At 56.6% G+C, this 56,716-nt stretch carries 55 protein-coding genes and 3 pseudogenes (2 of these 58 cut by a window edge); 37 read left to right on the top strand and 21 right to left on the bottom strand.

The features are described from left to right. Window positions 1–201, top strand: partial view of an ABC transporter ATP-binding protein gene (locus tag FHL07_RS07585; RefSeq protein ID WP_138738307.1) — the 3' end only. Its footprint begins 1,407 nt before the window's first position; 201 of the gene's 1,608 nt are visible here — the last part of the coding sequence; its start codon lies off the left edge, out of view; the stop codon is at window positions 199–201. A 138-nt stretch (window positions 202–339) separates the two neighbouring features. Here FHL07_RS07585 and FHL07_RS07580 read toward each other — a convergent pair whose 3' ends face one another. Beyond that, window positions 340–1,218, bottom strand: a complete 879-nt coding sequence (locus FHL07_RS07580) for a LysR family transcriptional regulator (protein ID WP_138738306.1) — start codon at window positions 1,216–1,218, stop codon at window positions 340–342. Window positions 1,219–1,360: 142 nt separating this feature from the next. Between FHL07_RS07580 and FHL07_RS07575 the strand changes: the two genes are divergently transcribed. The 5 genes from FHL07_RS07575 (at window position 1,361) to FHL07_RS07555 (ending at window position 5,447) form a co-directional block, all read left to right on the top strand. Then, window positions 1,361–2,122 (top strand): iron-containing redox enzyme family protein, encoded by a 762-nt coding sequence (locus FHL07_RS07575; RefSeq protein WP_238705515.1) that lies wholly within the window; start codon window positions 1,361–1,363, stop codon window positions 2,120–2,122. Continuing rightward, a complete protein-coding gene (locus tag FHL07_RS07570) occupies window positions 2,119–2,988 on the top strand; it encodes a DMT family transporter (RefSeq protein ID WP_138738305.1) in 870 nt (289 codons plus the stop codon). The genes FHL07_RS07575 and FHL07_RS07570 overlap by 4 nt, the downstream gene beginning before the upstream one ends. A 117-nt stretch (window positions 2,989–3,105) precedes the next feature. Beyond that, entirely contained in the window at window positions 3,106–3,912 is an 807-nt protein-coding gene (locus tag FHL07_RS07565) for an ABC transporter substrate-binding protein (protein ID WP_095002848.1), read from the top strand. 134 nt (window positions 3,913–4,046) lie between these two features. Beyond that, complete coding sequence (locus FHL07_RS07560; RefSeq protein ID WP_095020718.1) at window positions 4,047–4,775, top strand: amino acid ABC transporter permease; 729 nt, start codon at window positions 4,047–4,049, stop codon at window positions 4,773–4,775. Between the two features lie 3 nt (window positions 4,776–4,778). After that, on the top strand, window positions 4,779–5,447 hold the full coding sequence (locus FHL07_RS07555) for an amino acid ABC transporter permease (RefSeq protein ID WP_095002850.1): 669 nt from the start codon (window positions 4,779–4,781) through the stop codon (window positions 5,445–5,447). A 104-nt stretch (window positions 5,448–5,551) separates the two neighbouring features. Here the strand turns inward: FHL07_RS07555 and FHL07_RS07550 are convergent, their stop codons facing one another. The 4 genes from FHL07_RS07550 to FHL07_RS07535 form a co-directional block, all read right to left on the bottom strand. After that, a complete protein-coding gene (locus FHL07_RS07550; RefSeq protein ID WP_095002851.1) occupies window positions 5,552–5,887 on the bottom strand; it encodes a DUF3325 domain-containing protein in 336 nt (111 codons plus the stop codon). Window position 5,888: 1 nt separating this feature from the next. Then, the gene (locus tag FHL07_RS07545) at window positions 5,889–7,427 is read right to left on the bottom strand and encodes a PepSY-associated TM helix domain-containing protein (RefSeq protein ID WP_138738304.1); all 1,539 of its coding nucleotides are present in this window, start codon (window positions 7,425–7,427) and stop codon (window positions 5,889–5,891) included. Next, entirely contained in the window at window positions 7,424–7,714 is a 291-nt protein-coding gene (locus FHL07_RS07540; RefSeq protein ID WP_095002853.1) for an iron transporter, read from the bottom strand. The genes FHL07_RS07545 and FHL07_RS07540 overlap by 4 nt, the downstream gene beginning before the upstream one ends. A 103-nt stretch (window positions 7,715–7,817) precedes the next feature. Continuing rightward, entirely contained in the window at window positions 7,818–10,076 is a 2,259-nt protein-coding gene (locus FHL07_RS07535) for a FepA family TonB-dependent siderophore receptor (protein WP_095020720.1), read from the bottom strand. Between the two features lie 306 nt (window positions 10,077–10,382). Between FHL07_RS07535 and FHL07_RS07530 the strand changes: the two are divergent. The 7 genes and pseudogenes from FHL07_RS07530 to FHL07_RS07510 all read left to right on the top strand — a co-directional run. Continuing rightward, window positions 10,383–10,577 (top strand): annotated as a pseudogene (locus FHL07_RS07530) (FKBP-type peptidyl-prolyl cis-trans isomerase); the annotation flags it as partial. A gap of 46 nt (window positions 10,578–10,623) precedes the next feature. Continuing rightward, complete coding sequence (locus FHL07_RS07525) at window positions 10,624–12,231, top strand: recombinase family protein (RefSeq protein ID WP_138738303.1); 1,608 nt, start codon at window positions 10,624–10,626, stop codon at window positions 12,229–12,231. Window positions 12,232–12,562: 331 nt separating this feature from the next. Then, a complete protein-coding gene (locus FHL07_RS07520; protein ID WP_138738302.1) occupies window positions 12,563–12,814 on the top strand; it encodes a hypothetical protein in 252 nt (83 codons plus the stop codon). Next, complete coding sequence (locus FHL07_RS23620) at window positions 12,811–12,957, top strand: hypothetical protein (protein ID WP_178084376.1); 147 nt, start codon at window positions 12,811–12,813, stop codon at window positions 12,955–12,957. The genes FHL07_RS07520 and FHL07_RS23620 overlap by 4 nt, the downstream gene beginning before the upstream one ends. A gap of 160 nt (window positions 12,958–13,117) precedes the next feature. Then, window positions 13,118–13,291, top strand: coding sequence for a hypothetical protein (locus FHL07_RS23615; RefSeq protein WP_178084375.1), 174 nt, complete (start codon window positions 13,118–13,120; stop codon window positions 13,289–13,291). After that, window positions 13,291–13,770, top strand: a complete 480-nt coding sequence (locus FHL07_RS07515) for a hypothetical protein (protein WP_138738301.1) — start codon at window positions 13,291–13,293, stop codon at window positions 13,768–13,770. The genes FHL07_RS23615 and FHL07_RS07515 overlap by 1 nt, the downstream gene beginning before the upstream one ends. Before the next feature lie 305 nt (window positions 13,771–14,075). Beyond that, window positions 14,076–14,570: a hypothetical protein gene (locus tag FHL07_RS07510; protein WP_138738300.1), complete on the top strand. Its 495-nt coding sequence runs from the start codon at window positions 14,076–14,078 to the stop codon at window positions 14,568–14,570. 360 nt (window positions 14,571–14,930) lie between these two features. Here the strand turns inward: FHL07_RS07510 and FHL07_RS07505 are convergent, their stop codons facing one another. Then, a complete protein-coding gene (locus FHL07_RS07505) occupies window positions 14,931–15,614 on the bottom strand; it encodes a hypothetical protein (RefSeq protein WP_138738299.1) in 684 nt (227 codons plus the stop codon). Between the two features lie 245 nt (window positions 15,615–15,859). Between FHL07_RS07505 and FHL07_RS07500 the strand changes: the two genes are divergently transcribed. The 4 genes and pseudogenes from FHL07_RS07500 to FHL07_RS07485 all read left to right on the top strand — a co-directional run bounded on the left by FHL07_RS07500 (window position 15,860) and on the right by FHL07_RS07485 (window position 18,841). Continuing rightward, complete coding sequence (locus tag FHL07_RS07500) at window positions 15,860–16,429, top strand: recombinase family protein (RefSeq protein WP_138738298.1); 570 nt, start codon at window positions 15,860–15,862, stop codon at window positions 16,427–16,429. Between the two features lie 314 nt (window positions 16,430–16,743). Beyond that, window positions 16,744–16,902, top strand: a pseudogene (locus FHL07_RS07495) (FKBP-type peptidyl-prolyl cis-trans isomerase); the annotation flags it as partial. A 35-nt stretch (window positions 16,903–16,937) separates the two neighbouring features. Continuing rightward, entirely contained in the window at window positions 16,938–18,047 is a 1,110-nt protein-coding gene (locus FHL07_RS07490; RefSeq protein WP_095018628.1) for a DUF1615 domain-containing protein, read from the top strand. Window positions 18,048–18,301: 254 nt separating this feature from the next. Beyond that, window positions 18,302–18,841: a DUF1523 family protein gene (locus FHL07_RS07485; protein WP_138738297.1), complete on the top strand. Its 540-nt coding sequence runs from the start codon at window positions 18,302–18,304 to the stop codon at window positions 18,839–18,841. A gap of 90 nt (window positions 18,842–18,931) precedes the next feature. Here FHL07_RS07485 and FHL07_RS07480 read toward each other — a convergent pair whose 3' ends face one another. Next, window positions 18,932–20,233 carry an MFS transporter gene (locus FHL07_RS07480; protein ID WP_095026697.1) on the bottom strand — a complete coding sequence of 434 codons (1,302 nt, stop codon included), beginning with the start codon at window positions 20,231–20,233 and terminating at the stop codon, window positions 18,932–18,934. A 273-nt stretch (window positions 20,234–20,506) separates the two neighbouring features. Then, on the bottom strand, window positions 20,507–21,370 hold the full coding sequence (locus FHL07_RS07475) for a sensor domain-containing diguanylate cyclase (protein ID WP_095018626.1): 864 nt from the start codon (window positions 21,368–21,370) through the stop codon (window positions 20,507–20,509). 183 nt (window positions 21,371–21,553) lie between these two features. Between FHL07_RS07475 and FHL07_RS07470 the strand changes: the two genes are divergently transcribed. Next, window positions 21,554–21,925 carry a GFA family protein gene (locus FHL07_RS07470; protein WP_095002860.1) on the top strand — a complete coding sequence of 124 codons (372 nt, stop codon included), beginning with the start codon at window positions 21,554–21,556 and terminating at the stop codon, window positions 21,923–21,925. Window positions 21,926–21,982: 57 nt separating this feature from the next. On the opposite strand, the gene FHL07_RS07465 is transcribed toward FHL07_RS07470, so the two are convergent. Beyond that, window positions 21,983–22,363 (bottom strand): RidA family protein, encoded by a 381-nt coding sequence (locus tag FHL07_RS07465; protein ID WP_095002861.1) that lies wholly within the window; start codon window positions 22,361–22,363, stop codon window positions 21,983–21,985. Window positions 22,364–22,523: 160 nt separating this feature from the next. Between FHL07_RS07465 and FHL07_RS07460 the strand changes: the two genes are divergently transcribed. Then, window positions 22,524–23,426, top strand: coding sequence for a LysR family transcriptional regulator (locus tag FHL07_RS07460; protein WP_095002862.1), 903 nt, complete (start codon window positions 22,524–22,526; stop codon window positions 23,424–23,426). Here FHL07_RS07460 and FHL07_RS07455 read toward each other — a convergent pair. Further along, window positions 23,374–23,958, bottom strand: a complete 585-nt coding sequence (locus FHL07_RS07455) for a TetR/AcrR family transcriptional regulator (RefSeq protein WP_095018624.1) — start codon at window positions 23,956–23,958, stop codon at window positions 23,374–23,376. The genes FHL07_RS07460 and FHL07_RS07455 overlap by 53 nt on opposite strands. Window positions 23,959–24,063: 105 nt before the next feature. On the opposite strand from FHL07_RS07455, the gene FHL07_RS07450 reads away from it, so the two are divergent. Next, window positions 24,064–24,564: an HPP family protein gene (locus FHL07_RS07450; RefSeq protein WP_095002864.1), complete on the top strand. Its 501-nt coding sequence runs from the start codon at window positions 24,064–24,066 to the stop codon at window positions 24,562–24,564. Window positions 24,565–24,766: 202 nt separating this feature from the next. Beyond that, the gene (locus FHL07_RS07445; RefSeq protein ID WP_138738296.1) at window positions 24,767–26,917 is read left to right on the top strand and encodes a TonB-dependent siderophore receptor; all 2,151 of its coding nucleotides are present in this window, start codon (window positions 24,767–24,769) and stop codon (window positions 26,915–26,917) included. A 42-nt stretch (window positions 26,918–26,959) separates the two neighbouring features. Here the strand turns inward: FHL07_RS07445 and FHL07_RS07440 are convergent, their stop codons facing one another. From FHL07_RS07440 to FHL07_RS07425, 4 genes are all read right to left on the bottom strand, one after another. After that, window positions 26,960–27,463: a RidA family protein gene (locus FHL07_RS07440; protein ID WP_095026701.1), complete on the bottom strand. Its 504-nt coding sequence runs from the start codon at window positions 27,461–27,463 to the stop codon at window positions 26,960–26,962. Window positions 27,464–27,514: 51 nt separating this feature from the next. After that, window positions 27,515–27,910 (bottom strand): c-type cytochrome, encoded by a 396-nt coding sequence (locus FHL07_RS07435; RefSeq protein WP_238705514.1) that lies wholly within the window; start codon window positions 27,908–27,910, stop codon window positions 27,515–27,517. A gap of 14 nt (window positions 27,911–27,924) precedes the next feature. Next, a complete protein-coding gene (locus tag FHL07_RS07430) occupies window positions 27,925–29,454 on the bottom strand; it encodes a flavin monoamine oxidase family protein (protein WP_138738354.1) in 1,530 nt (509 codons plus the stop codon). A gap of 376 nt (window positions 29,455–29,830) precedes the next feature. Next, window positions 29,831–30,340: a DUF2938 domain-containing protein gene (locus FHL07_RS07425; protein WP_095023726.1), complete on the bottom strand. Its 510-nt coding sequence runs from the start codon at window positions 30,338–30,340 to the stop codon at window positions 29,831–29,833. A gap of 78 nt (window positions 30,341–30,418) precedes the next feature. On the opposite strand from FHL07_RS07425, the gene FHL07_RS07420 reads away from it, so the two are divergent. Further along, window positions 30,419–30,874 carry a helix-turn-helix domain-containing protein gene (locus FHL07_RS07420; protein WP_095002869.1) on the top strand — a complete coding sequence of 152 codons (456 nt, stop codon included), beginning with the start codon at window positions 30,419–30,421 and terminating at the stop codon, window positions 30,872–30,874. 224 nt (window positions 30,875–31,098) lie between these two features. Here the strand turns inward: FHL07_RS07420 and FHL07_RS07410 are convergent. Further along, window positions 31,099–31,239: pseudogene (locus FHL07_RS07410) on the bottom strand (GNAT family N-acetyltransferase); the annotation flags it as partial. 98 nt (window positions 31,240–31,337) lie between these two features. Here FHL07_RS07410 and FHL07_RS07405 point away from each other — a divergent pair. After that, on the top strand, window positions 31,338–31,844 hold the full coding sequence (locus FHL07_RS07405; protein WP_138738352.1) for a GNAT family N-acetyltransferase: 507 nt from the start codon (window positions 31,338–31,340) through the stop codon (window positions 31,842–31,844). Between the two features lie 196 nt (window positions 31,845–32,040). On the opposite strand, the gene FHL07_RS07400 is transcribed toward FHL07_RS07405, so the two are convergent. Next, on the bottom strand, window positions 32,041–32,646 hold the full coding sequence (locus FHL07_RS07400) for a hypothetical protein (protein ID WP_095020731.1): 606 nt from the start codon (window positions 32,644–32,646) through the stop codon (window positions 32,041–32,043). A gap of 728 nt (window positions 32,647–33,374) precedes the next feature. On the opposite strand from FHL07_RS07400, the gene FHL07_RS07395 reads away from it, so the two are divergent. From FHL07_RS07395 to FHL07_RS07365, 7 genes are all read left to right on the top strand, one after another. Then, window positions 33,375–34,091 (top strand): response regulator transcription factor, encoded by a 717-nt coding sequence (locus FHL07_RS07395; RefSeq protein WP_138738295.1) that lies wholly within the window; start codon window positions 33,375–33,377, stop codon window positions 34,089–34,091. After that, the gene (locus FHL07_RS07390) at window positions 34,088–35,431 is read left to right on the top strand and encodes a histidine kinase sensor domain-containing protein (protein ID WP_138738294.1); all 1,344 of its coding nucleotides are present in this window, start codon (window positions 34,088–34,090) and stop codon (window positions 35,429–35,431) included. The genes FHL07_RS07395 and FHL07_RS07390 overlap by 4 nt, the downstream gene beginning before the upstream one ends. A 130-nt stretch (window positions 35,432–35,561) precedes the next feature. Beyond that, complete coding sequence (locus FHL07_RS07385) at window positions 35,562–37,796, top strand: TonB-dependent siderophore receptor (protein ID WP_095002874.1); 2,235 nt, start codon at window positions 35,562–35,564, stop codon at window positions 37,794–37,796. Window positions 37,797–37,919: 123 nt separating this feature from the next. Beyond that, window positions 37,920–38,207, top strand: a complete 288-nt coding sequence (locus FHL07_RS07380) for a DUF3649 domain-containing protein (RefSeq protein WP_095002875.1) — start codon at window positions 37,920–37,922, stop codon at window positions 38,205–38,207. Further along, entirely contained in the window at window positions 38,204–39,811 is a 1,608-nt protein-coding gene (locus tag FHL07_RS07375) for a PepSY-associated TM helix domain-containing protein (protein WP_138738293.1), read from the top strand. The genes FHL07_RS07380 and FHL07_RS07375 overlap by 4 nt, the downstream gene beginning before the upstream one ends. A gap of 1 nt (window position 39,812) precedes the next feature. After that, window positions 39,813–40,136, top strand: a complete 324-nt coding sequence (locus FHL07_RS07370) for a DUF3325 family protein (RefSeq protein ID WP_138738292.1) — start codon at window positions 39,813–39,815, stop codon at window positions 40,134–40,136. A gap of 88 nt (window positions 40,137–40,224) precedes the next feature. Beyond that, window positions 40,225–40,809, top strand: a complete 585-nt coding sequence (locus FHL07_RS07365) for a hypothetical protein (protein ID WP_138738291.1) — start codon at window positions 40,225–40,227, stop codon at window positions 40,807–40,809. A gap of 30 nt (window positions 40,810–40,839) precedes the next feature. On the opposite strand, the gene FHL07_RS07360 is transcribed toward FHL07_RS07365, so the two are convergent. Continuing rightward, window positions 40,840–41,697 (bottom strand): MFS transporter, encoded by an 858-nt coding sequence (locus FHL07_RS07360; protein WP_178084374.1) that lies wholly within the window; start codon window positions 41,695–41,697, stop codon window positions 40,840–40,842. A gap of 416 nt (window positions 41,698–42,113) precedes the next feature. Between FHL07_RS07360 and FHL07_RS07355 the strand changes: the two genes are divergently transcribed. From FHL07_RS07355 to FHL07_RS07345, 3 genes are all read left to right on the top strand, one after another. Further along, window positions 42,114–42,626, top strand: a complete 513-nt coding sequence (locus FHL07_RS07355) for a sigma-70 family RNA polymerase sigma factor (protein ID WP_138738290.1) — start codon at window positions 42,114–42,116, stop codon at window positions 42,624–42,626. After that, a complete protein-coding gene (locus FHL07_RS07350) occupies window positions 42,626–43,594 on the top strand; it encodes a FecR domain-containing protein (RefSeq protein ID WP_138738289.1) in 969 nt (322 codons plus the stop codon). The genes FHL07_RS07355 and FHL07_RS07350 overlap by 1 nt, the downstream gene beginning before the upstream one ends. A gap of 278 nt (window positions 43,595–43,872) precedes the next feature. Next, window positions 43,873–46,137, top strand: a complete 2,265-nt coding sequence (locus tag FHL07_RS07345) for a TonB-dependent siderophore receptor (RefSeq protein WP_138738288.1) — start codon at window positions 43,873–43,875, stop codon at window positions 46,135–46,137. 449 nt (window positions 46,138–46,586) lie between these two features. On the opposite strand, the gene FHL07_RS07340 is transcribed toward FHL07_RS07345, so the two are convergent. Both FHL07_RS07340 and FHL07_RS07335 read right to left on the bottom strand, forming a co-directional pair. Continuing rightward, the gene (locus FHL07_RS07340) at window positions 46,587–47,858 is read right to left on the bottom strand and encodes an McrC family protein (protein WP_138738287.1); all 1,272 of its coding nucleotides are present in this window, start codon (window positions 47,856–47,858) and stop codon (window positions 46,587–46,589) included. Further along, on the bottom strand, window positions 47,855–49,969 hold the full coding sequence (locus FHL07_RS07335) for an AAA family ATPase (protein ID WP_446730757.1): 2,115 nt from the start codon (window positions 49,967–49,969) through the stop codon (window positions 47,855–47,857). The genes FHL07_RS07340 and FHL07_RS07335 overlap by 4 nt, the downstream gene beginning before the upstream one ends. A 640-nt stretch (window positions 49,970–50,609) precedes the next feature. Here FHL07_RS07335 and FHL07_RS07330 point away from each other — a divergent pair. Further along, entirely contained in the window at window positions 50,610–51,647 is a 1,038-nt protein-coding gene (locus tag FHL07_RS07330) for a hypothetical protein (protein ID WP_238705512.1), read from the top strand. 141 nt (window positions 51,648–51,788) lie between these two features. Here FHL07_RS07330 and FHL07_RS07325 read toward each other — a convergent pair whose 3' ends face one another. Beyond that, window positions 51,789–53,000, bottom strand: coding sequence for an aldose 1-epimerase family protein (locus tag FHL07_RS07325; protein ID WP_138738285.1), 1,212 nt, complete (start codon window positions 52,998–53,000; stop codon window positions 51,789–51,791). 463 nt (window positions 53,001–53,463) lie between these two features. On the opposite strand from FHL07_RS07325, the gene FHL07_RS07320 reads away from it, so the two are divergent. After that, entirely contained in the window at window positions 53,464–53,790 is a 327-nt protein-coding gene (locus FHL07_RS07320) for a hypothetical protein (protein WP_133145014.1), read from the top strand. A gap of 380 nt (window positions 53,791–54,170) precedes the next feature. On the opposite strand, the gene FHL07_RS07315 is transcribed toward FHL07_RS07320, so the two are convergent. Continuing rightward, entirely contained in the window at window positions 54,171–55,079 is a 909-nt protein-coding gene (locus FHL07_RS07315) for a LysR family transcriptional regulator (protein WP_138738284.1), read from the bottom strand. Between the two features lie 154 nt (window positions 55,080–55,233). On the opposite strand from FHL07_RS07315, the gene FHL07_RS07310 reads away from it, so the two are divergent. Both FHL07_RS07310 and FHL07_RS07305 read left to right on the top strand, forming a co-directional pair. Then, window positions 55,234–56,004 carry an SDR family NAD(P)-dependent oxidoreductase gene (locus FHL07_RS07310; RefSeq protein WP_138738283.1) on the top strand — a complete coding sequence of 257 codons (771 nt, stop codon included), beginning with the start codon at window positions 55,234–55,236 and terminating at the stop codon, window positions 56,002–56,004. A gap of 119 nt (window positions 56,005–56,123) precedes the next feature. Further along, a protein-coding gene (locus FHL07_RS07305) for an MFS transporter (RefSeq protein WP_138738282.1) crosses the window boundary here: on the top strand, window positions 56,124–56,716 show its 5' portion. The gene runs 652 nt beyond the window's last position; the window shows 593 of its 1,245 coding nt (coding positions 1–593); its start codon is at window positions 56,124–56,126; its stop codon lies beyond the right edge, outside the window.

Here is a 56,716-nt window from a genome sequence, read left to right as displayed (position 1 = left end):
CTGACCTACCTGTTTATCAGCCACGACCTTGCGGTGGTGCATGCCCTGGCCCACGACATGATCGTGATCAAGGACGGCAAGGTGGTGGAACAAGGGGATGCGCAGTCCATCTTCGACAACCCGCAACACCCCTATACCCGGGAACTGCTGCAGGCCAGCAGCTTGAAGATGCGGAAAACTGCGCTTGCCGATGCGGTGTAGCCGCTGACGAGGAACGCAGGCTGCGATCGGCTGCGCAGCGGCCGTAAAACCTGGGCAGCGGACTCAACTGGCACTCCGCGGTATCAGATTTTGCGACTGCTGCGCAGCCGATCGCAGCCTCGCTCCGCTCGTCAGCGGCTACAAGGTGTCGGCAGGGTCTACAAGCTCGGCCAACAACTCGGCAAACGCCTCCCGGGCACTGTGATGGCCGGTTTCACTGTGCCAGTAAAACTGGTTAGGGACCGGCTCCAGTTCGGCAAATCGGTAGCGTGCCAACTGAACGCAAACGCCAAAATGCTCAAGTAGCCCTTCAGGCACCAACGCCAGACCCGCACCCGCCCTGACGCAACCAATAATACTGCCCCAACTGGCGTAATCGATCCAGTTGACTTCAAGCCCCTGCACCGCCAACCCTCGCGCCAATACGGCGCGGTACGGGCAACCGGGTGGCCAGGCGAACACCGTGTGTTGATGCATATCCCCAAGACCCGTAAGCGGTGCGAGTGCCGGGCTGGCAATCACTATCAGGGGCTCGTGATAAAGCGGGGTTTTTGTAAGTTTTGGCTGATCGATGCCCCCTGCAATCACGGCGCCGTCGAGCCGGTGGTGCTGCACATCATCAATCAGTTGCCGCCATTGCCCAGTGACCAGTTCCAGGGTCACATGCGGATAGCGCTGATGGAACTCGGCCAGCATCGGCGGCAACCGCCCTGTGGCACAGGACTCAATCGCGCCGATACGCAGCTTGCCCGCAGGCACGGCATGGGGCTGCACGGCACGCCGGGCCTGGTCGACCAGCGCCAGGATCTGCTCGCAATAGCCGACAAACACCTGGCCCGCCGGGCTGATGCACAACCCCCGGCCCGCACGGGTAAACAACGCGGTGCCCAGCTCACTCTCCAGCTGTTTGATCCGGGTGGTGATATTCGACGGCACGCAATGCAGTTGCTGAGCCGCCAGCGCGATGCTGCCGCACTCTGCCACCGACTTGACCATACGCAACTGGCTAAGCTCCATGGTTCACTCCTGATGATTACAGAAATCTTTATATATCACTTGTCATGAATTAATAAACTGACAAAATTTGAGGTCTGTAAATAGCTTTGTTGAATCAAGACAGTGCCCCCCAAAAAATAAAAACCATAATGGAGTGGACAGCGTGGACACTAAAGAGGCAGTTATTGAAGCATTGGCACATTCCGTCTTTGACCATGGCGCGCTGAACAACGCATTCTATCAACGCTGGTTAGGCTCTCCAATGAAGCTCCGGGAGGTAGAAATATTTGCGCAAAATTATTGGGCCAGGACATGTCGTACAGCCTTGATGGTCGCGCTTTCTTTTTTACATGCAAAGCACATTTCAGCAAGAGCAGAAATCGTCAAAAACCTATACTCTGAGTTAGGCAACGGCGATGCAAAAAAAGCACACAGTGTGCTTTTAGAAAAGTACTTACTTGACCTGTTAAGTCGTCTAGCCGGAAGAAAATACACCTTGGACGAGTTAGAGGCGGGAGAGGTCTTACCCTCAACACATCTCTTTATTGCAGAGCAGGAAGCACTGTATGCACCCGCTGAGCAAGGACGACCGTCAAGTCATGCTCTAGGAGCACTGCTTGCCCAAGAGTGGCTTGCGTATTCAATGCTGACACGTTTATACGAGGGCGCACGAAATTATCAAAACTTGTATTCCAACAATGATGAATTCCACGAGTGGTGTGAATATTTTTACATCCATATTGGAGAAGCTGAAAAAGAGCATAAAGTTCAGTCACTAATAGCAGCAGCGCTTGAGTGCAGCAACGAAGCTGATTTGGCCGAACTAACCATTGGCTTCAAACGCTTTCTCGACATCACAGAAAACTACTGGAACGGAATAGCACGAGCTATTGAAGACGCTAAGACGTTGGAAATAAACATTTGAAGTGTTCGCACACAAGGAAGCAAATAATCGCAGCCCTGGCCGCTGTCGTACTGTGCTGGGCCTATTCACCGATCGGGATAAACATCGGCCTGCAGGATTATTCTCCGGGGCATCTGGCGTTGCTGCGGTTTTTGATTGCCTCGGTCTTTATGGCGGCTGTTGCGCTGGTGTTGCGCATTGGCCTGCCCCGGCTCAGGGATGTGCCCTGGCTGATCGTGCTGGGCTTTTTCGCCATTGTGCTGCATCACGTGGCGCTCAATTTCGGCCAGCGCTGGATCAGCCCCGGCGCGTCCAGCGTGTTGGCACAATCCGCACCACTGTTCAGCACCCTGATCGCACGGGTGTTTTTGAAAGAAACTGTCAGCGGCTGGCGCTGGTTATGGGTGGCTGTGGGGTTTCTGGGCGCGCTGGTGGTGGTGATCAGCGATAAAGGCCTCGCAGGGTTCAGGCCCCAGGGCTTGCTGGTTTTGCTCGCGGCGTTTTCCTGGAGCGTCTATTTCGCCTTGCAAAAACATTACTCCAACCGCTACAGCCCTTTGACTCTGGTGTGCTACACGATCTGGAGCGGGACCTTGCTGCTGGGTGTATACGTGCCGGGGCTCGTGGATGCAGTCTTGAATGCGCCGGCCCGGGTGAACGGGGCGGTGTTACTGCTGGGGATTTTCCCCAGCGCCCTGGCCTATCTGTTCTGGGCCTTTGTGTTGGCCCGCGCCGAGGTCAGTCGCGTAGTAGGAGTTATGTATTTGATCCCGCCGGTGGCAATGGTGATGGCGGCCGTCGTGTTGGGCAGCACCGTGTCGATGGGGGTGATGGCCGGCGCAGCCATCATATTAGCCAGTGTGATGGCGATGAGTCGCGTGCGGTAAAGACATGCTCTTTATTATTCCTAAAATGAATATATAAATCATTTTATATTCTTTTTTAAAAGCTAATTTTCCTGCAAGACTCTCGTCATAACTCTTCCAACTCATGATGAGAACGAAATGAAAAAATTCACTGCCCTCACCGCCCTGACCCTGGCTGTCCTGTCTGGCCTGGCCCATGCCGATCGTCTGGATGACATCAAAAAATCCGGTGTGCTGCGCGTGGCGTCCTTCGACAGCAACCCGCCATTTGGTTTTGTCGATGCCAACAGCAAGCAGATCGAAGGCCTCGACGTCGACTACGCCAAGGCCATCGCCGACAAGCTGGGCGTGAAGTTGCAGTTGCAGCCAACCAACCCGGCCAACCGCGTACCGCTACTGGTGGCCAACAAGGTGGACCTGGTACTGGCCAACTTCACCATCACCCCCGAGCGCGCCGAGCAGGTGAATTTCAGCATTCCGTACTTTGCTTCGGGCCAGCAATTTATCGTCAAGAAAGGCACCCTCACATCCCCCGAGGAGCTGAACAAATGGCGCGTAGGGGTGGACAAGGGCACGGTCAATGAAGGCGTGCTGCGCGAGAAATTCCCCGGTGCCAAAGTGGTGGCCTACGATGACACCCCGTTCGCCTTCACTGCCCTGCGCAACGGCAACGTCCAGGCCATCACCCAGGACGGCCCGAAGCTGATCGGCCTGCTGGCCAATGTGCCGGACAAGGACAAGTACGAAGTGCCGCCGTTCACCATTTCCAATGACCTGATCGGTGTCGGTATTCCTAAAGGCGAAGCGCGCCTGACCGAGGTGGTTAACCAGACCCTCACCGACCTCGAAGCCCAGGGCAAGGCCCAGGGCATTTATGACGCCTGGTTCGGCCCGACCACCAAGACCCCGCTGACCCGCCTGTACAAGATTGGCGACAAGAGCTAAGCCACTGCCTCTGTGGGAGCGAGCCTGCTCGCGAAGACTTTTCGCGAGCAGGCTCGCTCCCACAGTTCCTGTCTCCTTCAGCCCGTCACGGTCAACCGGACGGGTTTGCTCGTTTCTGGATGGACGCTGTTTCTATGTTCGGTGAACTGCTTGCCCCGCAATACCTGCACTGGTTGCTCGATGGTTTTGTCCTCACCCTGATCCTTTCCCTGCTGACCTGCCTGGTGGCTACCGGGCTGGGGTTTTTGCTGTGCCTGGCACGCATCTCGCCTTTGCGTGTGTGGTCGTGGCCGGCACGGGCCTACCTGGCCCTGTTTCGCAACACGCCACTGCTGGTGCAGCTGTTTTTCTGGTACTTCGGGGTCACGGCCATGCTGCCCGAAGGGCTGGTGATGTGGCTCAACCAGCCGCGCAGCCTGTCACTGGGGCTGTTTGAAGTGGATTGGCCGTCGTTTGAGTTTCTCGCCGGGTTCTGGGGGCTGATGCTCTACACCGCCGCTTTCATTTGCGAGGAGTTTCGCGCCGGTGTCAGTTCGGTGCGGGTGGAACAACGGGCGGCAGGTCTGGCGCTGGGCTTGAGGCCGGCACAGGTGTGGCGCTATATCGTGTTCCCGCAGGCGCTGCGCACGGCGTTGGGACCGTTGCTGGGCCAGTACATGAACGCCCTGAAAAACTCGTCTCTGACCATGGCCATTGGCTTGGCCGAGCTGTCCTACGCCTCGCGTCAGGTCGAGACCGAAACCTTCAAGACCTTTCAGGCCTTCGGTTTTGCCACTCTGCTGTATGTGGCCAGCATTGCCTTGCTCGAAGTACTTGGCCAATTGATTGCACGCAGCAAGTGGTATCGCCAGGGAGGGGTGTAAGTCATGGATTTTTCGGTTATCAGCGACAACTTTTCGTATTTCATGCTCGGCGCCTGGCCCAACGGACCTTTGGGCGGTGCAGCACTGACGCTGCTGCTCAGCCTGTTGTCGGGGATCATCTCGGCACTGCTGGGGCTGGTGCTGGGCATTGCCCTGGTGATGATTCGCGGCAAGGTGCGCTGGCTGTTGTTGGGTGTGCTGGGCTTTTTGCGGGCAATTCCGGTGGTGATGCTGATTTTCTGGAGTTACTTCCTGCTGCCCATCCTGTTCAAGGTCGATGTACCCGCGCTGGCCACCGTGGTGTGCGCGCTGTCGTTGATCGGCGGTGCGTACCTGGCCCACTCGGTGTATGCCGGGATCAGCAGCCTGCCGGCCGGGCAATGGGCGGCGGGCAAGGCTCTCGGCCTGGGTAGCTGGCAAGTGTTGCGTCTGATCATTCTGCCGCAGGCCCTGCCGATGATGCTGCCCTCCTTCCTCAACCAATGGATTTCACTGATCAAGGACACCTCGCTGGCGTACGTGATCGGGGTCGGCGAGCTGTCGTTTGTTGCCACCCAGATCAGCAACCGGGTGATGGTGCACCCGACGGAAATCTTCCTGTTTGTGGCGCTGGTGTACTTTGTGTTGTGCAGTGGCCTGGACTGGATGGCCAATCGGTGGGTCAAGCGCTAACCACCTTCTCACCTGTGGGAGCGGGCTTGCTCGCGATGGCATCACTGCGGTTTGCCTGGCAGACCGCGTTGTCCAAATCGCGGGCAGGCCCGCTCCCACAACGATCAGTGCAAGGTTGCGATCACCGCCCAAACCGGCACAAAGCCCATTGGCAGCCACACGGCCAGTCGCGGCCGATACGGCAACAGCATCAGCAGGCTAAAACCGCTTAACGAGATCATGCCAAACCAGCCCACCGGTCCCATCGCCCAGCCCCAGGCCAACCCGCAAAACCAGAAACTCAGCCCCAGGCTTAGCCAACCGGCAACCCGTAGCACACGGCGCAAGCGGGCCGCAGGCGGCTTTCCCCACACCTGTTTGTAATGACGCTCCAACCCCTGGCACAAGGTAAGCATGCCGATGTAAGCGAACGCCAGTGCAGCAAAATAATCAGCCAGCATCTCAATTTACCTCGGCCATGACGGCGGTTTTTTTACGTGGCACCCGCTCAACCGCCGGTTGCGAAACTTTCCAGCAGGCCCACAGCAACAAAGCGCCCAGGGCCATAGCAGTCAGCTCGACGCCCATGCTGCTGTGCAGTGCCCAAGGCCGGTTGACGGTGAAGACACTCAACAACGGCAAGGCCAGGCACAACCCTCCCGCCAACCCGAGTTGCTCGCGCCAGGCCTGCATGCGCGGGCGCAGCAAGGCATGGGCAAAGCTCAACGCCCACATGCCGAAGAACACATTCAATTCAGCATCCGCCCGTTCGGTCATCCCCGACGGCAACAGCCGGTTGCCCCACAACAGGCTGATGCAGGCCAGGCTCAAGCCCGCCATAACGGTGACGTTAATCGCTTCGACCAGACGGTAGAGCACCTGGGCGACGCGACTTTCACTGGCGTATTTGCGCCGCCGCTTGACCGTGAACAGCACCAGCCCGCTGGCGATCATGGCGCTGCTGATCAGCCCGCAAATAAAGTACAGCCAGCGCATCGGGTAACCGCCGAACTGGGCAAAGTGCAGCCCGGAAATCACCCGATGGGTCAGCACCGTTGGGCGCATTTCAGTGGGGCCGGACAACTGCTCGCCGGTGACGCCGTCAAAGCGCATGCCCTGGCCCTTGGTCAGGGCAATGCGATTGCCCAGGATCGGACGAATCTGGATTTCGGCATTGCTCATGCCGGGGTTGCTGATGCTGATCCCGCCCAACGGCCCCATGACAGCCCGGGCCTGGCTCAGCAACGGCCCCAGGGCCACCAGCGGTGCAGGCTCTGCGGTTGCCGGGCGCTGCACGGCAACGCTGGCCGGCGCCTTGTCCTGTGCCTTGAAAAAGGCCTCGCGGTCACCATCGAACAATGCATCCATGCCCGCCGGCATATAGATCACCAGAAAAATCGCCAGCCCGGTGTAGGTGATCATCAAGTGAAAAGGCAGCAACAGCACGGCACTGGCGTTGTGCGCGTCAAGCCACGAGCGCTGGCCTTTGGCGGGACGAAAGGTGAAGAATTCCTTGAAGAACTTCTTGTGGATCACGATGCCGCTGACCAAAGCCGCGAGCATGCCCATGGCCAGCGCACCCACCAGGTAAATGCCGATCATGCGCGGCATGTGCAGGGTGAAGTGGAACAGAAAGAAAAACCGCCCTCCTACCGTTTCGCGAACCGGCATCACCTCGCCGGTATCCGGGTCCAGGGTCACCGACACGCCATCACGGCGCCCGCCGGTGGAGGCCTGCAATTGCGGCGAGCGCTCATAGGGCAGGCTGATACCCCACTGTTTTGCGTCAGCCTTGTGCGTCTGCAAGTAGCTCAGTGCGCGTTGCGCGGCCTGCTCATCGGTCAGGTGGTGGGCCGGCAGCTCGGGGGTCATCCAGTTGTCGATCTCCTGATCGAACACGGCCAGGCTGCCGGTCAAAAAGATCACGAACAACAACCAGCCGACGATCAGGCCACCCCAGGTGTGCAGCCAGGCCATGGATTGGGTCAGGGTCTGTTTCATCCCAGTCGCTCCAGCAGTTGCGGCCAAAAACCGATGGCGGCCAGAGGCACGGCGAGCACCGCGCCCATCCAGGCCGACCACTGGTGGCGGGCAGCAAATGCCCACAAAATGGCGAAGGTGTAGATCACAAACGACAGCAGGCTGGCGACGATCATCGCGTCTACATTGTCCAGCGGCAGCAGCCGCGCCAATGCCGCAGTAAAGGCATAGGTAAAGACATAACCACCGACCAGTGCTGCCAGTGTGCGAGACACGATCGGCGCCCAGGCCGACGTTGCAAGTTTCATGTGTTCAATCCTCTATCGAGCTCCGGTTTTTTCCTGCGCCAGATGCGACAACGGCGCGACACCCGTTTTCACGGATGTCGCGCCTGCATGGGCCGCGGTGTTGTCAGAACGAACTGGTCACAGACGCAAAGTACGCACGGCCTGCCTCGTTGTAGGTTTGCGCGCCCGCCTCGTCCGAGTTGCCCTTGCGGTACAGTTGCTTGTCGAACAGGTTGTTGATGCCCACCCGCACACTGAAGTTTTTGTTGAACTCATAGCCGCTGCTCAAGCCCACCAGACCATAAGGATCGACGGGCTGCTGCACCGACTTGTCCAGTGCTTCATTGGCGCGGTTGTTGCGCTTGGGCGCTTCCTGCTTGCCGTAGTAAGTCCCGCTGACCTGGAACGACAGTTTTTCGGTGGCGTACCAGTCGAGCATGGTGTTGACGGTGTACTTGGGAATGATGCTCAGCGGGTCGCCGGTTTCCTTGTCCTTGCTTTCGATCATGTAGGTCAGGTTGGTGTTCCAGTCCAGATCCTCACGCAAGCTGACAAACAGGTTGCCTTCCACCCCCTGGACGATGGCCTTGCCGCTGTTTTCCCATTGCAGCACGCGACGGCCGTTGGGCAGGCGGAATGCCGATTCGTTGCTGGCATTGATCTTGTTCTGGTAGTCGTTGCGGAAATAGGTGGCGCTGGTGCGCCAGGTGCCCTTGTCGAACGCCAGACCGATCTCTTTGTTGACGCTGATTTCCGGTTTGAGATCCGGGTTACCCACCAGGTAGCAGCCACCGATATTCACTTCAACCGAGCTGCAGCCACCACCGCGGCTGTACAGCAGGTAGTTGGGGTTGGACTGGTACAGGTTCGGGGTCTTGTAGGCCCGGGCAATACCGCCCTTGATGCTCAACTCATCGGTGAGCTGATGCGAGGCGTTGAGGCTCGGGCTCCAGTTGCCGCCAAATTCGCTGTGGTGATCGAAGCGCACGCCGGGGGTAACGATGGTTTTGGCGCCGACTTCGATATTGTCTTCGACGTAGAACGCATAGCTGTTGGCCGTGGTTTTGGTTTGCGTACGGTCCGTACCCGGCAGGCCGGGTGTGCCGTCAGCCCCCGGATCCCAGCTTTGCGGACGCAACGAGCCCGGGTCATTGAGCGACTCGTAGAGGTATTCACCACCCAGAGTCAGTACCTGGGCGGTGCCCATGTTCAGCGGCAGATTGACCTCACCTGTAGCGCGGGTATTGCGCAGACGCGATTCAAAACTGCCGGCGCTGGCAGAAGGTGCACCTTCACCATAACCGGCCAGGCCTTCGTTGAGACGCGCGTTGCGGGTCAGGTCGTGGGTCAGCGAGGCCGAAGTCGAGCCCCAGTCAAACGAACCATTGTGGGTAGCCGAAAAGGTGCTCCGCTGCAGCACGCTGGTCTCTTTGCCGGTCAGGCTGTTGACGAAGTCACCCCCGCTGTTGAGCATGGTGTCGCCGGCAAAAATATTGCCCTGGCGGCTGTAGCTGGCTTCCAGGTCCAGGCTCTGCTCAGGGGTGAATTGCCAGCTGAGCAGGCCGTTGATGTCTTTGTTGCGCACGCCTTCGCGCCCCGCCACGACGCTGTCGGGGGAGGCCTGGGCAGCGGTATTGATGCCCGGATCGTCAGCATCGGTCTTGTTCAGGCCGCCATACACACGAAACACCAGATCATCCGTGATCGGCCCGCTGAGGTTGAAGTTGGTGCGTTTGCTGACACCTTCGGCGTCGTCTTCCGGCGCCAGGTAATAGGCGGTCAACGAGCCTTTTAGCTTGTCCGATGGACGCTTGGTGATGATATTGACCACCCCGCCCATTGCCCCTGAACCGTAGCGCGCCGCTGCCGGGCCGCGCAGGATCTCGATGCGCTCGACTTCTTCGGCCGGTACCCAGTTGGTTTCGCCACGGGTATCACGGTCGCCGCTCCAGCCATAGCGCTGAGCGTTGCGCGAAGAAGACGGCTTGCCGTCGATGAGGATCAGGGTGTTTTCCGGGCCCATGCCACGCAGGTCGATCTGCCGGTTATTGCCGCGGGCGCCGCTGGAACTGTTACCGGTGAGGTTGACCCCGGGTTCGCGACGAATGATGTCGGACAGGTCATTGGCCGGCGGGCGTTTCTTGATGTCTTCGGCGGTGATGATCGACACGCCGGGTGCCTGCTTCAGCTCCTGGGCAGCAGTGCCCAATACACGGGTTTCTTCGAGTTGCAACGCCTGGCGGGTGCCATCCACCGGCAAATCGGTGGCCTCTACCGGTACTTCGTCACGCTCACGCTCAAGTGCGTCGGCAAGCAGGGTGGGCGAAGCCAGAGCGGCCATGAGAGCCAGTGAAAGATGACTGCGGTTGAATCGAGACGACATGTCCAGTTGATCCCTTAACAATGGAGTGTGCTCAGCAGGCCAAAGGCTGGTAATTGCTGACGCACGACCTCGAAAGGACCTACGTGTTTAGCTTTCCCCGGCACTGCCAGGGCTGCGATGATAGGGACTCTCATTTGAGAGTAAAGCGCAAATGACATCAATACTCATTTGGAAGTTCCGCAATCCCTTTGTTTTAGAGCCTTTTCCTACATAAAATAATTAATACAAAATGTAACAATGCCTTTGGATCAACAAATCCCCCTGCCCTGTACAATCCTTCATCCTACTTTTTTGAGCCTTATCGCCATGACTGACGAACTGCACATCACTGACCTGTTACCCGGAGACGGTAAAGCGGTGGTCAAAGGTGCCCTGATTACCACGCACTACACCGGCTGGCTCGAAGACGGCACGGTATTCGACTCTTCACATCAGCGCGGCAAGCCGTTCCAGTGCGTGATCGGCACCGGGCGAGTGATCAAGGGCTGGGACCAAGATCTTTGTTTGTTACACTCCCACGCAACTAGCCATTTCCCGCGTGTGATCAATGCCAAGCGCCATCAGCTACATTCGGTTTTCCAGCTCCAAGCAATCGGACGGTAACAGTCACCAGCGTCAAATGGAGGCTGCACAACGCTGGTTGATCAACAACCCCTCCTACACCGCATCCGCAATGAACTTTGAAGACCTCGGCGTCTCAGGGTTTCACGGAGACCACATTAAGGACGGAGGTGGCTGGGCAAAGTTGCTGCTGGCTGTTGAGGCAGGTCACATCAAGGCTGGTGATGTTGTACTAGTTGAGGCGATGGATCGCACGGGACGCCTCCCGGCTCTTCAGATGATTGAAATCATCAGACCAGTGTTACAAGCCGGTATTGCAATAATAACGCTGGATGACAACAACAAGTTTGATGAGGATAGTCTAAACGGGCCACAGATTTTCCTGCTGGTAGCAAAGATTCAAGCTGCACATGGGTATTCCAAAATACTCAGCGAGCGAACTAAAGAGAGCTACCAGATCAGAAAGGAAAAAGCCCGCAGAGGTGAAAAAGTCAAAAGGGGTGTTCCAATCTGGTTAACTTCCGATGGCGAGCTTAAAGACCATCTTGCCCCCCACATCAAAGAAGTCTTTGAGTTGTATATCAATGGGGTAGGAAAGAACACAATTGCCAACAGACTCAGAGCATCAGGCATCCCTGAGTTTAAAACTTGTTCTGGCCCTACGGTCGATAGTTGGTTGCAGAACACCACTACCATCGGTTATTGGGATGACATACCTAACGTTTACCCTGCAGTAGTATCGCGAGAGGTGTTCTTACAGGCACAGAACAGACGGAAGGAATTAGCTACAGCAGCACCATCCAGAACACCAAAGAACTTTCTAGTTGGATTAGCAAAGTGTGGAATGTGTGATGGCAACCTTGTCTTCCACAACAAAGACGGCAAACCTCATAGCATGCGGTGTTTGACCAATCACCGCCTCGGCGCTAACGGATGCACCAATAACAAATCATTCCCGCACAGTGTCATATGGTATGTATACACACTTACATCCAGTTCGCACTTCAAAATGGCTTTGGAGAAAGTCGAGCTAACCGCCACTGACAAGAGAAAACTAACAGTGACGGCAGAGTTAGAAGAACTACAAGTTAGGATTGATCGAGCAGTAAGCGCGCTTATCAACCTACCTGACATGCCAGAGCTGATTAGTTCTATTAGAGAACTAAACTCTCAGCGTGACAGCTTCCAAAACGAGCTATTAATCTTGGATCGCACAGTAGATGACAGCGAGAAAAACCCGCTCAACTTTACTAGCGCACTTGCAGAAGATGACTTACTTGCAAATGACCCTATCAGACTTAACTCAATGTTGAAAGGAGTTGGATACACCATAACTACATACACTGATGGCTTGATTGTTGTGGCTGGTTATTTAGAACCTTGGCTATATACCGGGGTAGCGCGGAAGGGTAATCGCACATTCGGGTACAAGGTGCAACACCTTGCAATGGAGCCGATAATCTCCCCTGAAATCAATATACCAACTTGGGGCAAGTCAACAGATGACAGAATGGAGCAGCTCAGATATGTACTCCGGCGCGACCACAAGCTGATGTCAATAGGCAGGGAAGTCGAAGCCGAGTTTTTTGATTAACATTGCATACGCATGATGGTTAATTTCTATCAATATGCAAATATCAATTGACAAAATCAATGAATCGTAGTAGAATACACGTATAAGGAAGAAACACTTCAGACCCTCCGCATTTCCCTTCTAGTTGGTGCATGAGCGGTTTGAAGAGTTATGACCCCAAACATGTGGTCATTGTTGTAGTTGGCACTACCCTCTTTGTCAGCTACGGCCTTCCTTCCCAATCTATCAATACATAAGACACCACATGCGCAATGCTGTGGTGTTTTTGTTTGCCTGCAAGAACATCCGTACACCAACCCCATACCTATAATTTCTCAAAGGAGGATCATACATGGCCAACAACAAACTGTGCCTGCATTGCGGCAAAAGTCTTATCAACAAACGAGCAGATGCCAAGTACTGCAATGCTGTTCACAGGGTTGCTCAATGGCGCGTCAATCAAGAGCGCAGTGTTTCAATCAAACTAGCCGTGACGAACGCCCAGTTCATTCAGTGGAAGGCCGAGGCTAATGTTAGCGGGCTTTTGATAAACGCCTTCTTGCTGAGCAAGATCACTAACACCAATCAAGGAGCAACAGCATGAACATCAAAATTTCTGATAAAGCTTCTGCGCAACTAAATAACATCATGTACTTGCTTGGCAAGCAGAATGCCAACTTTGTGGTGGCGCAGATGATCAATGTCTTTGAACTCGATCTATCGAAGCCCAAGCCAAAGACAAAGTGATATCGACTCACGACCTCATACAAGGCTGCCAGGGCGCTGACATATCAAGATTCACCCACACTATTAGCTAAGCCGCAAGAACCCTTAAATATTCTCGCAGGAACCTACATGCGGTTTTTTCGCAAACCATTCAACCATTCTCACACATGGAGTTAAATAAATGACCTTCCAAGAGCGAATAAACTACGCCCGTGAACGCAACAAACAACACCCAAACAAGATCACTACAACCACTGCCAAACCAAACAAGCCTCAAATCACGCTAGAACAATATCGCACCTACATCATTACCAATGCACTAATCAAACTCAAACAAAAGAAGGAGAACATTTAATGACCAACACCAAGAAAACTATCCAAGGCATCCCGGCAAAGTTTGATGCACGCGAGCTAAATCGTCGCCAGCAACAACATAAAGCTGCATACCAACAAACAAGCCAATGTTGCGAGATTATTAGAGGAGCAATTCCCCAGCAATTCCTGCAAGCAGTTTCTGACAAAATGGCAACAGGGTACACTCTCTCAAAATTTCCAATCACGATGGAAATTTTGAATTATTCAGCACACTTAGTGAAACCCCCTGCATTGCAGGAAGTTGATATTGCCATCATCAATAATGATGTTCGCGATGCTTACAGGGCAGAACTGGAGGCATCTCACGAAGACTACAAACAACGATTGTACGAGCAACTGGTGCAGGCTGAAGAGTCCAAACAAGCTGCCAAAGCTCAGACTGCGAAAGATAAGGTTTATGCTGACTTGAAGCGTCAGGCTGATCAGACTTATTCACCGCTGGTCTTCCCTGAAGCCTGACCGTAATCAGGTGTGAAATCACGCCGCCAACCACCCTGCCAACACCGTAGACTTCACGTAGAAGCGCCTCAAACCTCGATGTTCATTGGTTGTCGTCATGCTGATGGTTACGCACGCCCTCCGATCTTTCCAAAAACATTGATTACCGTCATACTACGGAAAATCACCTCAAATTCTCATCCCGAAAACCTCTTGGAATTTACCACCCCCAGCCTTTACTGGCGGGCGTTTGCTCGATTCTTTGGGGTTACGCAAAAATCATGAGTGAGATGCAGTTATAGGTATACATGAACAAGGACTGAAAATTGAGCGAATCTCCATCAGACAGAACGGTGCGGCAGTACCTAAAACTCCACCTAAGCACACAGTGGCGCTACCAACACAGTATCTTCTACGCCAGCCCTGAAGACAGCGTGAGCCTCCTAACCGATCAGGTGCGATTCAAGGAGGCTCTGAGGAAACATGCACCAGATCAACCCTTCCTTTGCCGCATCCAGTTGCTGGATAAAGAAGAGCTACAAGCCATCTTGGTTATTTACACAACTGGTAAAGTTCATGGACTGACTGAGCTGGCCTGCAAGACTTTCAAGCAACCAATGAACACTCTTGGTCGTGGCTTGCCTGATAGTCGCCGTGATGGCGCTGCTGCCACAATCAAACGTGAAGCCGCCCACAATCTGGCTGAATTCTTTGAAATGAGCAAGGTAAGGCGCTGGAGTGTGCTTAACAAGCCACTGATTGAGCCAAGCCTTCAGTACAAACACAAAACGCCGATCACAGATGCACCAGACAACTTTTGACCTGCACTACACCATAGGTTGTGCAATACGGTTTTTGCTCCCTTGACACCCACGATGGGTCACAGAGTGACACCCAAAATGGGTGAATAATAAGATCAATCTTTCAACAAGAACGAAAAGAACAATCGCTTCGCTCTTGTTCCCACCACAGATCATCCTGATCAAGCGCACAGTGTCCGGCAGCTTTTGCCGTTGCTCTTAAGCCAGTGAGCGATAAGCGAGAAAGCTCTTGATGCTTTTGCCGTCAATCCACTGACAGTCTCCTTGGCTATACGCCACTCACAGCCTTGGCAACCAGCCCTACCTGAACTCCTGATAGATCAACACAAGCTTTCAGTACAAAGCCGATTGAACCACCGCTCATTGTGTGGGATCAATCCCTAACGAATACAGTTGCTCTTTGAATTGCGGCACTACTGCTTGGCAGTAGACATTCCCGCCAGTATTCCGAAACAAATTCAGGGAATATCGATAGGTAATAGCATTCATTACTGGACCAATATAATCATGTTTCATTGCTCTAAGATCATCGATGTGCGAAGCATTACCTGTGGCGTCCTTCAATAACTCGCAATACTTTACAAAAAGCTCTATTGAATCCTCGGTTGCTGCAGCCTTCGGATTGTCAGCTCTTCGCTGCTCTGCCTGCTCTCTCTTTCTGTTGCTTTCTATGGCCCTTGCTTCGGCTACCGACTTCTGCCGTCCAATGTGCTGTTCAACTTCTGCTCTTATGATGTCGTAGTTGATGTCACAACGAGCCATAGAAGGGCCACCGTTATAGGCCAAGTAAACTACGCCATCCTTTTCGTCATACCGCAAATAACCTTGCAGGCGTTTAGCGGGCGTTAATGATCCAGAAGCAACGCAGTTGTCTAGGTACTGTAGGCCAGTTGAGTGAAAGCCTTCCAGAAATATGCCATCCCATCGCTGATATCCAGCTTCAGGTGTGTAAACGACATAACCCTTTGTAGGATTGTCGTAAGGCTTGGCAGCTATCTTTTCTTGAGCGACACACCCAACGACAATTAGGGTTAGAGGCAGCATTAGAATCTTGTGCAATTGTCGTTATCCCAGTCATCAGAGTCACGACCTCATAGTGCAGTACATCACTATGAATGTCACGACAGGCACTCTCAAGCCGAGGGAGTGCCCAGTATCAACAAACGACCGTTTAACGACACCAGTGAAACAGGGTGCATTCTGGTATCGCAAAATAAGGGTTGACCATACTTTGCGATACCATTATCGTGATACCACCTTAAGCGATACCGATTTTCAAGGAGATATCCATGTCACGCACCTTCCTGTACTGCCGAGTCAGTACCGCAACACAGTTCACCGAAAACCAAGTGCAGGAAGTGAAAGCCGCAGGTTTCGACGTACAGCCCGGTCGAGTGATTGAGGAAACCGTGTCAGGCAGTGTTGCCGCTAAGGAGCGTGCTGGCTTCCAAAAGCTGCTTGAGCGCATGGAAGGTGGAGACGTGCTGATCGTCACCAAGCTTGACCGCTTAGGTCGCAACGCTATGGACGTGCGCCAGACAGTTGAAAGCCTTGAAGCCACTGGTATCCGTGTTCACTGCCTCGCACTCGGCGGTGTAGACCTAACCAGCCCAGCGGGCAAGATGACCATGCAGGTGCTGGGTGCAGTGGCTGAGTTTGAACGTGACCTGCTGATCGAGCGCACACAGTCAGGTTTGAAGCGTGCCAAGGCCGAAGGTAAGACGTTAGGTCGCCCCAAAGCTAACGACACCACAGCCGCCGTACAGAACCTCAAAGCCGAAGGCATGTCACAGTCAGAAGTGGCATCAGAGCTTAGAATCGGCATTGCCACAGTTAAGCGCCACTGGAATAGAACATAACCCACTGTTGGGCCAATCAGACGCGCCAGCACCGAAGCAATGGGGTTGTAAGGGTTGTGTGGTGAACGCCGCTTTAACAGCGCTGTAGCCGTTGAAACAAAGGCTATTGATCGATCCCTGATGATGCAGCCCGGTAACAAAGAGGGATTTGGCATTTGTCAGAGCGCACGGTCTGCTCAGGATGTCCGAGGGGTTAAGCCTTGCTCCTATCCCCACTGAGGATTTCCCACCTGCCAATCCGCAAGATTGATCGGAAATGCCAAACTGAAATTCCGGGGGAAATTGAGTCGTGTTGCCACAAGAGAAATAGTTGCGACATCGGCCTGATGGGCATGCAGGTCGGCGGCAAGCGCGCACTGCAGGTACCCGCGCACCTGGCCTATGGTGAAAGAAGCATGGGCGCGCATATCACACCGAACTCCAACCTGCGGTTTGAGATCGAACTGCTGGAAGTGCTTACACGCGACGATTGAGCGCGACTGCAGGTTGCGCACTAATAGGGAGTTAAATGCTGGTGAATCGATTTTTCAGGTGTTGTTTACCGATTATTCCGCTAATGGTACTGGCAGGTTGCAGCAGTCAGAGCACACAAACACTGCCAAGCCGGACTCCCGACCAGACCCGCGCCCGCATTGTGCAACTGCTCCCGGCCAAGGTTGCAGACCGCACCGGCTGGGCAACGGATATCCAGGTCGCATTCACTGCCCAAGGCCTGGCGGCCACCGATGAAAACCTCTGTTCCGTGCTGGCTGTGACCGAGCAGGAATCGACCTTTCAGGCCGACCCGCCGGTACCGGGCCTGGGCAAGATCGCCCGCAGCGAAATCAACCGCCGCGCCGGCAAGCTGCATATCCCCGAATTTGTAGTGCGCAGTGCCTTGAGCATCACTTCGCCCGACGGCAAAACCTATAACCAACGCCTGGATGCGGCCCGCACCGAGGGCCAGTTGAGCGCCATTTTTGATGATTTCATCGGCATGGTGCCACTGGGCAAAAGCTTGTTTGGCGGCTTGAACCCGGTGCATACCGGCGGGCCAATGCAGGTCAGCATCGCTTTTGCCGAAAAGCGTGCACGGGACTATCCCTACCCGGTGGCCCACTCGATCCGCCAGGAAGTCTTCACCCGCCGCGGTGGCATGTATTTCGGCATCGCCCATCTGCTCGGTTACCCGGTGGACTACAACCAGTCGCTGTACCGTTTTGCCGACTTCAACGCGGGCTGGTACGCCAGCCGCAATGCCGCTTTTCAGAATGCCGTCAGCCGTGCATCTGGCATACCGCTGGCACTGGATGGCGACCTGACTATTCCGGGCTCTTACGCGGTTGGCTCCACCGAGCGGGCTGTACGCGCCCTGGGCAAGCAACTGGGCCTGAGCAATAACGCTATCCGCCGTCAGCTTGAAAAAGGCGACAGCCTGGACTTCAACGAAACCGACCTGTACCAGGACGTGTTCGCCCTCGCCGACCGCCAGCAAGGCAAGCCGCTGCCCCGTGCGGTATTACCGGGCATCACCCTGCAAAGCCCGAAAATCACCCGCAACCTGACCACCGCCTGGTTTGCCCAGCGGGTTGATGAACGCCGTCAGCGTTGCATCAGCCGGGCAGCGGCCAGCCGTTGATTTTCTGTGGGAGCGAGCCTGCTCGCGAGGGTATCGACACGATCTACCTCACAGACCGTGTCGTCAGTATCGCGAGCAGGCTCGCTGCCACAAAGAGAGGTGCGCAGGCCTGCGAGCAAACGCACAGCTAAAATGCTACAAATTATGTAGCCAGCGCATGCAGGCCTTGTAGTCCCTTGGGCAGGCTGCGATAAGCTGCGCCGCAAGTTCAATCAACAGTCATCAGGAATAATTGATATGTGCGTGGTTTTTGCATGAAATGGCTCAAAGGCATCATTCTGGGGGTCATCCTGCTGGCAGTCGGCGCCGTGGGGCTGGGGCTGTTTTACTTTCTGCCCCAGCACGATGTGGTGATGGTCACGGGGGTTGAGGTCAAGCGCATGGATCACAACGGTGTGATCAGCGCAGAAAACCCGGCTGACGGCCCGACCCGGGATGTGTATTTCATCAACACTGAAGACCCGGTGACCAAGGAGGTCATGGTTTATCGCAACGAAGACACCGGCTGGTCCTTCCCCTGGTATTTCAAGTTCGACTCTGCCGATATCCAGGCCAAGGCCCAGGGTTACTCCCGCGATGCCAACCAGCTGGCGCTGATCCGCTACTACGGCTGGCGTATCAAGATCTTCTCGGTATTTCCCAATATCACCGCGATCGAAGCCACCAACAGCCGGGATGAGCCTTTCCCCTGGTTCAACACGGTGTTCTTCAGCGTGCTGGCACTGCTCTTGATCGTGATTGCCATCTTTATCAAGCGTCGCGTCAAACGTCGCCCGCAAATGCCGCTCAATTGATCGCTGCGCCCCTGCGGGAGCGCATTCCAGGGGCCGTCAATCGGTCACCCGCGACACCCTTCCCTGCGGCCACACCGGCAGTCCTTGACCTCAAGGTTTGCCGGTAGCAACAGCCAGCTCGTCTGACACCTCACCATCGGCCTCGCGCTCATGCTCCAGCACCGCCTGGGCCAGGTCTTCGGTGACGCGCATCTCGACCCCGACGGCCGACATTTGTGCCGCCGCGGTAAAGGGTGCAGCGGTCACTGGCTCCGAGCCCTTGGCACGACGCCAGGCAAACAGCAGCACCAGGCCCACGTTCAGCGCTGCCAGGGCCCAGAACAGCCCGGCCTCACCGACCCGGGTCATCAGCGGCGAAATCACCAGCGGGCTGATGGCACAGCCCAGGGAGTTGATCAGCAACAGGCCCTGGATCATGCTCACAATCGCCCCCGACGATGCCCGATCCGCCGCATGGCTGACCGCCACCGGGTAAATCGCGAAGATACCGCCCCCCAGCAGAAAAAACGCCACTACCAGCAGCGGCGAACCCGCTGGCAGCATCAGGATGATCAATGACAGCACTGCGCAGGCAGCGCCCAGCACGATCAATACCAGATGCCGGTCCTGATGGTCCGACCAGCGCCCGACCGGGTACTGCAACAGCATGGCGCCAAGAATGACCCAGGCCATCATATGCCCGACCTCGGTCACGTCCAGGCCGATACGTTGCAGGTACAAGGGCAGCAACGCATACACCGCGGCAATGGCAATACCCGAACCAAAACAGCCAATCACCCCGGTGGGCGTGGCACGCAGCAACTGCAAGGGCATCAGCGGTTCTGCGCGCTCAACAATCGGGGTTGCCCGCGGCAACATGACAATGGGCAACAACGATAGCGAGGCCAATATGGCGGCGATCATAAAGGGCACCGTGTCACCGGTCAGGGCAATGGCGCCCAGGTTGACCTGCCCCAGCAACCCCGCACCGTAGAGGGCAATCATGTACAAAGCCAGCAGGCGCCCGCGAATCTTGGGGTCGGCGGCCATCAACAACCAGCTTTCCACCACCAGGAATACGCCGACGCTGGCCCAACCGTTGACCAGGCGCAGGACAAACCATGTCCAGGGCTCGGATGACATGCCCTGGAACAGGATCGAGGTGGCAATCAATGCCGCGAAGCAGCTGTAGGCGCGGATATGGCCGATGCGTACGATCAGCCGGTCATTGAAGATCGAGCCCAGGGTCAGCCCGATAAAATAAGCGGAAGACACGATACCGACCATGGTCGCCGACTGGCCCATGGTGTCCAGGCGCAGTGTGGTCAACGAGGCAAGCATGCCGTTGCCGATACTGATGATAAACAGCCCAAGTAACGGCGCCAGCGCCATCGCCAGCAATTGGACAGACATGATTGACTCAAGACCTCATTGATCAATGGATAACCCGCTCGGGCAAAAGCACAGCGGCACCTGCCGGCAAAGGCCGGGGCGAGACAGAAAAACCGGGGTGTGTGATTGTGCATCCTCGACGCCACGGACGTGGCCGGCGAGTGACAGGCAGGGCTCAAGACAAGCATCGACCAGGCAGAATCAGGGCGCGCATAGTAGCCGCAGACAGGTACAAGTTGAAGAGCGCGGCCCGGGATTTGTCAGGCCATTTTGACGCAGGTACCCTCCCCCTTGTTACCCGGCTCTGGAACCGTGCCTTTTTATCCGGTACATGTCGCCATCGGCATGGCTGAGCAACGTATCGGCATCCTCTCCGTCCACGGGGTAAAAGGCCATGCCAATACTGCAAGACGGCATTTTGATCCCGCCGAATTCAGCCCCGAGCGGCTCGGCCATCGCCGCAGTAATCTGTTCGATTTTCCAGGCCACGTCATCCGCGGACTGGATGTCGGTCAACAGCACGGTGAACTCATCACCGCCCATGCGCGCCACCGTGTCCGATTCGCGCACACAACGGTGCAGGCGTTGCGCAGCCATGCACAACACGCGATCGCCCATGGCATGCCCATAGACATCATTGATGTCCTTGAAGTCATTCATATCCACAAACAGCAGGGCCAGGGTGCCTTGGCGCCGGTGTGCTGCACGCAGGGCAGATTCCAGGCGGTCATTGAACAGCGAGCGGTTAGTCAGTTTGGTCAGCGGGTCGTGATGGGCCAGAAAACGCAATTCGTCCTCGGCCGCCCTCAAGGCTGTCACGTCCCGCGCAACCCCGATCCGCGCACCGACATCCTCAGACCAGAAGGCAGCCCAGAGGATATGCACGACAGCGCCATCCTTGCGCACATAACGGTTGCGAAAATCGACATGAGCCTGGCCATTCATCACCCGAACAATGGAGGCCCGTGAAATCGCCAGGTCTTCAGGGTGTATATAGTCCGTGATCAAGGTCCCCGTAAGCTCGTCGGCACGGTAGCCGAGCAGGGTCTGGCAGGCATCACTGACAAAGGCAATCCGGTTGTCCCTGTCGACCACAAACACCGTGTCCAGCATCAGGTGGATCAGTTTGGGATAGAGCGCCTGCAGGTCAACGGCCATAGCTCAGGGTGTCCGATTTGAAAATCGCCTTGATCATAGCCTGATAGCAAAGCAATGGCCAAATTACCATTTTATGTGGCATTTTTGGCGTCAAAATCCGGACGCCCACTTCTCTCACAGTGACATCCAACGGATTGCATCGAGGTGCTAAAGTCAGCATTTGCTCAAACACAGGGACGACCCATGACAGGGCGATATCAAGGAAGCTGCCTGTGTGCAGCGGTCCGTTATGAACTGCTCACAACGCCAAAAGCAGTGAGTCATTGCCATTGCGGACAGTGCCGCAAAGGCCATGGCGCAGCATTCGCCTCCTATGCCAGCATTGCGCGCAGCGCATTGCGGATAGTCCAAGGGGCGGACAGGATCACGGCCTACTCTTCTTCGCCGTCAGTGCTGCGCGAGTTCTGCTCTCAGTGCGGTTCGACCCTGTTCTGGTCACGCAGCGAAGGTGAATTTGCCGACTGGATTTCCATAGCACTGGGCACGCTCGACAGCCCCTTTGTGGCACAAAAGCAAACACACCTTTACCTCGACTCGCCTGTGCACTGGGTTTGACCCTCGCCCTTTGGGAGAGGGTCAGGGCGAGGGGCTTTCAACCCCTTCGCCTTGTTATCAGCCCTTGGCCGCCATGGCCGTCACTTCAACCCGCATCCCCGCAACGGCCAGCTCGGCCACGCCCACAGCTGCCCGCACCGGCCAAGGCTTGGCAAAAAATCGCTTGTACACTTCATTGAACGCTGCCCGATCAGCCATATCGGTCAGGTAAATGGTCAGGTGCAACACCCGCTCCATCGAGCTGCCCGCCTTCTCCAGCGCCAGCTTGAGCGCCTGCAATGTGCACTCGCTCTGCTCGACAATCCCGCCCAGTTCCAGGCTGCCATCCGCACGGGTTGGAATCTGCGTCGAAACCAGCAAACCCGCAAAGCCGGCAACATCCGAAGAGATGGAGTCCGCATCAGGATCGGGGATGAAAGTCAGGTCGTGTTGCGACATAAGTGATCACTCGCTTGAGTTAAAACACCCATTGTCCAACGTCCGCTCGCGCCGTGCGCGTCTTTTTGCGCAGCAGCACATTGTCGTGCTTGGCTAAAACTGCCCGTGATCCATTACCATGCGCTTCGCCATGACGTCGTTGCATAGCCTGGAGTGCTCTGTGGAAATCAAACACCTGCGATCATTTGTGACCCTGGCCGAAGAGCTGCACTTCGGCCGCGCCGCGCAACGGCTGTCCATCGTGCAACCGGCCCTGAGCATGCAGATCAAAATGCTTGAAGAAGAGCTGGGGGTGCGTTTGTTCGAGCGTAACCGGCACTCGGTGGCACTGACCGAAGTGGGCACTCTCTTCCTGCCCGAAGCCAGGGCCACGCTCTACCAGTCGGCCCATGCCGCGGATGTAGCCAGGGCGTGCGGGCGCGGCGAAATCGGCCGGGTACGCTTTGGTTTTGTATCCTCGGTACTGCCCCAATTGCTGCCAAGGCTGATCCGCTCGCTGCATGCCCGCTTCCCGCGCATCGAACTGGAACTCAAGGACATGCCGGGCCCGGATCAGGCCGTAGCACTGAAAAACGGCCAGCTTGATTTCGGACTGATGCGTCTGCCGGCCACCATCCCGGGCATCCAGACCCGCGAAGTGCTGCAGGAAAGCTTTATTGTCGCCCTGCCCGGCGACCATCCGCTGGTGGCCTGCACCAGCCTGCACCCAACCGACCTGAGCCAGCTGCCGGTGTTTATCCTGGCCCGGCGCTACGCCCCCGGTTTTTACGATGAAGTGATGCAGGCGCTCACCCACCGGGGCGCGCATCTGCAAAATGCAACCGAGCTGGGCGAGTTCACCACCATGCTTGCGCTGGTCTCTGCCGGGTTGGGGGTCGGTTTGCTGCCGGCCAATGCCGGCCGCGCATTACCTGCCAATGTCATCTCCAGGCCGCTGGAACTGCAGGACTACCGGGCAACGACGGGGCTGGCATGGACGGAGCTCAACAGCGCAGTGAAAAGCACCGTGTTCAGCTTGCTGGATGAGCTCTTTGCGCCGGGTCAGCAGCCCGTTGAGCACTGAGCAAAACCAGCATCTCCTTGCCCGCCATGATCAGCTCAGGGCACGCACCATTGACCTGGCAGGACACGATCAGGCCCTCGCCGATCAGCAGTAACTGCATGGCTGCCACGCGCGGATTCATATAGCCCGCTTGCGCACATATTTCTTCAAGATAGGCCTGAAGGGCCTGCTTGTGCTGGTGCGCCAGCCTGTGCGGCTGCTCTGACAGACTGGCATATTCAGCGGATGCATTGATAAAGGCACAGCCGTAAAAATCCGCTTCCTGAACCCAGGATGCTATGAAGTCAAGGTAGCCAGCCGGGCGCTGTGAGACCGCAACCGCATCCACTGCCGCTCGCACTTTCGCCATGAACTCGTTGTGGCGGAGTTCCAGAGCTGCCTCGACCAGATGGTCCTTGCTGGAAAAATGCCGGTATAGCGTCTTCTTGGTAACGCCTGCCTCCTGGCTCAACTGCTCCACCCCGGTGGCGTGAAAACCCTGTCGATAGAACAGGCGCAGGGCGGCGCGGGTGATTGCATCAGACGTACTCATGGGTACTGGCCTCCTGTGGAATGCAACACAGTGTATACCGATCGGTTGACTTGCAGGTATACCGATCGGTATCCTTTTGTCACATCCCCCGTCGCGAGTACTCCCATGTCTGCACGTCGCCTGCTCACATCCGGTGCGCCAGCCGCACCCTCCCTGCGTTTTACGCTGACATCGTTTATGGGTGCAGTCATCGCCATTGGTGCTACTGGCTGGCTGAGCAACCTGTCAGGCACTCCATGGCTTATGGCTTCAATGGGGGCCAGTTGCGTATTGGCCTTTGGCGTCCCCGACTCGCCGCTGGCTCAACCACGCAGCATCATCGGCGGGCATGTCATATCCACCCTGGTCGGACTGATTATTTTGCATACCCTGGGCAATTCGTGGTGGGCCTGCGCGTTGGCCGTCGGGCTGGCTCTGGTTGCCATGCAACAGTCCCGTACCCTGCATGCCCCGGCAGGGGCCAACCCGATTGTGGTGTTGATGACCGGCGCGCCGCTGTCTTTTCTGCTGACCCCGGTGCTGGCGGGCTCCATCGTGATCGTGGTGGTTGCCTGGTGCCTGAATAACACACGCCACCGCGGCAGTTACCCCAAGTACTGGTGGTAGTGCGCTGCCTGCAACACCAAAGTAAATGATAAACATTCCTGCTGCTGATACGATTCAGCCCCGCTGCCGAGTCTGAAACGCGCGTCATAGACGTTTCAACCAACGCACTGAACAGCGAAGCATCAACAACTTCGCACCGTTTATTGCCCGGTTCTCGGCAGCGCGTTCAGTTATCTGCCGTCATTGGTGTGGAGTGTTACGGATGTTGCAAAGGAAGCATGGATTCAAACGGGCAGGCTTTGTGCCACTGGGTGTATGTACCGGCCTGGTGATCAGTTGCACGGTGCTTGCGGGTGAAAACGCGCCCATGCAACTGCCCAGTATTCAGGTCGACGGCGTGCAATCTGCCGAAGACGATACGGACTACCGTGCGGGCTACAGCTCGACGGCTGACAAGACTGAAACGCCCTTTCTGCAGCAGTCGCAAGTGGTCGATACAGTGACCCGCCAGCAACTCAAGGATCAAGCACCGCAAACCCTCGAAGACGTAATCAAGTTCATGCCCGGGGTGGTGGTCAGCAATAACTTCGGCGGTACCCAGGACAGTTTTATCAAGCGCGGATTCGGTAATTCCGATGATGGCGGCGTATTGCGCGATGGTGTACGCATGCCCATCGGCCGCAACTTTCAACGTGTCACCACCGAGCGCGTGGAGATGCTCAAGGGCCCTGCTTCACTGCTCTACGGCATGCAGGAACCCGGCGGAGTGATCAACGTGATCACGAAAAAACCGCAGTACCAATGGAACAGCACACTGGGCGGCACCCTGAGCGATCAGGGCGGTGGCGATGGCTGGTTCGATGTCACCGGGCCGCTGGGTGACAGCGGGTTCGCCTTTCGATTGATCGGGCAAAACCGCGACGAGGATTACTGGCGCAACTTTGGTCAGAACAAGTCGAAACTGGTCGCCCCTTCGCTGTCCTACGAGTCTGACGATCTGTCGTTTCTCGCCGCTTATGAATACAACGACTACAGCAATACCCTGGACCGTGGCGCGCTGTTCTACAACGGCCATCATGTGGGCAGCCGCGACAAACGCCTGGACGAAAAATGGACCCGCGCCCAAGGCCAGCGCCAGTCGCTCAACACCACCACCGAGTACCGCCTCGACCCCACTTCAAGGGTGCGCCTGACCACGGGCTGGGTGTATGACCATTACAACGACTACCAGGCCGACCCCAGTGAATATCGCCCGGCAACAGGCGAGCTGACCCGGCGGTTTCGTCGTAACGTGGGCGCCAACCGGGAGAACGCTTACCTGTCGCTGGACTGGATTGGTAACAAGACCTGGCTCGGTATCGATCACGACCTGGTCACGGGTGTCGACTATGAAACCCGCCGCGAAGCCAACGGCGACTTCCTGCAAAGCAGCAATGTCGGCGGTTTCTACCCGGCCGATCCGCAGTATGGCCTGCTGCCGCCGGTGGGTAAGGTGAACCCGTCCAACACCAACGGCAAAAGCCATATCAAGGGCCAGTCGCTGTACGTCAAAGACACTATCCACCTGGGCGAAAAATGGATTCTGGCCCCGGGCCTGCGCTATCAGCATTATTCGATCGACTCTGGCGCGGGCCTGGACTTCAAGCAAACCACCGATGAGGGCGAATCCAGGCTTTTGCCCTTCCTGGGGCTGGTGTATCAGATGCGTGACGACCTCTCGCTGTATGGCAACTACAGCCAGTCATTCGCACCCAATGAGATGGAAACCGGCACCACGTTCGAAGGCACCTACAAGTCTGAAACCGGCCGCCAGTACGAAGTCGGCATGAAGTATGACAACGGCGACTGGACCAGCCAGCTGGCGGTGTACGACATCCTGAAAAAGAACGTACAACAGAACACCGGCGAGCTCGACGCGTTCGGCAATATGATCCAGCGTATTGCCGGTGAAGTGCAGTCAAACGGTCTGGAATGGAGCATGAGCGGACGCCTGAACGCGCAGTGGAGCGTCATCGCCAACTACGCCTACACCGATGCACGGATCAAAAAGGACACCCGGCAAACCGAGGGCAACCGCCTGTTCAACGTGGCCCGTCACGTGGGCGGGGCTTACCTGACCTATGAAGTTCCGGCCGATATTTTCGCCGGGCGCTTGCGCCTGGGCTCCGGGGCCCGTTATGTGGGCAAGCGCGCAGGGGATATCAGCAACTCTTTCGAGCTGCCGGACTACACCACGGTGGATGCTTTTGCATCCTGGAAGACCAGCCATCTGCTGGGCAAGGAAACCTCACTGCAGCTCAACGCCAGCAACCTGACCGATCGCAGCTACTTTGTGGCTTCGGGCGGCAACACCCGGCGTGTGAGTTGGGGAGAAGGAAGGACGCTGCGCCTGACTGGAGAAGTCAGCTTCTAGCCTGACAGGCAGGCGCGCTCGCGCCTGCCCCTTGGCCCGGTGTTAAGGTCGGGCGGCCGTCACCTCGATCTCTACCAGGTAGTTGGGGTTGGCCAGGCCGGCTACCTGGAAAGCCGAGCGGGTTGGCAGCTTGGGCTGGGCCTTGGTGCCGAAGAACTGGGTATAGCCCTTCATAAATCCGGCGAAATCCATTTTGCCGGTTTCCGGCGTGCCCACCAGATACACCTGCATCTTGATCACATCGCCCATGCTCAGGCCCAGGCTTTTGAGGGTAGCCTCGATATTTTTCAGCACGTTGACCGTCTGCACTTCGGTGTCGCCATAGGCCGCCAGGGTCTTGGGATCGGCCTTGCTGTCGGCAATAGGCGGCACCACGCCACTGAGGTTGACCAGGGTCACACCCGGTGGAATTTCCACGGCCAGAGAGATCGGGAAGTCCGAGTTGGGCAGCTTGTGACGGATCACTTCTGCGGCGTTGACCTGGGTAGTCATCAGGCCGGCCAGCACCGAGGTCAACACAAAAGCGGGGATCAATTTTTTAGACATTTTTGTATTCCTTGAGGGTCATGAAAAAAGCGCGCAGTCCATGGTTGCTTGTCAGCGTCGGGTGACCGCCTGAACATCCTCCACTGTCACGGAGTCAGCATAGTGATTGCCAAAATGAGTCCGTACATAGTTGACCACCGAGGCTATCTGCTGGTCATCCATGTACTTCTTGAAACCCGGCATACCGCCCTGCCCTGATGTCACCATATACACCGGGTACACCTTGGCCCCCAGTTTCTGGTTGGCAGCCAGCGCCGGGTAGGCGCCCGCCCCGTGGGAGCCCTGGCCTTCAGCCATATGGCAGCCCTGGCAGACCTGATTGAACAGAGCTTCGCCGCTGGCCTGATCGAACTTGCCGGAGGTGGACAGCATGGGTGCATCTTCAGCAAGCGCAGTGGCACTGACCAGCAGGCCTGCCAGGGTAGCGGTGGTTAAAGTCATTCTCATGGCTAACTCCTGGCTCAGGCCGCTTTCGCGCTGGCAATAATATGGGTATGCAGACGCTTGATCGCATCCTGGGAGGACAGGATCGCGCCCTCCATCCAGGCCGGGATATAGGAAGCATGCTCACCGGCAAGGACGATGCGACCGTCAATCTGGCACAGGTTCTTGTAATGCTGCTGGCGGGTTTCAGGGGTCCACAGGCCATAGCAACCGTTGGTCCAGGGCACGCGGTGCCAGCCGACAGCAATGCCGTTTTCGAACTCTGCCGGGTATTGGGGGTGGACCTGGGCACCGTACTCAACGGCTTTCTGCACGCGCATTTGCGGGCTCATGGCGGTGAACTCATAAGCGTTCGGCCCCCAGATATAGGCACCGAGCAATACGCCCTTGCCCTGCTTGCCGTAGTCGGTGCTCGGGTAGCTGATTTTGCTGATCGGGGTATCGGTGTAGCTGATGCCGCCGTAGATATGCTCATCCTGCTCCCAGAACCGGCGCTTGAATTGCAGTCCGACCTTGATCGAAGACTCGTAGGGCACGGCGCGGATCGCGCTCATCATCGGTGCACTGACATCAACCGGCAGTTGCCCGAGAATCGACAGCGGCAATGTGCACACGCACCAGTCGGCCTGCTCCTGCTGTGCCCCACCGCTGCCGTCGCTGTTTTGATAGGTCACGGTCACGCCTTTGTCGTTTTGCTGGATGCGCGTGACCTTGGCGTTGTAATGGATCAGGTCATTGACCTGCTTCTGGAAGGCCTGGGCAATCATGTCCATACCGCCTACGGGCTGGAAAATGCTGCTCTGGAATTCATATTCCTGGCCGCTGGCGATGCTTTGCCACAGATTCGAATCCAGCAGCGCCTTGCAGTCGATCGGCTCGGACGGCACCGCCTCGGGCATCAGGCCACCACCATCGTCCACGGCAAAACCACGGCGCATGCTGGTCTCCAAGGATTTTTTGTAGGCGTTGCTGGCATCCAGCGCACCCCATTTGCGCATCACTTCCAGCAGGCGTTCGCGGTCTTCCCGGGTCAGTGCCTGATCCAGGCCGTGCTGATTGACGGCCTTGCTCAACAACTCGGCCACATGCCCCTGAAAGTCCGCCTGCACTTCACGATAACGCTGCGGCTTGCCGCCAAACGCCTTGGTGGAGTGCACCATTGCGTTGTAGTTGACCTGAATAAAGGGCTCCAGTGCGACGCCGAATTTGTGGCAGTAGTCGAGCACCGCATGGTGGTGATACGGGATGCGCCAAGGGCCGGGGTTGAGGTACAGGCCCTTGTCGAATTCGCAATGCTGGGTAGCGCCGCCCAGCTCGGTGAAGCGGTCACCGCCACGCAACGTCCAGCAACGCCCACCGGGTTTGGCATTGAACTCCAGCACCTTGACCTGGTAGCCGGCCTTGCGCAGTTCGTAGGCGGCGGTCATGCCGGCCAGCCCGGCCCCAAGGATCAGTACGCGGGTGCCTTTCGGTGCGCCGCTCAAGGCGAAGTCACGCTGGTAATTTGATTCTGCGGCAAAGCCCAATGAGCTCATCGCCTGATACATCGCAGCGGCGCCTGCTGTCACGCCGATCCAGTTGAGTACTTTGCGTCGGCTCACAACCATTGCTTTCTCTTGCATGACCAGTCCTTTGCATCGAAGGGAAATACGCAGGCAATGAATGACGAACAACCCGGCATGCGGCATCGCCCGACCACAGAAATGTCTGCGCCCGGTGATGTCCCAGAGCAAGCGCTATGCCATGAATTAACGAAGGGAGAAAAAACCGCAACCAGAGAAAAGATTGCAAAACAGATACGGCCAAATGCTTCTACTTAGGTCGGGCAGGTCTGTTTTTGGTGCAAAGCGGATGCGCCAGTATTGGGCAGCTCAGGTGGCTGTGTACCTCATGGGCGCATCGCTGCCGGGTCGGGGCAACGCCTCAGGCATGCGGCGTCGGATAGAGCAGCAGTACCAGCCACCCGGCGACATAGAGCCCCAGGCCAAACGTCAGATGGGTGATCAGGGTTCGGCGCCTTGCCACGTAGGGAGCCGCCGTCTTCGATGCAGCGATGCCGAAGCCGAAGGCGGGCTGCAAGATAAAAAACGGTGCCGCCATACTGATCAAGCCAGCGGCCAATGCAGGCATCAGCGTGGGATGGAACAACCACTCCACACCCGTGAGTACAACCAGCAGCAACGCGAAGACAATGCCCGTCAGGTAATGAAAAACCCAGCCGATCAGACGCTCATGCCTGACACGCGGCGCAGCCACAATCGAGGCATGCTGAAACTGCCCCTGGCGCATGAGGCCCAGCCAACGACCGATGAGCCCATAGTCAAGGGACGGGATACCAAAGACCCGTGCACGAATTAAAGCGCCTGCGTCCATGATCAAGGTGGCCCCCACGCCAACCAACAGAATACGCAGTACCATCTCACTTGTTTGCATGTTGTACCCTCTGCATTAAGCCTGTTTTGTCGGCCTGGTCAGAGCAGTCTGCAAGTTCAAGTCGACTTGAGGTCAAGCATGAAAGAAATGGAGATCGGTGAAGTGGCACGGCGCTGCGGCCTGCCGCCCTCAACCCTGCGCTACTACGAAGAAAAAGGGCTGATCCGCTCGACAGGCCGTCGGGGTCTGAGCCGTGTGTTCAGTGCGGATGTACTTCAGTGCCTGTCGTTGATCGCACTGGGGCAGTGTTCGGGGTTTTCACTGGACGATATCGCCGCCATGCTGAAGGCGGACGGTCAGCCCGAAATTGATCACCAGCGGCTGGCAGAAAAAGCTGACGAGCTTGATCGCACCATCCAGCGCTTGAGCACAATTCGCGACGAGCTCAGGCGAGCAGCGGCCTGCCCCGCTCCCCGTCATATTGAATGCCCTGCCTTTCAGAAAAAACTGGCCGCTGTCAGGCCACGCAGCCTCGACAGAAAAAAACCGCGACGCAGTCAAGCTCCCACGGGCAAAAGTCAGAACACCCCATAAATGGCGTTAACAGCCCTGCCCTGTGCGGCTGATAGCGCATCATCGTGGATTTCAGACTGCAAACCAAATTGGCCAGCCAGTGCTTTACGCCCCTTGGGCGTCACTGCAAGCGCCCGGCTGTCGAGGTCCTGGACTACCCATTTGCGGCTCAGGGCCAAGCTCGCCCAGGGCGCTTTCGCCACTCGCCGTAAGTTCATACAAACCCCGGCCGGTAGCTGCTGCAATCAACCTGCCTGCGGCGCAGACGCGGGCGGTGTCGGCATGGTCTTTTCCATCGGCTGGTACACCAGCCCCGCCGACTCGTCCACGTCCCCTGAGCACCTGAAGCCATACCGTCCATAGAAACCCACCGAAGGCAGCGAAGCTGCTCACACTCAGCACGGGCCAACGAACGCATGCACAATGCGCTGGCAGCCACTTGCCGACTCCACCCGAGGTATTTATGGGCAGCGAAACGTTGAACATGCACATGACCATTCGCAACGAACAGTCGCAAGACATCGAAGCCATCAGTCGCCTGACCGAGGCAGCGTTCAGGAACGAAGAGTATTCAAGCCACACCGAGCATTTCATCGTCAATGCACTGCGGCGCACCGGGCAACTGAGCATCTCCCTGGTGGCGGCAGAACATGACGAAATCCTCGGCCATGTCGCCATTTCCCCTGTCAACATTTCGTCCGGGGTAACCGGATGGTATGGCCTGGGGCCGATCAGTGTAAGGCCTGACCGTCAGGGCAAGGGCATCGGTTCGGCATTGATGAGGGCCGCACTGCAACAGCTGCGGCAACAGGGCGCAGCGGGTTGCGTCGTGCTGGGCGACCCTGCCTATTACGGCCGCTTCGGGTTTAAAGCCCACCCCGGCCTTGAGTTGCCCGACGTTCCCCCTGAATACTTCCAGGCCCTGTCCTTTACTGGCGAGCTGCCTGTCGGGGTAGTGAAATACGCTGCGGCGTTTGATGCACGCGAGTAAGTGACCGGGCGTGGTGGGCATTGTTGTTCATTTAAACGATTTCTGCCTTTGTGGGAGCGGGCTTGCTCGCGATGGTCGTCAACGATGACGCGTATTAGCTGAGTAAATGCGGCGCCATCAAGAACATCGCGAGCAAGCCCGCTCCCACACTTGAGCAGCATTGCGGGCGTGGTGGGCATTGCTGCGTTAGCTCTGATTACTTACCGGGCAGCAATGCGATCATCCGGTCAAAGGCCGCCAACGGGTACCTGTCATTACGTGGTTGCGCAACGGGCATTTTTGCAGGAAAGCCCACGTGCACACTGCCGGGCAGCACGTGCTCGATCGCTGCGTACCAGGTCAGTAAAGCCTGCTGCAGCCGTACATGCAGCTCGAAATTGCTCCTGCGCCGGGTGGTGTCTGCACGGGCTCGCTGCCGTGCCAGTTGCGGGTCTATGCGCCCGACAATGTAAGCGTCTGCAAAGCCGATATGCCCCTGTGCGACAGTGTCACGGGTGGCGTCCAGTTCTGTTAGCCAGTCGTTTGTGCTGGCCTCACCGATCTGCCAGAGGCACCACAGGTAATGAAGCTTGAGCGGGTCGCTGTCGCACACCGCCCATTGAGCCCTGGCTTCCATGGCCAGCGCGGCCTGCCATCGATCGACGTTACGCTCGGCCCAGAAAACTGCGGCTGCGACGGGATCACTGGCACGCTCCGGCACACCGTCAAGACGGCCGTGCTCAGCAATCACATGCGGCCCTCCATGCCGGGTGCACCACGTGGTTTTACCGCTGGCGCTGATGCCTTCAACCACCAAAATCATTGATATGGCTACTCCGGCCACAATAGGGGCTCAGGCAGGAAACTGTTGATCAGACCCGGGATAACCCGGAGCTCAGGTTGGACTCAATAACTGAAAAGCCTGTTCCGCGCCTGCTCCACTGGCTACACGCAAGTACATACAGGGGCCCCGGCTGGCTTGAGCCGCATGAGACTTGCCGACGGATGCCTGAAAAATTTACACACTTTTACTCAAGTCCTTATATCACCCGCTAATGGCTATTTGCTATTGTTTTGGATCCAATCATGGAGGCGTAAAAACATGGACAGGGCCAAGGTATCCAAACGCGGCTGGGCGTGGGCGTACCGGAAACTACGCGACTTGCACTGTTCACGGCTATCGTCGTTTTACAGAGCAACCCTGTATGCGGTTCGCGGTGATAGCGGCACTTTTCGCTGCGACCTGACCAGGCAGAAAATCCGCCTGCATCGATAATAAGCGCCGCTCCCATACGTTGAAGAGGATCATCCTGTTTGAGCTAACCTGGCTTGAACTGCCCTGCTGTCTTCCTGTCTTTGCCCTGCTTGCCGGCGTTGCATTCAATGCTGGAGCGCCCGGGCATGTCCATACGTACTGACGCCTTCAGAGCGACCGAAAGCTTAAAGCTCGTACATCTGCATGACGAAAATCTTGCTTTGGTTAGGAATGTGCAACATTTTTTGTCAGAATGAATTATGCATAATAATTCTCATTCACAGGTCTGCCCCTCCATGCAATTCGCCTCTGCTTCCCATATGCCCATCCGTATTCTGGCTATTGAGGATGATCCGGTGCTTGCCGCCGACCTGGATAGCCATCTGGGCCAGCGGGGCTTTTCGGTCACGTTGCGTCACGACGCAGACGAAATTCTGCATCTGGTGCGCTCCGAGGGTTTCGATTTGATCCTGATGGACATCATGTTACCCGGCAGCAGTGGCCTGGAGGTGCTCGCCCAAGTGCGCCAGTGCCAGCGTGTCCCGGTCATCCTGATGTCGGCGCTGGGTGCCGAGCAGGACCGGATAACCGGTTTCAGCCAGGGCGCGGACGATTACTTGCCCAAGCCATTCAGCATGCAGGAGATGGATGTACGCATCGATGCCATTCTGAGGCGCGTGGCCTACGAGCACGAGGCCCAGGTAAAAGTGCGCAGCGATTCGCAACTGGAACTTGATCAGCAGGCCATGGATGTTTGCCGCAACGGCCGCTGGGCCGATCTGACCAGCACCGAATTCCGGGTACTGGAAATCCTCATACAGCATCCCGGCGAGGTGTTGAGCAAAGCCTTTCTGTACCAACAGGTCATGCATCGGGCGCACTCACAACATGACCGCAGCCTGGACATGCATGTCAGTCGGGTTCGTCGCAAATTGCAGGCTATCGGTTACAGCGCCGGGCGCGTCGAGACCATACGCGGCATGGGGTATGTGCTGGCGCCGTTGCAGTCATGAGGCTGCCGAACCGGCACTCGCTGCTGTGGCAACTGGTCGGCGTGCTCGCGCTTTTGTGCATGCTGGTGATCAGTTTGCAGGCCGACCTGAGCAAGCGTCTCAAGGATGCCACCGCCCTCCTCTCCGAACCGGCCAAGCAGAGCCATATCGCTTACGCACGACAGGCCGAAACGGCGTGGCGGGAACGCGGCACGCAAGGCGTTGACGAGTTCCTGCGCAGCTTGCGCAAACAGGAAAGGGTGTGGGCCGCCGTCGTCGATGAGCACCAGCAATCATTGTCTTCGCAGCCTCTGGATGAACATGAGCGTCGTAAGCTCGACTTTGTCCGTCCGCTTCACTGGACCGTAGGACGGCCAAACGGCTGGCCAACGTTCTATGTGCCTTTCAGCGACGACAAAGCGCGTCTGGTCATGGAGCTGCCGCATCGTTTCAACCCGCGTGAGCACTTGCGGGTGTGGGAGGTGCTGCTGCAATGGGTACTGCCGGCGGGCTTGGCGCTGCTGCTCGGCTTCCTGCTCTACCGTGTGTTGATCGCCCCCGTGGTGACCCTGCGCCGCCAGGCGGCGGCATTGAGCTCGGGCAACCTGTCGGCCCGCGCAGGGCCGCAGGTGGCTCGGCGGCGCGACGAGCTGGGCGACCTGGGGCGAACCTTCGATCACATGGCCGAGCGCCTGGAAAACACCCTGGCGCTGCAGCGTCGGCTGATGCGTGACTTGTCCCATGAGTTGCGTACGCCGTTGAGCCGACTGCGCGTGACCGGTGAACGTGAACCGGACATGGATGCCATGCGCCAGCGCCTCGAACGTGAGGTACAGAGCATGGACCGATTGATCGGCGATACGCTGGAGCTGGTGTGGCTGGACACCGAGCGCCCCGCCCTGGCGCTGGAGCCGGTGGAGCTGGACCAGCTATGGGAGGTGTTAAGTGGCGACGCCAGCTTCGAGAGCGGTTGGCCGATCGAGCGTCTGCGCTGTGATCTGCCTCCTGACTGTCGCGTCATGGGCAACTTGAACAGCCTGGCTCAGGCGCTGGAAAACATCTTGCGCAACGCCATCCGCCATTCGCCGCAACACGGCGCAGTGACATTCACCGGGGTCAGCAAGGGCGCCTATTGGTACGTGTGGATTGAAGATCAGGGACCAGGCGTCGCCCCCGACAAACTCGAACAGATTTTTCAGCCCTTCACCCGACTCAACGCCGCACGCCCCGGCGGCAGTGGCTTCGGCCTCGGTTTGTCGATTGCCCGCAGCGTCGTGCAATTGCAGGGCGGCGAAATCTGGGCAGAAAACACTGACAGTGGATTGCGCATAAATCTGAAATTGCAAATGTATAAAATGTAAATAAGATTTACTCACGTTTGCGAATCACTTCTATTAGCGCCGCCCATGGAGATTCAGGCTTAACCGAGCCCCCTGCTGACAGGATGCTCAGACACTCCATTGGGCTCATCCACTAACAGGAGTGTTGTCGATGTACCCGCGATTCAAGCTCAATCATCTTGTCCTCGCCTTGATGGCCTGCTCGCCCGGCGCTGCGCTGGCCGAAACCGAACTGCTGGCGGCGCCGGCGTCAGACAATGTCTTGCAACTCGATGATACCCATGTTGTGGCCACTGCCGCGCAAGAGCTCAAGCAAGCCCCCGGGGCATCGATCATCACGGCCGAAGACATCAAGAAACGCCCGCCCGTCAATGACCTGTCCGATATCATCCGCAAGATGCCGGGGGTCAACCTGAGCGGCAACAGCGCCAGCGGTACACGCGGCAATAACCGCCAGATCGACCTGCGCGGCATGGGCCCGGAGAACACCCTGATCCTGATCGACGGCAAGCCCGTGACCTCACGCAACGCCGTGCGTTACACCCGTTCCGGCGAGCGCGATACCCGTGGCGACAGCAACTGGGTGCCGGCTGACGAAGTCGAGAGCATCGAGGTGCTGCGAGGCCCGGCGGCCGCACGCTACGGCTCCGGCTCGATGGGGGGTGTGGTGAACATCATCACCAAGCGCCCGACACAGGAACTCAGCGGTTCGCTCTCGGCGTACACCAACCTGCCCGAGGACGATGCCGAAGGCATGACCAAACGCACCACGTTCAGCCTCTCCGGCGCGCTGAGCGAAGCGCTGGCATTTCGTGTCTACGGCAACCTGAACAAGACTGACGCCGACGACTCCGATATCAACCTCGCGCACACCGACACCGCCTCCGGTTCTGCATTGGCTGCCGGCCGCGAAGGGGTCCGAAATAAAGATATCAACGCGTTGTTGAGCTGGGCGCTGGACGATCAGCAGACCCTCGATTTCGAGACCGGTTTTAGCCGGCAAGGCAATATTTACACCGGGGATGTCGGCACCGGGGGAACAGACTCGCAGACGCCCGGCAGCACGATCAACCAATGGCTGGGGCGTGAAACCAACACCATGTACCGGCAGAATTTTTCCGTTACCCATCGGGGTGACTGGGCGTTCGGGACATCACGGGTGTTGGCGCAATACGAGAAAACCCGCAACAACCGATTGCAAGAAGGCCAGACCGGTGCGGTCGATGGTGACATCAGCGCCAACGCAGACAAGAGTACCAGTACCTATGACAGCTACTTGCTCCAGGGCGAACTGAACATTCCCCTGCAAGTGCTGCTGCCACAAACGTTGACCCTCGGTGCGGAATGGAATCGCCAGGAGCTGGACGACCCGAGCACCTTCGACCGCGCCGTCGGCACCACGTTGCCCAACTCGGCGCTGGGTGCACGCTCGTCCTATATGGACGCGACGATCATGGCCTTGTTCATGGAAGACAATATCGAGTTGAGCCCCAAATGGTTCCTGACGCCCGGGCTGCGCCTGGACCATCATGATCAATTCGGCGCCAACTGGAGCCCGAGCCTGAACAGTTCCTACATGTTGACCGACGACATCACGTTGAAGGGCGGTATTGCCCGCGCCTTCAAGGCGCCGAATTTGTACCAGTTGAACCCCAACTACCTGTATCGCAGTAACGGCAACGGGTGTGCACCCACACTGCTCAGCACGGGTTGCTATGTGTTGGGCAATAAAAACCTCGAGCCCGAGATCAGCATTAACAAAGAGCTGGGCATCAGCTTTGCCCGGGATGGATGGACCGCCGGGATCACCTACTTCCGTAATGATTACGACAACAAAATCGTGGCTTCGAACGATTTGGTCGACAAGACCTTGGCCAACGAGGCCATCCTGCAATGGGATAACGCCAAGGATGCCGTGGTCAAGGGATGGGAAGGAAACGTCGGCATTCCATTGCTCGGTGAGAATGGCAATACGCTGAGCTGGAACACCAACTTCACCTATATGCAGTCCAACAAGGACGGCGACGGCAACCCGTTGTCGGTGGTGCCCAAGTACACGGTAAACACCATGCTCGACTGGCAGGCTACGCAGGCACTTACCCTGAGCCTGACCGGGACCTATTACGGCAAGCAAGAGCCGCGGGTATTCAACCCGACACGTGATGTTGCCGTCATCGCCACAAACGAGCTGCAAACCCTTGACCCTTACCATATCTGGGGTGTTGGCGGGACCTACCAGGTAAACAAGAACCTGTCGCTCGGTGCCGGCATCAACAACCTGTTCGACAAGCGCGTGTACCGCGAGGGCTCGGGCACCACTGCCGGGGCCAGCACTTACAACGAGCCGGGGCGCGCGTTCTACGCGTCGATCAGCACCTCGTTCTGATCCCGGCGCTCACAGGCGCACTTGATCACCCACCCAACGCTCAGCCGCTGACCAGGCTGGGCGTTGGCGTACAGCTTGATAAAAATACTCCGGTATCGTGCCGGGAACTGATGAGCATGCCAGATGAAAACACCCCCCCATTACGGCCCGACAGTGTCGCGTATCCTTGCGGCGCTGTGCGGCGGCTACCTGTTCACTTACGCCTTCACTGCGGCACTTGCGCGCTTGCTGCCGATGAATAAAGTCGATGCGCTGGTGACGGCCAGCCTGGTGTCATTTGCGGTCTACAGCCTGGCGATTCTTTGGGCATTTGCCTGCCGCAGTGCCCGCCGCGCATGGGCCGGGCTAAGCCTGGCTGTGCCCTTGGCGGCGATCGGTTTCTGGCCGCAGTGGATGGAGATACCGGGATGAAAAGCAAAACCATCACCCAGTCCCTTGCCTGGCTGCACACGTGGGGCGGGCTGATTTTCGGCTGGATCCTGTTTGCAATCTTCCTCACCGGCACCCTCGCAGTGTTTGATAAGGAAATTGATAGCTGGATGCGGCCGGAAATCCCGGCCCACACGCTCACGCCAAGCGAAGCCGCACAACGCGCACTCGACTATCTGCACGCGCAACAACCGAACGCCAGCACCTGGAACATCGGCCTGCCCACCGAGCGATCATCAGGGCTGACCGTCTCCAGCGGTGAACAACGGCGTGGCGGTGGCGTGAACCTGGATCCGGAAAGCGGCGCCCCGCTTGACGTCCGCAAGACAGCAGGTGGCGGGTTCTTTTTTCGCTTCCATTTCACCCTCGACCTGCCGCGCAATATCGGCATCTGGGTGGTGGGCCTGGCCGCCATGGGCATGCTCGTCGCACTTGTCAGCGGCATCGTCATTCACAAAAAATTCTTCAAGGATTTTTTCACCTTCCGCCCGGCCAAGGGCCAACGTTCCTGGCTGGATGCGCATAACGCCACCGGTGTGCTGGTACTGCCTTTCCATCTGATGATTACCTACACCGGCCTGGTGATTTTTTACCTGACCTACATGCCCGCGGCGATGGACGCACTGTTCGATGGCGATCGTGTCGCGGCCAGTGGAGCGCTACGCGGGGCGCCTGCTGAACAGCGTGCAGAACACAATCACGCACCCGGCAAGCAAGACATCGCCACTGCGGGTGCACGCCGTGAGGGACAGAGGCCAGGGCGTGGCGAGCCTCTTCACCCCGTCTCTCAGCCTGCACCGCTGACCGCCATAGGACCTTTACTGGCCGAAGCCGAGCGAAGCATGGGGCCGGTTTCCGGACTGTCGATTAAACATCCCGGTCGCAGTGATGCTCGTATTGAAGCGCGCCCCTTGCTGGGTAATCGTATCGAGCTGACCAAGGGCGCCAGCATGGTGTTCGACGGCGTTACGGGCAAAGTCTTGCGGCAACCGCCGCAGAGCCGACCGAGCCTGCTGACCCAGAAAGTCATGTCCGGCTTGCACTTCGCCCAGTTCGGCGGTTATCCCATGCGCTGGTTGTACTTTGTCTGCGGCCTGGCCAGTTGCGCCATGCTGGCCACCGGTGTGGTGCTGTTTACCGTCAAACGGCGCCGTCGTCACGATAGCGAAGGGGTGATCGGTGCGATGCTGTATCACGCTGCCGAACGCCTCAACGTAGCGGTCGTGGCCGGGCTGGTGCTGGCGTCTATCGCACTGCTGTGGGCCAACCGGTTGCTGCCGTTGCAATGGGCCGGGCGTGACCAATGGGAAGTGCGGGTTTTCTTTCTGGTGTGGCTCGCCAGTCTGGGCCATGCCATCGTCAGGCCCAGACTCGCTGCCTGGCGCGAACAGTTGGGCCTCGCGGCCTTGATGTGTTTGAACTTGCCCCTGCTGAATCTGATTGTTGTCAATCGAGGGGACGGGCTCTACCTGGAACTCACCCTCGTAGTGATAGGTGCGCTGCTGGCCTGGGCAGCCTGGCAGACAGGACAACCGGCCAGACAAGCAGTACCGCGTAAATCCTCTAAAACCCTGGAGCAGCATTGAAATGAACCTTGCCTTGATCGCGGGTATGTTGCTGGCCTGTGGCGGCATGTTGGGTTTGTGCCTTGGGCTGGAGCGGTATTACAAACAGCTCAGGCAACCCACGCCCGCCCCTGTCGTCCTGCGAACATTACGCTGCACCGGCTGGATTGCCCTGTTGGCCAGCTTGGCCTGTTGTATTCAAGCCTGGGATGGGCCCATGGCTGCCGTGGCCTGGCTCGGCAACCTCTCCCTCGCGGCACTCACGGTAGCGTTCCTGCTGCCTTACGCGTCTCGGCTGCGCAGAGTGCCTGAGCCAGAGAGGGCTCAGGTCAGGCAAACAACCTGAGAGACGCTTGGGTGGGGGTTGCCTTCAAGGCCGGGACGACTCAGATTACGCAACAGGATGTAACTTCTGACTTTCCAAGGTGGAATAGATGTTGAACAAAGCCCTGAGACGCAACGCACTCCTCGCCCTCCTCTCTGCCGTTTTGCCCTCTGTGGTCATGGCTGCCACCCCTGAAATGCCCAAGGGTATGACGGTCAAAGAGCTCATGCCCAGCAAGCCGTTCCCAACGACGTACCCCGGGTTTGAAGGCCAGAAAAGCAAGTTTCCGGCGCAACTTGAAGGCAGCGGCGAGTTCGAGGTGACGCGTGTGGCCAGCGTTTGCGCTGACCCGGACAACCCGATCAACTTCGCGATGGAGGCCGAGAGTTTTATCCGAATGGGTAACAAGCCGGTGGCCGATGTACTGGAAAAACGCAACATTGATTGGGAGATGTGTGACGCCTCGGTGGTAGGCCAGAAACTCAAGGTGGTTCGCTTGCAGCTGTTGGGCATGGGCTGCGGCTTTCCCTTTGTGGGCCAGCAAAAAATCCCTGTCGACCAGATCAGCCAGCATGCCTGCTTTTACGTGCCCGTGGTTGAGTTCAACGGCAAGGAGCAATTGATGGCCAGCGATGCGCTGAAAGGTTTCGAGGGGTTTGCGGTAGAGCGTTTGAGTGCTTACCTGAACCCGTAAATGCCTGTACGCCACAGGCTTGATGCCTCGCTACCCCTTACCTGCGCCGAGTGCCTGGCGTCCTGAAACGGGGACAGCCTCAACGCGCTGGCCTCTGCCTGCGCGTTGCCACATCAGCATCAGCCCCCCGCCCAACAGCAGCAAACCGGCGGCGAAGAAGATGTAAATCCCATACACACTCACAGGCAAGGCGAAGAACTCCACCCAATCTTGCGCCCTGTTGAGGGTCTGGGAACACAACAGCGTGCCTGCCAGCGACGCACGCAATGGCCAGCACCGGTGTAAGCGTCGCCGACACACGGCCCATATAGCCTGCGGGCACGGGCTCCTGAAGCATCGGCCCTTGAACAATGGGTGTACCAACAACGCGGCAATCAACCCGCCTACAGGGAATGCGGCGAGAACCAGACCGTATTCATAGGCCGTTAACCCCAAGGTTTTGAAGGCATACAAAGACAGCGCAACGTTATTGACCCCGAGTGAAAAACCATACAGCGCAACACCCATCAGCAGGGCTCGTATCGAAGCGTGGCCCCAGGAAAACCGCAAGCCAGCCAGTAACCCACTCCAGAATGGCGGCCGCTCCTGCACCGCCAGCAACCTCGTGCGAAGACCTCGGGTAGACGCGATGCACAGCGCCGAGCAGGTAAAGACCAGCACATTGATCGACACGGCCCAGACAGGCCCAAGCCACACAAATAACGCAGGCCCCAGGGAAACCGAGAGCACTGAAATGCCTGTCAGGGAAAACATGGCCTTGGCGGACGCCTCCACCCGACGTTCAGACGGGATGACCACTTGCATGATCGCTTGGCGAGACGGGTTGAAAAACTGTGCCGCCACACTGTTTATCAACAGTAAGAGCAGTACCCCCGTGAACATTTGCATCGGATCGAGCCCGGACAACGATTACACCAGCATAAATGCCAGGAATTTGAACACCCTGATGGCGTCAGCGCTGATCATCACGTAAAGCGGGATCATGCGATCGACCCAAGCGGACGCTGAGCGCAGCATCACGCTTGTGCATCAATTGTCCAGTGAACTGGTATATCAGGCCCAAACCGGAAAACTGTCATTCACTCCCCAGCGAATGAGCATTGAGCATGCCATTTTGGATTTTGGATGCGTCCTGCAAGCTGCCCTACACATTCATTGGCAACCCAGTGTTTCCATCTACGACAAGCGCATGTAATAATCATTCCTATTTGCGAAACGATACCACATCCTCAGAGAAGTCTGACTCTGACCGTAGCGGAGTCGTCTCGCGGTCGCTCCCGCGGCCAAACTTATGGAATTCCTGGATGAGCGACGCCCAGCACACTGCATTGTTTACCGCCGTCTATGGTGAACATCACACGTGGCTGCAGCGTTGGCTGTATCGTCGCTTGGGCTGTCCCGAAGTGGCGGCGGATCTGGCACAGGACACCTTTGTACGGGTACTGCACAAGCGCGCGCTGTCTGAAGTAGAACAACCGCGCGCCTATCTCGCGACGATCGCCCACAGCCTGTTTGTAAACCTGCTACGTCGGCGCCAATTGGAGCAGAGCTATCTTGAAGCGCTGGCCCAGTTGCCTGAAGCGCTGATGCCTTCGCCAGAAGAACGTTTACAACTGCTGCAAACACTTGATGCGCTCGACATCATGCTCAACGGCCTGCCATACAAGGTGCGTAAGTCTTTTCTGCTTTGTCAGCTTGAGGGGCTTACCCATCGTCAAATCGCCGAGCAATTGGGCGTATCCCAAAGTTCGGTACGCCAATACATCGCTCGTGCATTATTACAGTGCATGACAGCTGTAGCTCAGGAAAGATTCTGATGTTTGATACAACTTGCCCACTAACCGCTCCCAGCCAACAGGAGGCTGCCGAGTGGTACGCCGTTTTATCGTCGGGTGAAGTCAGCGATAGTGAAAAAAGTGAGTGGCAAGCCTGGCTTGACGCTGCGCCAGAGCATGCAAAGGCATGGGCATTGGTAGAGGAAGTGGTTTCGCGTTTTCAAGGGCTGCCACCTGCCTTGGCGCAAACAGCATTGGACACGCCGGCACTGGATCGTCGTGCGGCGCTTAAATTACTGGGTGTTCTGTGTGTGAGCGGCGGTGCACTGGCTGCGGGAATGAACAGTTCAGCCTGGAACCGTGAATTCGCTGACCTCACCACTGGCACAGGCGAAGTACGCTCATGGAGCCTGGCTGATGGTACACGCCTGAGCCTCAATGCGCGTAGCGCTGTGGATGTACTGATTGAACCCCGGCAACGCTTGATCCGTCTCTATCAAGGGGAAATCCTGATCCAAACCGGCCATGATTTGCCCTTGGCACAGAGCCCGTTTCGGGTCGAAACCGGACACGGCCTGATCCGGGCGCTGGGTACTCGCTTTATGGTCAGCGTGCGCGATCATGATGTTGAGGTTTCATTGGATGAGGGCGCACTTGAAGTCCAGCCATTCGGGGCGGCGGTGCAACGTCTGCATGCGGGTGACGCCACGCGACTGGAACGCAATAAAACCTCGTTGATTCACCCTCGAAATCCCCATGCAGCAGCTTGGGAGCAAGGGCTGATCTTTGCAGACGGCATGCCTTTGAGCCTTTATCTCAAGCAGTTGGCACAGTATCGCCCTGGCATCCTCTCCTGTGACTCGACTGCCGCCACGCTACAAGTTTCCGGCGTGTTTAAACTGGCTGAGAGTAATCGCCTACTGGCCCGCCTGCCAGAAATCCTGCCCGTCAAGGTTCGCTACTTTTCCCGCTATTGGGTCCGTGTCGAGGCCCTTTCTGCGGATGTTTGAAAAAATAATCGGCGCCGGACTGACACTTTTGAATTTTCGCTTGGCTTCCATAGTGCCTATCACTTAATGGAGCGCTTCTGGTGGTCACCCCCCAAACATCACAACCCCCTTTTAAAATCTCCAGACTGACCCGCAGTACGCTGACCTGCCTGGTTTTAGGGCTTCCCCTCGACTCCTTCAGCGCGCAACAAAATACCTCAACCCAGCCCGAGCAACAGGTTGCAATCACGGCAGGCTCACTGAGCCAGGTGCTTGCAAACTTTGCAGCGGCAAATGGAGTGGCGCTCATCTACGACACCCGCTTGACCGAAGGCTTGTCGAGCCCCGGATTGCACGGGCAATACGGTCTGTATGAGGGCTTTTCGCATCTGCTCAGCGGTACTGGTCTGGAGCTGGTCGGCAGCGGCAACAATTTCCAACTTCATCGCCGCGCGGCACTGACCCTGGAGGACACCCAGGTTCAAGGGGCAAGCGCAAACCTGGGCGCTACCACCGAGCACAGCGGCTCCTACACCACTGGCAGCATGGGGGTGGCGACGCGCTTGCCCCTGTCGATACGCGAAACCCCGCAATCGGTCAGTGTGGTCACGCGCAAGCGCATGGACGATCAGGGCATGACGCGCCTCGAGGATGCACTGGCGCAGGTCACCGGGGTGAATGTGATGTACGAAACCGCCGACCAGGTGCGTTTTTACTCTCGCGGGTTTGCCATGGACAGTGTGCAGGAAAACGGTACCAGTTCTTCGTTTCAAGGCAGTGTGCCGGGCATGGGCTCGGCTGAAGCCTCCAGCGACTCGCCCGACATGGCGCTCTACGACCACGTTGAAGTACTGCGCGGTGCTTCGGGCCTGACCCAGGGCACCGGCGAACCCGGTGGCACCGTCAATCTGGTGCGCAAGTCGCCGACCCGTGACTTTCAGGCCACGGCCAGCCTGAGTGCCGGTTCATGGGACAAGTACCGCAACGAAATCGACGTATCGGGAGCGCTCAATGACGACGGCTCATTGCGCGGCCGAGTGGTCACGGTTTATCAAGACAACCAGTCATTCGTCGACTATGTGGCCTCAGACCGGCAGTTGTTCTTCGGTACCCTGGCCTATGACTTTTCACCTTACACAACCTTGACCACTGGCTACACCTGGCAGAAAACAAACACAGTGCCCAACCTGTATGGTGTTCCGATGTCGAAAGACCACGCCAGCCTGGGACTGTCGCGCTCGACCTTTCTGGGTGCCAGCTGGAACAACATGACCTATGAGAAAAACAACCTGTTCGCCGAACTTGAACACCACTTCGACGATGACTGGACCCTCAGCGGCTCTCTTAACTTCACTGGCACGCACGGCGACGGCCAGTTTATCGGCACGTTCGGCAACGGTGTTGCAGGCGTCGGCCCTGACGGGACTGCGCGGCTGAATAACTACATTCACCGGGACAACACAGGCGACCAATACGCCGCCAATCTCAACCTGACCGGCAAATTTTCCCTTCTGGAGCACATGCATGAAGTGGTACTAGGCGCCGATTACCAGAGGGAGAATTACCACAACCGGGTGGGCACTCTGTCCAATACGTCATTGGTCAATGTCTACACCTTTGATCCGGCCGCCATTGCTGAGGCGGAGGTGCCATACCGCAACCTTTATCGCTATGACAACTACCAGCGCGCTATTTACGCAGCTACCCGCTTCAACCTGAACGACGATCTGAAGTTGATTCTGGGCGGCCGTTACAGCAGTTTTTATTTCAATTCACGCTTCAAGAACCTCACGACAGGCAACGAAACACGCTCACCCTACAGCGAAAACGGCACCCTTACGCCTTACGGCGGGCTGGTGTGGGACTTCACAGAGCACCTGTCCTGGTACGCTAGCTACACCCGCATTTTCAAACCGCAAAACGTGGTAGACGAGACCCATTCACCGCTCAAGCCCATTGTTGGTGCCAACTATGAAACGGGTATCAAGGGCTCCTACCTCGGTGGCGAACTCAATGTTTCAGCGGCGGTGTTTCGCATCATTCAGGAAAACCGCGCAATCGATAACGGTAATCCAGGCTGTGTTGAAAACTGTTACGAAGCCACCGGCAAGGTTCGCAGCCAGGGGTGGGAGATGGAGGTCTCGGGGGCACTCAACGAGCGTTGGCAGATGTACTCCGGTTATACCTTTACCCGCAGCGAGTACCTGGACGATGTTTCCGACACGATCAAGGCGGGCGATCCCTACAGCCAATGGTTTCCCAAGCACCTGCTACGGATGTACACCGACTACCGCCTGGACACGCCTGGAGAGCGTTGGAGCATAGGCGCAGGCCTGACGACACAAAGCAGCACTGACACCACCCGCGACATCTATCAGGGCGGCTATACCCTGTTCAATGCCAATGTCGCCTATCGCCTGGACCGGCATACCACCCTGAGCCTGGTGGGCAACAACCTTGGCGACAAGACCTACTACCTACCTGTGTCCAACCGCCATCGTGGCGGCAACAACTTCTATGGCGCCCCACGCAACGCCACGCTGACAGTCAAGTGGGTTTATTGAATCCATCGACTTTTAGAGCCTGCCTCGCTGAGGTTGAACTGCATAAATACCGACCCCTTTCCGGGGCCATGATCGATGCTTGAGCTACGAGGCTTGAAGGTGCACGGGTAGTCCATGGCGGTCCACAATACCGCCCATGGGCTGCCCAACCTCGAACGCGACATTGGCGGTTGCATACTTGTTTCGTGGAGTCGGTAGATGGCCTTTGTCTATCCTACAAGCGCTATCCAGGTGGAGGCGCGTTTTGACTACTGGCAGGATATTGCCTGTTCTACGTTCGCACTCACTGCCAAAAGTAAGCTATCCGATGCTCCATTCGACGGGTCTTTAGACGTCACGATATACGGACTGCTCCGGTAGATCCAAGTCGCTACCAAGGAAGCCCGATTACGAGTACACGCAGGTGGGGCACTTATCGCAGTAACTGCTGCAAGATGATTTTCATCATCTCAATATTCAGCAAACAAACTCAGTACATGAGTATCAAGCAAACACTCCGCCTCCATATCAAACGGCAGTACCCATAACCTTAAGCCACCGCCAAAATCAAATGGGGCCAACGCCTGTTGGAAATCCGCGCGACGTGGATAGATCAAGACTAACTCGCCGCGTCCCTGCAGGTATTTCTGGCCATAGGCAAACAATTGATAGAAATCACTTTGGCTTAATCCGTATTTCTTGTCACGGTCGGTCGCACTCAGTCGTTTCCATTTGCTGTCTAGCACCCAACTTTGCCCACCCTTGCGCACCAGCAAGTCCGGTTCAAGGCGAAACATTCGCCCATCCTGATGCTCACATAAAAACTCACTGGCCGCTTGAGCCGTGAGCTTTGCGCCAGGGGGCAATGAACGCCGTAACCAGGCCTCAACATAGCGCTCGAATAGCTTCTCCATTGGGAATAACAAGCTAATCCCCTGCCACTCGCCCGCGACTGCAATCGGCATCTGCTGGTTAAGAATTAGCTCGCACCAGGGTTTAATGGGCTGGTAATGGGCCATCAACCGATCAGTACGCCAAGCCCGAAAATCATCACAGACTGATTGGCTAGCAGGTACCCCGTGTAAGACACCACGCAACTCATGGCTCAATCGCCAGTTGGCGGGATCCTGAGTCGTGTGGCAAACGCGTTCAAGGGCCAGCTTGAGCAACCGATTCTCCGCACGATCGGCAACAAAAATATCATGGCGCACTTGAAAAAAATGCTGGCGCGCCGGTGGCTGACGCATCTGCGCAACCACGTTAAGTTGCCCCCGAAGATAGCGCTGCTCTTCTTCGACACGCTGATAATCAAAACGCATGCCGCGTTTGATCAGATGATCTAGCGCGGCGAGAAACTGTCCCATCACCCATTCGGACAGGGGCGCGTCGTAAACCTCCAGCGCAGTAGGACTGACTTCGCGGGGTTTCAAGTTAAGTGATCGCTGGATCAACCGTCGCAGCAACGCTCGGCTTTGGACCTCACAGTCGCCACTGTCAAAGTGCTTGGGCAAAATTTCCAAACGCGTGCCGCAAGGCGTTTCCAGCACCCCGACATAGCTATCAAGTTTGAGCCAGCGACGCCCTTCCACTTGCACCAAGGCTGCGCCAGCTCGACTAAACGACGCACTTTGCTGACATAACCAATCAAACGCACTGGCAGACACTTGAGCCCTGTCGAGTGTTGGCTCCACAGCATCCACCGTTAGCCTCGCATATTCGCGCACCGTGATTAACGTGCTCACGCGTTACCGGCCTCGATGGCTTTCATCACCTTGCGTCCCAGCGTGCGGGTGTTGTGCTCAGAGCCCTCACTCGTGGTCAAGGGCACCCCTAACTGGCCCGCGACATCCCGCAGCGATGGCATTGCCACGGCTAAACATGCCCCCCCTTGCAATACCTCCATGGTGCCACTGCTCAATTGTCGAATCGTCAGCGCACCAAACTCCACCTGGCGCACAATATTCGGCTTGGCATCAGTAGCGTGATGATCAATAACGCCCAGATAGGCTTCGGAACGTTCGAACGCCTCGCTATTAATACTCCATGGCAGATTATGTGCTGTCAGATTGACCTCAGCACCGAATAAGGACTCAACAACTTGGTTCGCTTGGGTCAGAAAGCAATACTGCAGAGCTTTGCGGTGATCGTTCAAGACCCACTGAATGTGTAACCAGTCGTCAAAGAAGTATTCCTGCAACAGTGGCAGCACTTGTTGCCGAAAGATCGAAGCAAGCCGCTCAAGGCGCCGATCATCAATCAGCGGCATAAAATAGGCATGGCCTAAACAATGGTCGCGATCCAACAAAACCTCAATGCGTTGATTCATAACCCGCAGCAGTTGACCAACGTTGATCCCCTCCACGTTCACATGATCCAGTAACTCAGGCCTTGGAGGCATTTCCTGGAAGGTGAAACGCCGCCGCAGGGCGATATCCAAGCCTGCCAGCGAACGGTCCGTGGTGTTCATGGTGCCAATCAAATACACGTTGGAGGGCACGCTGAACGAGTGTTTCGAATAGGGCAGCACAACCGACAGCGCTTCGCCAGCACCGGCCCGCTTGGAGGGTTCAATCAATGTGATCAGTTCACCAAAAATTCTCGAAATATTCCCGCGGTTAATTTCATCGATGATCAGGACACGTGCATTGGAAGGCTCATGACCGGGGAGTGGTGCCTCTCCCGGTATCACACGATTCAACACATCCTCGACCAAAGCTGCCAAGAGGGTGTTATAGCCGTTAACCAAAAAAGGCTCTAGCTTAGTATCCGCGACCCGTTCAAATACGCGTTTTTCACGAATGTCGGTCAGCGTTATACGTTGCCCACGCACATAGTCGGCAAGCGTATTCACCACGCTCATGCCTATGGGCAAGACGTTATCATTGGGCTTTCGTAGTTCCACGACATCAGCCGACGCGCGGATCACTTCATAGCCTGAACCGAATCGGTCCCCTGGTTTAAACGGTGGCGCTTGAACGCTAAATCCTGCAACGGATGCATCAGCGCCCAATAAAACCTTCAGTTTTTCGGTGTCAATCGACCCCTCACGTAGCTGATAGATGGTCGCCTGGCTAAAGGTCTTGTTCATTAGCAACTCACACGGCAATGACGGTGAGTAAACCCTCAGCCAATTGACCTGGCGGCACTGTCCATAAGCCTCATCCGCATCGGCCCGCTTGATGGCTTGATAATCACTGGTGAACTCACCGATGGCGCGAAATTTGTGATTGCCATCGCTCACCACAACCAAATCGCCTGGTTTAACTTTCAGCAGAAACGTAGCGACCGCTGTGATGTTGTAGGCATCGGGGGCCAGCGTATAACCGTCCTCAACAAAGCGCTGATGGATGGCATGGCGGTTCTCACAACCGGTGAAATCCACCTGATCACCATACCCTAACAACGCATAGCCATTGCTGATGCACTCATCATAGATATAGGCATCATCGCCCAAGGTATTGCCTAAGGACATTTTCCAAATGCGCCGACCGCTGATCTCAATCGGTGCCTGCGCCTGCTGAGTCACCTTCACGGCGGCTACATCACAGAGGCTTTTAAACACACCATCGACTACTTCATAACGCAGTTGACCGTCCGCTCCGGTTTCCGCACGCAAACCTTCTACAAAGTCTTCGTAACTGAAACTCTGGTGAAACGTAACAAACCGGATCTGGCCATTCTGGACCAGCTCATCAAAACGCATTTTTAGCTCGACTCGATCATTAAAATGAGTCGATAGCCACTGAGGATCAAGAACCTTTAGCGCTGTTTCGATGGTTGCATAGGTTTTTCCGGTTCCAGGAGGGCCGAACAGGATCTGGTTGAGAGGCGGTGTTACAGCCGAGCTATCCATACCCCCCTCTCCCCCTTGAGCTAGAAAAGTTTGATATCTCAACCACTGTTTCAGACCGTTGTGTACATTGCTGCTATTAGTGTCGCCCATAGCAGCATGATTACCTTGCGGCCCATAATCCATACACAGTTGGTGTAACTCAGGAAGATCGGTGATCAGCAAAATATCCTTGCCACAGTGCCGGCTCACCAGGTTCACACCCGTCAAGTAATTATTGGCTGTGTTTACGGCTTTACCTGACATGATCATCCAATCCTTGAAGCTCTTAGCGTCTACTGCACTCACAGCCCGTACTCCAAAATAGATTTTTCGATCTTAGTCGATACCTTTCAAAACACTACTAAAGTAGCTGCCACTCACCGCCAGATCGACCCACGCAGCTGTTTTGATCTGCCTGGCATGCACGGAGCGGTACAGAATAGCAATTGACACAGGATCAGCCTCTCGATCAATGAGCCGCTTTTTGTTAAATCGTCTGGCCTCGCAATGTTCTCGAATAGTTTATGCATGAAGTACAACTGACCGTTAAGGAGTGTCATTCAAGGTTGCCGCACCGCTGCCACAGCACGTAGAGTCAGACATGAATCTCTCTGGCAGGCATATGGAGGGTATCTATAGCCTTGGCAACGGATGAGCAAAAATGACTGAATCCCCCTTTCTCAAATACAAAGACGTGCTCATCAATGATCACAGCGCCTCCGCCACATGCTTACGGTCGATCTTGCTGTCAATGCTCAACCCATGCCGCTACACGATAGGCGCGCATGATCTGGCGCAACTAAGCCCGGAGCATTTTGAAGCGGCTCAAGTCTTGCTGAACGTGTACAAGGACGGATTGGAGAATGATCCCGAAGCCAGGTATGCCCTCCAAGATGAAGCCAGGTATGCCCTCCAAGATATTGAACAGCGATGGCCTGATTTTTTGAGGGTGCCATACGGTTTGCACCCCTTCCCAGACCCTGATTCAGTTTTCGTGCCCGATCAAGCTGACCTCATCGAGCACTTGCAGCCGTTCTTTAGCATTGATCTCAACGTGGTTAACCCCGAGTGGTCTGGGTATTTGACCATGCTAGGGCCGTTGGAGCCGACAGAACATCAGTTAGTCGGCCAAGCGACCGAAGAGACCCCGTGGCATTCTCCTCTTTTGCACACAAACTGGATTGGCTTCAAGCTCGAGGAGGGACGATACCGCCTGATGGGCGATCCGCGCTTTTTTTTCCTACATGGGGATAACGAGCAATTGAGCGACCCTTATGAGGACGCGCGAAAGAACTTGATTATCCATTATGCGGATCAAAAACTGGCCTTTGATGCGGCTAAAAAAATGTATAACGACTCAGGTCGTTTATTCTCTCCATCAGCCTTGGCGCATAGAGTCCCCCTGTACGACGTTGAGCGGATGACCTTCGTTAACCAGATTGGCGGAGTAGCCGACGACTCAAAGCTCACAACTTCCTGCCTGACGCTTGGCTACGAAGTAAACGATAAAAGCGGTATCACCGCAGGATATCCATTCAGCCACGCTGGCCACCCATTTCACCACGTGGCCAGCGTACCGGCACACCATTACCAGAGCTGGGGGGCGGATCTGATAATGATGTTCTATGAGCCAGTGGAGCAGTTAGTGCTGTTCACATTTTATTGGGACAACAGCCAAGACAAAGGGCCTGGCGAATAGTCGCATTGTAAAGGCACATAAACCCATCTGTGGCTGTTTAAGGTCGCACACACCGGTGGACCTTGAACAAACCGAGGAATAAGGCGCGAACATTTGGCCGAGGCTGCGCCATATCGGCCGACGGTGCTCTAGCCGGTGCTATCACTTGGTCAGATCAACCAATGGCGTTTGCCGTACCTCAGTTTCCCGCCCACCCTGAATGTCGCTCACTCGCTTCAAAGCCTTATCAACAGCCACCTTATCCGCCAATAAGCTATAGCTAATGTGGAACTGCTTGTGTTCCTTCGGCCCAATTGTTGGTACCAAATTCAGTGGCCGCTGATAACGGCGGTTGTAGGAAAAACTTGTCCCCGGTTCCAAGCCGGTAACATAGCCCTGGCCTTGGGTATCGGTGTTTTTCCACAGGGAAAACACCGGCAGTGTCTGAGTATTGAAGCCGACTGAAACGCCCAGGCTGCCGGCCTTGTTATGCAACACGGTCAACGTATCGCCCATGGCATCGCCATACGGCACCACGTTGTAAACCGTTTCGTCGTAGTCCTTGGTCGGTGCACGGTAGGTTTGCCAGTCGGGCAGATCGTTCTTGGCCTTGTCGTTGAACGGCGACACCTGTTTCACCGGTGCGGCGAAACGAGCGCCCTGCTCCAGGAACGGGGTGCTGAAGTTACTGTGATAGAGCGCCTGGTATTCCTTTGGATAGTCGCCGTTGTTGGTTAGGGTGTCGTTGAGGGAGAACACTACGCTGCCGGGCTCGGTGACCAATTCGGTAGCGACGGAAAAGTCGACTTTTTTGAACGCCTGCTCTTTCAGTTCGCCGCGCAGGGTGATGGCATACGGCGGTTTTTCATCGATATGCAGGGTGACTTTACTTGCAGGAATGTTAGCGGCCCGACCATGCAGGGTCAGCAGTTCGCCGTTGTCGACTCCTGGGTGGCCGACCCATTCGTATCCACAGCGGGTGACCAGCTCATTGAAACCTTCCAGCCAGCCCAGACCACCACGACCATTAAGCTCGATAAAGGACGGGTTGACCACTTCCTTGACCGGCGAATCCCAGCCCATGCGCACATTACCTACCGAGGCCTGCAAGACGTTCATTCCGCGAGTAGGCACTACCGAGAGTTTCATCGTACCGTTATCGATGTCCACAATGCTGACGCCCTCCTGCCGGCCACCGTGCAAGGTGCGCAAGGTGATGCTGAAGGGTTTATCGGTTTTTACGCCGAGTTGCTGGCTGGTGATCTGCCAGTTCTGGGCGCCATGGTCGGTGTCGAGCAGAACGTAATCCCAGGCCATGGCGTGAGAGGCTGCGGTCAGTGTAGTGAGGGCAACAAAGAGTTTGAGCGGGGTCATGGCAGCAGCCTTTCTTGGAATTGTGCCTTTTTATAGACTTGATGAAACGTTTCATCAAGCTTTAAAACCGACATAAAGCCGCAAAATACCCAGAAAAATCGGGGGAACATCGAAAATTTTTTCGATGTCATCACGAGCAGACTTGCTCCCAAATCAGATCGAGTATGAGCGCCCGCAGGTGAGGCACTTATCGCAGTAACTCCTGCAAGATGAACTTCACCCACTGCGGATCGGAAGCGCCAATGATGCGCAGCCTGGCTTTTCCTGGCTCAATACCGATCTCGGAAACCGATTCTATTGACGGAACATGGTTGGCGATAAAACAGCATAAACAATCACACACACTATTCCACCCAGCCAAGCTAAAGAACAGTACTCCCCTCCCCACCTGAAGTGCTACTGTCTTTATAAGTCGAGCACGGCGCACGACTTGTAAATCGAACTTCTCACAAGGACAAGCAAAGTGACAAAATATTACTTCCTATTCACTTATTCAATTTCTCCGACAGGAGATACTGACACTGCAGCCAAAGCAGCTGACAAAGTCAGAAAAGGGATTGCCAATATAGAAAATTCTGACTGGAACAAACTCTCCACTGTTGAAACCACGTTCTCCGGCCGGCTGACACTGACAGCTGAAACGGTCTGTGAAAAAAGAGAGGAAGCAAGAGGCCTTGTCTGTCGTGAAGTGAAAGCCGTAGTCGACGCTCATAAAGCGTGCTGCGAGATACGTGCCGACATCTCTTTACTCGTCGACGGCCTCGGCCCGCGCATGGATATCGTCATTTAATTGCACGCCAGTACTCAACCGGGTGCAATTGAAAAGTAACTTGCAGCACTTCCCCTGCCCCTTCCCACCCAAGTCGGGCGAATTCAATATATATTGCCAGCACTTACCGGGACATACGTTTTTCGAAGGAAGAAAACACTGTAACTCAAACATGACAACCTGAACACCACCTGACAGTTACACCTAAATATTCAAACTATAATTAATAAACATCGCTCCAATTTTCTTCACTCAAGATCGAGCCAGTAGTTTTGCATCTGAATACGATCTTCGGAGACGTAGTTACTTGTGTAAGTGATTTAAAAAACGGGTTTTGTCTGCAAGACTGAAGTAGCACGCAGCGGCTTGCTTACTCCTGATGCAGGCCCAACCCGTTTCAATCAGCGAACCAGGCCTGCGACGAAATCAAGAAGCGCGCGAGTCTTTGCGGGAACATGATGTCGCGACGGGTAGTATGCATAGAGTGGAAAACGCTGCTCCGACCAATCGGGAAACAGCTGAACAAGTTGCCTTGAAGAGGTATATTCTTCAATTCCCAACTCGAACAACTGCGCAATACCGAGCCCGGCCAAGCATGTGCTATAGACCGTACCCGGGTCGTTGACGGTCAACATGCCCTTCGGCTTGACTGTGACCTTCTTGCGGCGCTGATGAAACTCCCAGGCAAACGGGCGGCCGGTGACTGGCTCCCTGAACAGGATGCAGCGATGGTCCGAAGTCTCGAGCTCCATAGGGTCCTTGGGATGGCCGAAACGCTCAAGATAAGCTGGCGATGCCATGGCCAAAACTCGCGTATCGAGGAGTTTTCTCGCCACTAACGACGACGGCTGAGGATGGCCGAAGCGGATCGCAATGTCGAAACCATCCGCGATCAAATCACCCAGGTCTTCCTTGCTGCGCAGCTCCATTTCGAGCTCAGGGTGGCTATCCATGAACGCGCCCAATCGGGGACCGAGGATCAGTCTCGCAAATAGCGGGTCCACGTTGACGCGCAGCCGGCCACGAACCTTTTGCGCATCACTGGCGGCGCTGCCTGTCGCCTCGGCAAGCGCATCGATCAGAGGCATCACCTCTTCGTAGAAACTGCGCCCTTCGTCGGTCAGCCTCACTGATCGCGTCGTGCGCTCGAACACTCTGATGCCCAATCTTGTCTCCAGGCGGGCTATTGCCCTGCTCACGCCAGATTGAGACATATCCAGTACCTCAGCAGCCCCGCCAAAGCTGCGCGCATCAACGACAGCCGCCATAACGTCGACGCCTTCCAGCAACCGGGAACTTAATGCCCTCATTGATGACTCCCGCGCATGAATATTATGCGTTCCATGCTATCGCATTATAAGGCCCGAAATCCCAACATTGCTCCAACGCTGAGCCGGCTACCCCATGCCGACCCTACACCCCATTGAGGCCACCCCCGACGTGGCATTCACCGGAGCAATGACAATGACGCGCATCCTCGTTACCGGATCCTCCGACGGCCTGGGCCAAATGGCGGCACGCCTGCTCGTGGCCAACGGTCATCAGGTCGTGTTGCATGCCCGAAACCACGCCCGGGCGGCCCATGCCATCGCTCAAGTTCCCGGCGCGCAGACGGCACTCGTCGGGGACCTTTCCAGCATCGCAGAAACCAAGGCGCTTGCTGCCAGCATCAATGAACTGGGCCCCTTCGATGCCATCATTCACAATGCCGCTGTCGGCTTCCAGGAGCGCGAGCGCATCGCCACAGTGGATGGCCTGCCCCATGTCTTTGCCGTGAACTCTCTGGCGCCCTACATTCTGACCGCCATGGTCAAGCGACCCAAGCGCCTGGTTTACATGAGCTCCAGGCTTCACTTGAAGGGTAATCCCTCTCTCAGCGACCTGACCTGGGAATCGCGACGCTGGTCCGGGATGCAGGCCTACTCGGACTCCAAGCTTCACGCGGTCCTGCTTGCTTTTGCCGCCGCGCGTCACTGGCCAGATGTGCTGTCCAACTGCGTCGAACCAGGTTGGGTTGCCACGAAGATGGGCGGCCCTGAGGCTACGGATGACCTTGACCTCGCGCCCCGCACCCAGGCGTGGCTCGCTGCAGGCACTGCAGCGCTCGTAACCGGCGACTACTTCTATCACCAGCGGTCGGCACAGGTTCACAGCGCTGCGTTTGACCCCGCGCTTCAAGAGCGATACCTGGCCGCTTGTGCGCAACTCTCAGGCATTGAGTTTCCCCCACGATAAGTTCGCATGGCCCATCAGTCGGCATGCCGGTCACCACAGTACACCGGGTGCACGCACGGCTTGGCCTTGAAAAACCTTACCTTTGCGACCTTTATTTTGAATTTCACAGAGATACGCCCATGCAATCGAAAGTCATAAGGCATCAGGCCGATACTACGTCGGCAAGTGCCCACGCGCCCGTAACGCCACACCCTCATGGGGTAACTGTATCCAGGGCACAGGCGGTAGCGGCTGTTCTTGCCCTGAGCCTCGGTTGCTTCTCCTTTGTCAGCACCGAGCTCATGCCCGTAGGGGTGCTGCCAGCGATGGCCGCTGGCCTGAATGTCTCGCTCGGCGCCGCAGGTTATCTGGTTACAATTTTTGCATTTATGGTCCCTCTGACCGCAGCGCCGCTGACTGGCCTGCTTGGATCGCTCAACCGCAAGACACTGATGGCCGGTCTGCTGGCGGTCTGCTGTATCGGCAATCTGATCACCTTCCTGGCGCCAAACTACTTCGTCGTTTTCCTTGGACGCATTCTGGTCGCAGGTGCAATCGGCGTGTTCTGGTCGACAGCGGTGGTCACCGCAGTGCACATGGTCTCTGCACGAAACGCAGTACGAGCTACATCGATTGTCTTTGGCGGTGTCTCGCTGGCGACGGTGCTGGGGATTCCGGCTGGCACAATGCTCGGTGAAATGTATGGATGGCGCTCCGTGTTTGCTGCGCTCTC

Origin of the sequence: Pseudomonas sp. FSL W7-0098 (genome assembly GCF_005930585.1) — a bacterium.
Lineage (GTDB): Bacteria > Pseudomonadota > Gammaproteobacteria > Pseudomonadales > Pseudomonadaceae > Aquipseudomonas > Aquipseudomonas bubulae.
The sequence above is the reverse complement of the archived record's forward strand: the minus strand, read 5'-3'. Positions and strand labels throughout refer to the sequence as shown.

Bases quoted from the DNA above. Each gene is read 5' to 3' on its own strand.
- FHL07_RS07580 (WP_138738306.1), bottom strand. From the start codon at position 1,218: ATGGAGCTTAGCCAGTTGCGTATGGTCAAGTCGGTGGCAGAGTGCGGC.
- FHL07_RS07565 (WP_095002848.1), top strand. From the start codon at position 3,106: ATGAAAAAATTCACTGCCCTCACCGCCCTGACCCTGGCTGTCCTGTCT.
- FHL07_RS07560 (WP_095020718.1), top strand. From the start codon at position 4,047: ATGTTCGGTGAACTGCTTGCCCCGCAATACCTGCACTGGTTGCTCGAT.
- FHL07_RS07555 (WP_095002850.1), top strand. From the start codon at position 4,779: ATGGATTTTTCGGTTATCAGCGACAACTTTTCGTATTTCATGCTCGGC.
- FHL07_RS07550 (WP_095002851.1), bottom strand. From the start codon at position 5,887: ATGCTGGCTGATTATTTTGCTGCACTGGCGTTCGCTTACATCGGCATG.
- FHL07_RS07545 (WP_138738304.1), bottom strand. From the start codon at position 7,427: ATGAAACAGACCCTGACCCAATCCATGGCCTGGCTGCACACCTGGGGT.
- FHL07_RS07540 (WP_095002853.1), bottom strand. From the start codon at position 7,714: ATGAAACTTGCAACGTCGGCCTGGGCGCCGATCGTGTCTCGCACACTG.
- FHL07_RS07535 (WP_095020720.1), bottom strand. From the start codon at position 10,076: ATGTCGTCTCGATTCAACCGCAGTCATCTTTCACTGGCTCTCATGGCC.
- FHL07_RS07525 (WP_138738303.1), top strand. From the start codon at position 10,624: ATGCCAAGCGCCATCAGCTACATTCGGTTTTCCAGCTCCAAGCAATCG.
- FHL07_RS07520 (WP_138738302.1), top strand. From the start codon at position 12,563: ATGGCCAACAACAAACTGTGCCTGCATTGCGGCAAAAGTCTTATCAAC.
- FHL07_RS23620 (WP_178084376.1), top strand. From the start codon at position 12,811: ATGAACATCAAAATTTCTGATAAAGCTTCTGCGCAACTAAATAACATC.
- FHL07_RS23615 (WP_178084375.1), top strand. From the start codon at position 13,118: ATGACCTTCCAAGAGCGAATAAACTACGCCCGTGAACGCAACAAACAA.
- FHL07_RS07515 (WP_138738301.1), top strand. From the start codon at position 13,291: ATGACCAACACCAAGAAAACTATCCAAGGCATCCCGGCAAAGTTTGAT.
- FHL07_RS07505 (WP_138738299.1), bottom strand. From the start codon at position 15,614: ATGCTGCCTCTAACCCTAATTGTCGTTGGGTGTGTCGCTCAAGAAAAG.
- FHL07_RS07500 (WP_138738298.1), top strand. From the start codon at position 15,860: ATGTCACGCACCTTCCTGTACTGCCGAGTCAGTACCGCAACACAGTTC.
- FHL07_RS07490 (WP_095018628.1), top strand. From the start codon at position 16,938: ATGCTGGTGAATCGATTTTTCAGGTGTTGTTTACCGATTATTCCGCTA.
- FHL07_RS07485 (WP_138738297.1), top strand. From the start codon at position 18,302: ATGAAATGGCTCAAAGGCATCATTCTGGGGGTCATCCTGCTGGCAGTC.
- FHL07_RS07480 (WP_095026697.1), bottom strand. From the start codon at position 20,233: ATGTCTGTCCAATTGCTGGCGATGGCGCTGGCGCCGTTACTTGGGCTG.
- FHL07_RS07475 (WP_095018626.1), bottom strand. From the start codon at position 21,370: ATGGCCGTTGACCTGCAGGCGCTCTATCCCAAACTGATCCACCTGATG.
- FHL07_RS07470 (WP_095002860.1), top strand. From the start codon at position 21,554: ATGACAGGGCGATATCAAGGAAGCTGCCTGTGTGCAGCGGTCCGTTAT.
- FHL07_RS07465 (WP_095002861.1), bottom strand. From the start codon at position 22,363: ATGTCGCAACACGACCTGACTTTCATCCCCGATCCTGATGCGGACTCC.
- FHL07_RS07455 (WP_095018624.1), bottom strand. From the start codon at position 23,958: ATGAGTACGTCTGATGCAATCACCCGCGCCGCCCTGCGCCTGTTCTAT.
- FHL07_RS07450 (WP_095002864.1), top strand. From the start codon at position 24,064: ATGTCTGCACGTCGCCTGCTCACATCCGGTGCGCCAGCCGCACCCTCC.
- FHL07_RS07445 (WP_138738296.1), top strand. From the start codon at position 24,767: ATGTTGCAAAGGAAGCATGGATTCAAACGGGCAGGCTTTGTGCCACTG.
- FHL07_RS07440 (WP_095026701.1), bottom strand. From the start codon at position 27,463: ATGTCTAAAAAATTGATCCCCGCTTTTGTGTTGACCTCGGTGCTGGCC.
- FHL07_RS07435 (WP_238705514.1), bottom strand. From the start codon at position 27,910: ATGAGAATGACTTTAACCACCGCTACCCTGGCAGGCCTGCTGGTCAGT.
- FHL07_RS07430 (WP_138738354.1), bottom strand. From the start codon at position 29,454: ATGTATCAGGCGATGAGCTCATTGGGCTTTGCCGCAGAATCAAATTAC.
- FHL07_RS07425 (WP_095023726.1), bottom strand. From the start codon at position 30,340: ATGCAAACAAGTGAGATGGTACTGCGTATTCTGTTGGTTGGCGTGGGG.
- FHL07_RS07420 (WP_095002869.1), top strand. From the start codon at position 30,419: ATGAAAGAAATGGAGATCGGTGAAGTGGCACGGCGCTGCGGCCTGCCG.
- FHL07_RS07405 (WP_138738352.1), top strand. From the start codon at position 31,338: ATGCACATGACCATTCGCAACGAACAGTCGCAAGACATCGAAGCCATC.
- FHL07_RS07400 (WP_095020731.1), bottom strand. From the start codon at position 32,646: ATGATTTTGGTGGTTGAAGGCATCAGCGCCAGCGGTAAAACCACGTGG.
- FHL07_RS07395 (WP_138738295.1), top strand. From the start codon at position 33,375: ATGCAATTCGCCTCTGCTTCCCATATGCCCATCCGTATTCTGGCTATT.
- FHL07_RS07390 (WP_138738294.1), top strand. From the start codon at position 34,088: ATGAGGCTGCCGAACCGGCACTCGCTGCTGTGGCAACTGGTCGGCGTG.
- FHL07_RS07385 (WP_095002874.1), top strand. From the start codon at position 35,562: ATGTACCCGCGATTCAAGCTCAATCATCTTGTCCTCGCCTTGATGGCC.
- FHL07_RS07380 (WP_095002875.1), top strand. From the start codon at position 37,920: ATGAAAACACCCCCCCATTACGGCCCGACAGTGTCGCGTATCCTTGCG.
- FHL07_RS07375 (WP_138738293.1), top strand. From the start codon at position 38,204: ATGAAAAGCAAAACCATCACCCAGTCCCTTGCCTGGCTGCACACGTGG.
- FHL07_RS07370 (WP_138738292.1), top strand. From the start codon at position 39,813: ATGAACCTTGCCTTGATCGCGGGTATGTTGCTGGCCTGTGGCGGCATG.
- FHL07_RS07365 (WP_138738291.1), top strand. From the start codon at position 40,225: ATGTTGAACAAAGCCCTGAGACGCAACGCACTCCTCGCCCTCCTCTCT.
- FHL07_RS07360 (WP_178084374.1), bottom strand. From the start codon at position 41,697: ATGCAAATGTTCACGGGGGTACTGCTCTTACTGTTGATAAACAGTGTG.
- FHL07_RS07355 (WP_138738290.1), top strand. From the start codon at position 42,114: ATGAGCGACGCCCAGCACACTGCATTGTTTACCGCCGTCTATGGTGAA.
- FHL07_RS07350 (WP_138738289.1), top strand. From the start codon at position 42,626: ATGTTTGATACAACTTGCCCACTAACCGCTCCCAGCCAACAGGAGGCT.
- FHL07_RS07335 (WP_446730757.1), bottom strand. From the start codon at position 49,969: ATGGATAGCTCGGCTGTAACACCGCCTCTCAACCAGATCCTGTTCGGC.
- FHL07_RS07330 (WP_238705512.1), top strand. From the start codon at position 50,610: ATGACTGAATCCCCCTTTCTCAAATACAAAGACGTGCTCATCAATGAT.
- FHL07_RS07325 (WP_138738285.1), bottom strand. From the start codon at position 53,000: ATGACCCCGCTCAAACTCTTTGTTGCCCTCACTACACTGACCGCAGCC.
- FHL07_RS07315 (WP_138738284.1), bottom strand. From the start codon at position 55,079: ATGAGGGCATTAAGTTCCCGGTTGCTGGAAGGCGTCGACGTTATGGCG.
- FHL07_RS07310 (WP_138738283.1), top strand. From the start codon at position 55,234: ATGACGCGCATCCTCGTTACCGGATCCTCCGACGGCCTGGGCCAAATG.